Source organism: Streptomyces sp. CNQ329 (genome assembly GCF_000482585.1).
Window position 1 is genome coordinate 1 of the sequence record NZ_AXVU01000046.1, and the last position, 47,232, is coordinate 47,232.

A 47,232-nucleotide genomic window follows, 5' to 3' on the forward strand; every position below is an offset into this window, starting at 1 on the left:
GTCCAGGCCGAGGAAGACGCCCACGTCGCCGATGGCGTACATCGTGCTCCCAACTGCTTCGGTGCGGTGCTGGCCAGGGAGTTGGCGCCGTACGCGCGCATCCACGTTATGCAGACCTGCCGCCCGCGAACGGCCGGGCATTGCGCTCGGCGAGGCGGTGGTCGGACCTCTCATCAGCGTCTCCAACGGCACCCCTCGGGCCCGGTGACACCACCCCCCAGGTCATCCGTTCGACAGGGGGGAACAGTCATGCCGGGCCCGGAGGCCAGCGGCCCTCTTGCAGGACCGCGAAAAACATAACGGGGGGACGGAGGGCCTGTGGCGCATGCCGGGGGCGGCTGTGCGCCGGACGTCCGGCCGCCCGCACGCCGCCGGCACCGGTTCCGCCACGGAGCGACGCCGAAACCGCGACCACGCGCCGGTTCGCGGGAGCGGCACGGGCGCGGGAACGGCACGGCCGTACCCGGCCCTGCGGGCCCGGCCGACGCGGATCCGCACCCGCGCAGCCGGCCGGCTGCCGGTGCCGGGTCCTCCGCGTCGCCCCCCAGTGCGCCGCCGTCCACCCCGCCGCGGCCCGCGTAGCGGAAAGGCGTGCGGCGGGAGGGATTCGAACCCTCAAGCCCTGTCAGGGGCCACAGATCCTAAGTCTGCTGCGTCAGCCATTGCGCCACCGCCGCTCGCCCGGAATGTTACCCAACCCCGGATCGCGGCCCCGAGACGGCGGGTTGGGCCCACCGGGCCCGGCCCGCGGGGCCGCGGCGTCGTAGGGTGCCGCCATGCGTACCGCACCGCTGGCCGACGACGCGTGGGCGCTCCTCGGCGGGCGCCGCCGGGCCGTGCTGGGGCTCGCGGGGGCGCCCGGGGCCGGGAAGTCGACCCTGGCCCGCGCCCTCGTCGCGGCGCTGCGGGCGCGGCACGGGGCCCGCGCCGCCGCGTACGTGCCGCTCGACGGCTTCCACCTGTCCAACGCCCAGCTCGACCGGCTCGGCCTGCGCGACCGCAAGGGCTCGGAGCCGAGCTTCGACGCCGCCGGCTACGCGGCGCTCCTGCGCCGGCTGACGGAGGAGCCCGACGCGGAGGTGTACGTACCGGACTTCGACCGCACGCTGGACGAGCCCGTCGCCGCCCGGCACCACGTCGCGCCCGGCACCCGGCTGATCGTCACCGAGGGCAACTACCTCGCCTGCGACCTTCCCGGCTGGCGCGCGGCACGGGAGCTGATGGCGGAGGTCTGGTACGTCGACGCCCCCGACGCGGTGCGCGACGCGCGGTTGAGGGAACGGCACGTGGGCTTCGGCCGTACCGCCGCCGCGTCCCGCGCCTGGATCGACACGAACGACGCGCCCAACGCGGAGGTGGTGAAGGCGTCGCGGGGGCGGTGCGACCGAGTCGTGGTGCCTGAAGGGCCGGCGGAGGCCGCGGAGGCCGCCGCCGACGGCGACGACGGCGGCGGCGGCGAGGGCGGCGGCGGCGGCGAGGGCGGCGGCGGCGAGGGCGGCGGCGGGGACGTCCTCGTCGTCAGCGGGCCGCCCGGGGCCGGCAAGACCACCGTCGCCCGGCTCCTCGCCCGGGAGTCCGACCCCGGCGTCCATCTCCACACCGATGACTTCTGGGCCTTCATCGCCCGCGGCGCCCTCGCCCCGTACCTCCCCGCCGCCCGGCGCCAGAACGAAACCGTCGTCGACGTCGCCGCCGGTGCCGCCGCCCGGTACGCCGCCGGCGGCTACCGCGTCGTCGTCGACGGCGTCGTGGGCCCCTGGTTCGTCGATGCCTACCGGCTCGCCGCCCGCGCCGCCGGCGTCCCCCTGCACTACGTCGTCCTCCGCCCCGACGAGCCGACCACGCTGGCCCGCGCGACCGCCCGCACCGGCCCCGATGCGCTGACCGACCCCGAGCCCGTCCGGGCGATGCACCGCGAGTTCGCCGACCTGGGCCGGTACGAAGCGCACGCGCTGGACACCGGCGGCCAGCCGCCCGAGGCGACCGCCGCGGCCGTACGCGAGGCCGTCGCGGCCGGCACATACCGCCTCGGCTGAGGCCCCCGGGGCACACGCACGCACGCGGACACGCGAAGAGCCCGGGCCGGACGGCCCGGGCTCTTCGGGGTGCGTACGCCGCCAGGGACTCGAACCCCGGACCCGCTGATTAAGAGTCAGCTGCTCTAACCAACTGAGCTAGCGGCGCAGGTCGTCTTTCACGACGCTTCAAGCATACCGGCTCCCCGGGGGTGCTCAGGCACCCTCCGCGAGCCGTACGACCCGGCCCTCCGCCGCCGACCGGCGGGCCGCCTCCAGCACCCGCAGCGTCGCCGCGGCCTCGGCGGCGGTGACCGGCGGGGGCGTGCCGGTGCGCAGGGCCTCGACGATGCCGGCGTAGTACGCGGGATAGTCGCCGGGGAGGGTGGGGACCGGTTCGCCACCGCCGGTCAGCGGGGACTCGCCGGCGCCCAGGCGGCCCCAGGCGGACTCGGGCTCCGCGCCCCAGGGCCCGTCCGTCTCATGCCCGGGACGGCGGCCCTCGCGCAGCGCCGCCTCCTGCGGGTCCAGTCCGTACTTCACGTACCCGGCGCGGCTGCCCAGCACCCGGAAGCGCGGCCCGAGCTGCGGGGCCATCGCGGTCATCCACAGGTGGGTGCGCACGCCCCCGGCGTGCACCAGCGCGACGAAGTCGTCGTCGTCCACCTGCGAGCCGGCCCGCCGCGCGTCGGACTCGGCGTAGACGGAGGTCACCGGGCCGAAGAGGGTCAGCGCCTGGTCGACGAGGTGGCTGCCCAGGTCGTACAGCAGCCCGCCGACGTCCGCCGGGTCGGCCGAGTCACGCCAGCCGCCGCGCAGCGCGGGGCGCCAGCGCTCGAACCGGGACTCGAAGCGGTGGACGTCGCCGAGCGTGCCGTCCGCGAGGAGGGCGGCGAGCGTCCGGAAGTCGTTGTCCCAGCGGCGGTTGTGGAAGGCGGAGAGGAGCAGGCCGCGGTCGTCGGCGAGGGCCGCCAGCCGGTCGGCCTCGGCGGCGGTGGCCGCCAGCGGCTTGTCCACGACGACGGGCAGCCCGGCCTCCAGCGCGGCGGTGGCCAGCGGCACGTGGGTGCGGTTGGGGGAGGCGACGACGACGAGGTCGAGGCGGTCGGCGCGGGCGAGGAGGCCGTCGGCGGTGGCGACGGTCGTGGCGTCCGGGTACGCGGCGCGCACCTGCTCCTGCCGCTCGGGGTCGCCGGTGACGACGGTGTCGAGGACCAGCCCGTCCGTGGCCGCGACGAGCGGCGCGTGGAAGACGGACCCGGCGAGTCCGTAGCCGAGGAGACCGACGCGCAGGGGGGTGCCAGGGGTGCCATCCATGGCCGTCACTCAACCACACGGCCCGCGGCGGGCCGGGGGCGGGCGGGGCGTTGACGTGCGGTGTCCGTACGGGACGGAGGGTTGCCCGGACGGGCGTGATGCGCGCGGGCCTGAGCCGTTCGCAGTCGCCGCGCCGCTCGCCGGTGCGCGGGCCTGGCACGGTCGGGACCGCGCTTCGCACTCTCCCCCCTCCGGCCCCCGCTGTCCCGCCGCTCCTGCGTCTAGGCTGGTGGCCACGTCCCCGGCACCGGTTGGAGAGAGCAGATGGCGGAGCGCATGCCGGTCGAGTCCTGGCTGACGGACATGGACGGGGTGCTCATGCACGAGGGCATTCCGATCCCCGGCGCCGACGCCTTCATCAAGCGGCTGCGCGACTCCGGCAAGCCCTTCCTCGTGCTCACCAACAACTCCATGTACACGCCGGGCGACCTGCACGCCCGGCTCGCCCGCATCGGGCTCGACGTGCCCGTGCCGAGCATCTGGACCTCCGCCCTGGCCACCGCCAAGTTCCTCGACGAGCAGCGCCCCGGCGGCACCGCGTACGTCATCGGCGAGGCCGGGCTCACCACCGCGCTGCACGACCACGGCTACGTCCTCAGCGACCACCGCCCCGACTACGTCGTCCTCGGGGAGACCCGCACGTACAGCTTCGAGGCGCTGACGAAGGCCATCCGGCTGATCGAGGAGGGTGCCCGCTTCATCGCCACCAACCCGGACGAGACCGGCCCGTCCACCGAGGGCCCGCTGCCCGCGACCGGCGCCGTCGCCGCGCTCATCACCAAGGCGACCGGCAAGGACCCCTACTTCGTCGGCAAGCCCAACCCGCTGATGATGCGCTCCGGGCTCAACCAGATCGGTGCCCACTCCGAGTCGACCGCGATGATCGGCGACCGGATGGACACCGACGTGCTGGCCGGCCTGGAAGCGGGCATGGAGACGTATCTGGTGCTGACCGGGCTCACCCGGGCGGACCAGGTGGAGCGCTTCCCGTACCGGCCCTCGCACATCGTCGACTCGATCGCCGACCTCGTCGAACTGGTCTGAGCCGGGCGGCGGCACGCACGCGTGCCCGCGCCCGCCGTTCGGGTGGGCGGCGACCGGATCGGCGTAGTGCCGCCGCCGTACGGATGCGGGGGTGCGGCGGCTCGTGACCCTGGGAGTGAGAGCTTCGCGGAGGTCCCATGCGCCCGGTCCGTGTCTGCCTCGCCGCCGTCCTGATGCTGACGGGCGGCGCCGCCGTCTCCTGCGCCTCCGACGCGTACGCGCAGGGCGAGGTGACGGTGACCCCGTACCGCGTGCAGCGCGGCGACCCGGTCGTGGTGAGCACCGGCGCCTGCCGGGGCGGCCAGGCCTCGGCGGACTCGGTGGTGTTCGAGGCGCCGGTGCACCTGCGGCGGGAGCACTACGGCGGGCTCACCGGGCGGGGGAAGATCAGGTGGACCGCGCGGGCCGGTGCGTACCCGGTGTGGGTCGACTGCGACGGCGGCAAGCGGGTGGCCCGCGGCCGGGTGGTGGTGGAGGAGCAGCACCCGCGTCCCGCGCACTGGCGGAACAACTGGCACCACCAGCCCTGGTCGCCGGTGACGGCGGGCGGCGGCGGCACCGCGAAGGAGACGGCGGAAACGCGGCGGGCGCAGGAGGAGGACAGCCCCTTGCCGGATCCCCTGCCCCTCGCCCTCGCCGGCGGCGGCGCGGCGGTCCTCGCCCTCACCCTCGTACGCCGCCGGAGGCGCGGCATCGCGCCCGGCACGCACGACGGCCCTCCCGATGGCCGCTGAGCGCACCCCCCGCCCCGGCCTCGTCACCGCCGCCGCCTGGGCCGTGCTCCTGCTGGGCCTGGGCCTCTGGGGCCGCGGCCTGGGCGAAGGCGACGACGCGCTCTCCGGCGATGCCTCCGCCGCACAGGTGCTGCACGACGGCCCCCCGGCGGCCCGGCCGCTGCCCGGCTCGACGCCCGCGGGCGTCGAAGTGGCGTCCGTGGGCATCCGGGGGCCGGTGATCAGCCGGGGTCTGGACGCGGACGGCGCGGTCCAGGCGCCGCCGTTCGCCGACGCGGACGAGATCGGCTGGTACCGCGGCGGTGCGCGGCCCGGCGCGGCGGGTGTCGCGGTCTTCGTCGGCCACATGGACACCCGCGCCCGGCCGGCGGTGTTCTACCGGCTGGCCGACGTGCGCCCCGGCGAGGAGGTCGCGGTGACCCGCGCGGACGGGCGGACGGCGGTGTTCACCGTGGAGCGGGTGGAGACCGTCGGCAAGGACGGCTTCGACGCCCAGCGCGTCTACGGGCAGCACAGGCGCGGCCGGGCCGAGATCCGCCTGCTCACCTGCGGGGGCGCGTACGAGTCGAGGACGAGGAGCTATGCGGGCAACCTGGTGGTCTCCGGCTACCTCACGCGGGCGACGTGACGTCGAGGTCCTTGAGGAGCTTCGCGACGTGACCGGTGGCCTTGACGTTGTAGAAGGCCCGCTCGACGGTGCCCTTCTCGTCGACGACGACGGTGGAGCGGATGACGCCGGTCACCGTCTTCCCGTAGAGCTTCTTCTCGCCGAAGGCGCCGTACGCCTCCAGGACCGCCTTGTCGGGGTCGCCCACGAGCGTCACCCGCAGCGACTCCTTCTCCCGGAACTTCGCGAGCTTCGCCGGCTTGTCGGGCGAGACGCCGATGACGTCGTAGCCCGCGGCGGCGAGCACGTCGAGGTTGTCGGTGAAGTCGCACGCCTGCTTGGTGCAGCCCGGGGTGAGCGCGGCCGGGTAGAAGTAGACGATGACCTTGCGGCCGCGGCGGTCGGCGAGGGACACGTCCTTGCCGTCCGCGTCCGGCAGGGTGAAGTCGGGGGCCGGGTCGCCGGGCCGCAGTCGCTCGCTCATCGTGTTTTTTCCTCTTCTTCAGTGCGGGGCGGATGTCGCACCCGAGCGTAACGGCTGACAGACTGTCGACCAGGAGACGGACGGCGAGGACGGAGGCACCGCGGTGTCGGACGGCAGGACTCCCGCGCAGATCGAGGCGGACATCGCCCGCCGGCGGCAGGATCTTGCCGCGACGCTCGACGAGATCTCGCTGCGGGTGAGCCCCAGGAACCTGGTCGACGAGGCCAAAGCGCGGACGAAGGGCGCGGTGGACCGCACCGCCGGGCAGGCGTTCGTGGTCGCGAACCGCGCCGTCGACAGCGCCCGAGGCGTGCTCGTCTCATCCGACGGCGCACCCCGGTTCGAGCGCATCGTGCCGGTCGCGGTGACCCTCGTGGCCGTGGCCGGACTGCTGGCGCTCGGGTCGCGCCGGCCGGGAAAGACCCGGGGCAGGCGACGGCGCCGCTAGCGGCGCGGGTACCGTCGAGTCCGTGAATACGCCCCACGACAAGCTGCCTATCCGGATGCTCCACGACCGGGTACTCGTCCGCACCGATACCGCGGAGGGCGAGCGCCGGTCCAGTGGTGGCATCGTCATCCCCGCGACCGCGGCCGTGGGCCGCCGGCTGACCTGGGCGGAGGTGGTGGCCACGGGGCAGAACGTGCGGACGGTCGAGCCGGGTGACCGGGTGCTCTTCGACCCGGAGGACCGCGGCGAGGTCGAGGTGCGGGGCGTGGGCTACGTGCTGCTGCGCGAGCGCGATCTGCACGCGGTCGCCTCGGAGCGGCTGGAGGGCTCGGAGGACTCCACCGGCCTGTACCTGTAACGGCCGCCTCGTCCACGGGCGCATCCGGGAACGGCCGCCCGCCCCTGCGGGCACGGAGCCGCCCGGCCGTCCGCCGCGGCTTGCTACGGTGGAGAACACCCGACGAGACGCGCCGTACCGGGTCAGGCAAAGACGACGCACCCCCGTCAGCACGACACGGAGGTCCGTCTCATGGCCTGGATTCTGCTGCTCGTCGCCGGTGTGCTCGAAGTGGGCTGGGCGATGGGCATGAAGTACACCGAAGGCTTCACCCGCCTGTGGCCCAGCGTGTTCACCGTCGCCGGCATCGTCGCCAGCATGATGCTGCTGGCGCAGGCCGCGAAGACCCTGCCCATCGGCACGGCGTACGGCGTGTGGGTGGGCATCGGCGCCGGCGGGGCCGCGCTGCTCGGCATGGTGGTGCTGGGTGAGCCCGCGACGGTGGCGCGGGTGTTCTTCGTCGCCCTGCTGCTGGTCGCGGTGGTCGGACTGAAGGCGACGTCCGGTCACTGATGCCCCGTGGGGCCCTCGGCCGCCCTTACCTCCCCTCCTGCGGCACCGGCGGCGCGGCGCCCGCGGGAGCCGCGGGTGCCGGTGCCGCCGGCACGGAGGGCGCGGGAGGAGCAGGGGGCACGGTCGGTGCGGGCGGCGCGGGGACGGCCGCCGGGGCGGGAGCCGGCACCGGCGCCGGTCCCGGAACCGGGGGCGGCGTGTACGGCATCCGCTGCCGGCGGCCGGTCTCCAGGTCGAAGTCGCTCGCCGGCACGCCCCACAGCGCGTCCCTCGTGTACGCGCCCCAGATCTGCGCCGGCACCCCGCCGCCGCTGATCCGCTCCTCCCCCAGCGCCCCGTGCAGCGACTTCTGCGCGCCCGTCTCGGGGTCCTGCCCCATCACGCCGACCACCGTCGCCAGCTCGGGGGTGTAGCCCGCGAACCACGCCGAGCGGTCGTGCTCGCCGGTGCCGGTCTTGCCCGCCGCGGGGCGTCCGGCGATCCGCGCCTGGCTGCCGGAGCCGTTCTCGACGACGTTCCGCAGCATCGCGGTCGTCGCGTCCGCCGCCGTCCGGGAGATCACCGGGTGCGGGCGCTGCGGCGGGAGCTGGAAGATCTCGCCGTTGCGGCTGAGCTTGTCCACGAGCCGGTAGCCGCCGTGCTCGCCGTGGCCGGCGAGCGTGGCGTAGGCCCGCGCGAGGTCGAGCGCGCTGGGGGTGGCGGTGCCCAGGCCGATGGAGGGGTGGGCCTTCAGCTCCGGGGTGGCGGGCGGCAGCCCCAGGCGGACCGCGGTGCCGCGCACCTTCGTGGGGCCGACGTCCTGGGCCATCTGCGCGTAGACGGAGTTGACCGACTGGTTGGTGGCGTCGGCGACGCTGATGCGGCCGTACGAGACGTCGTCCTGGTTGTCCGGCGCGTAGCGCAGTGCCTTGCCCTTCTTGCCGATCACCCGGCGGTCGGTGTCACCGTCGTACATCGTCCGCGGCGTGATCCGCTTGCCCTCCCAGTTCTTCGCCTTCTCCTGCACGGCGGCGGCGAAGACGAACGGCTTGAAGGTGGACCCGGCCTGGTAGTCGCGGCGGGTGGCGTTGCTGACGTACTGCTTGGTGTAGTCCGTGCCGCCGTACAGCGCGACGACCTTGCCGCTGTCGACGTCGATGGAGGCGCCGCCGACGCGCACGTAGGCGTCGGCGGGGCGGGACTCCGGGTCAAGGCGGTACGTCAGTTGCTCCTCCACGGCGCCGACGAACGCTTTCTGCTTGTCGGGCTGGAGGGTGGTGACGATGCGGAACCCGCCGGCGGCGAGGGTCTTCTCGTCGATGATGCGGTGCTCGGTGAGGTAGCTGTTGATGGCCTCGACGAGATAGCCCCGCTGCCCGGACAGACCGGGGTCGAGCCGGGAGGGCCGGGGCACGGGGAACTTCAGGCTGTCGCGGCTGCCGGGCCTGAGCCAGCCCTCCTTGACCATGCCGTCCAGCACGTAGTTCCAGCGGGCCTCGGCGGCGGGCCGGTTGTCGGGGTGCACGGCCACGTCGTACGTGCTCGGTGCCTGCAGCAGCGTCGCGAGGAACGCGCCCTCGGCGACGGTCAGTTCCTCGACGTCCTTGTCGTAGTACGCCTGGGCCGCGGCCTGCACGCCGTAGGCGTTGCGGCCGAAGTAGCTGGTGTTGAGGTAGCCCTCCAGGACGTCGTCCTTGGTGACCTCGCGGTCCAGCTTGATCGCGATGAACGCCTCGCGGAGCTTGCGGCTGATCGTCTGCTCCTGGTCGAGGTAGTAGTTCTTCACGTACTGCTGGGTGATGGTCGAGCCCGACTGGGTGCCCTTGCCGGTCAGGGTGTTGAAGCCGGCCCGGACCATCGCCATCGGATTGACCGCCGAGTCGGAGTAGAACTCGCGGTCCTCGGCGGCAAGGACGGCCATGCGCACGTGCTCGGGAACGCGCCGCAGTTCCACGCTCTCACGGTCGACCTCGCCCTTGTCGGCGAGCTTGGAGCCGTCTGCGTAGAAGTAGTGGTTGCTCTGGGCGGTCGCCATGTCGTTGGGCCGCGGGATGTCGACGGTCAGGTAGCCGACGGCGAACGCCCCCGAGGCCAGCGCCACGGTCAGCATCGCGGCGCCCAGGAGCACCTTCCACCAGGTCCTGCGGTACGGGCGCCGCCGGCGGGCGGGCCGGCCGGCCGGCGGGGCGGGTGGAGGTCCATGCTCGCCGTCCGCGCCTTCGTCGTCCTCCGGCTCCGTCTCGGGGCCGAAGCTCCGGATGCCCTGTCGCGTCTCCGTGTGGCTCATCTGCCGTCCGTGGGCTCGATCCGTCGTCCGGTAAGACTCTTTCAAGCAGTTTGTCATTAAGAATGCAGATTGCCGGGAGGTGTGGATAACCAGTCGCAGGGCTCAACCCGACTGGACTAGAGTCGGGGCCTTTGTGCGCGGGGCCCGGCGGCCGGGCCCACGGGGTGAGCGGGGGGAGGGGGGCGGAGCATGCGCGGTTCGGAGGCAGTGCGGGACGCGCCCGCCGTGCAGGCCCTGCGGCTGTACGGGCTGGTGGCCGCCGGCGGCTTCCGCCGGTTCGCGACGTACCGCGCCGCCACCGCCGCCGGTGTCTTCACCAACACCGTCTTCGGCTTCATCCTCGCGTACACCTTCATCGCACTGTGGCACGAGCGCCCGCAGCTCGGCGGCTACGACCAGGCGCAGGCGCTGACCTTCGTCTGGGTCGGCCAGGCGCTGCTGGCGCCCGCCGCCCTCCTCGGCTTCGGCTTCCAGGAGGAGCTGCAGGAGCGCATCCGCTCCGGCGACGTGGCCGTCGACCTCTACCGGCCCGCCGACCTCCAGTCGTGGTGGTGCGCCCACGACCTGGGCCGGGCCGCGTTCCAGCTCCTCGGCCGCGGCATCTTCCCGATGGCGGCGGGGGCGCTGGCGTTCGACCTGGCACTGCCCGCCGCGGCGCACACCTGGCTGCTCTTCCTGGTCTCCGTGACGCTGGGCTGCCTGGTGAGCTTCGCCATCCGCTACCTGGTCGGTCTCGCCGCGTTCTGGCTCCTCGACGGCCAGGGCATCAACCTGCTCAACTCGCTGGTGGCGATGCTCCTTTCCGGCACCCTGCTGCCGCTGACCGTCTTCCCCGGCGCCTTCGGCGACATCGCCCAGGCGCTGCCCTGGGCCGCGATGCTCCAGGTCCCCGCCGACGTACTGCTCGGCCGGCACACCGGCGCGGGCGTCGCCGGGGCGCTGGCGTTCCAGGCGGCGTGGGCGGCGGCGCTGCTGGCCGCAGGGCGGGCGATGCAGGCGGTCGCGACCCGCAAGGTGGTGGTGCAGGGTGGCTGACCTGGCCGCGGGGGCGCGGGGCTACGGGATGATCGTCGCCATGTGGGTGCGTACGACGATGACGTACCGCACGTCCTTCGCCATGACCGCGCTCGGCAATCTGCTCATGACCGCCGCCGACTTCGCCACGATCGCGATCATGTTCTCCCACACCGACGTGCTCGGCGGCTTCGCGTTCGCCGAGGTCGCGCTGCTCTACGGCACCACCTCCACCTCCCTGGGCCTGGCCGACCTGCTGCTGGGCAACCTCGACCGGATCGGCCGCCGGATCCGCGACGGGACGATGGACACGCTGCTGGTCCGGCCGGTGCCGGTGTTCGCGCAGATAGCCGCGGACCGCTTCGCGCTGCGCCGGGTCGGGCGGGTGCTGCAGGGGCTGATCGTGCTGGTCTGGTCGCTGACGGCGCTGGACGGCGTGGCATGGACGCCGGCCGCGGTGCTGCTGGTCCCGCTGATGGTGGTGTCGGGAGCGGCCATCTACGGGGCGGTGTTCGCCTGCGGCGCGGCGTTCCAGTTCTGGGCCACGGACGCGGCCGAGGTGCAGAACTCGTTCACGTACGGCGGCAACACGCTGACCCAGTACCCGCCGACGATCTTCAGCAAGGAGCTGGTGCGCGGCGTCACGTTCGTCGTGCCGCTGGCGTTCGTGAACTGGCTGCCGGCCCTGCACGTGCTCGGCCGGGACGACCCGCTGGGCCTGCCCGGCTGGGTGGACTTCGCCTCCCCGCTCGTCGCCGTCGCGTGCTGCGCGCTGGCCGGGCTGGCGTGGCGCACGGGGCTGCGCGGGTACCGCAGCACCGGAAGCTGACAGACGAGGCCGCGGCACACCGATGCGAAGGAGGGGCACGTGATCGAGGTCGAGGACCTGGAGAAGGTCTTCGTCGTACGCCGCCGGGCGGGCCGGCTGCGCCGCACGCGGCACGAGGTGCGCGCCGTCGGCGGCATCAGCTTCTCCGTGCCGCGCGGCGAGATGGTCGGCTACATCGGCCCCAACGGCGCGGGCAAGTCCACCACCATCAAGATGCTGACGGGCATCCTCACCCCCAGCGGCGGCCGGCTGCGCGTCGCCGGTATCGACCCGGCGCGGGAGCGGACGCGGCTGGCCCGGCGGATCGGCGTGGTCTTCGGCCAGCGCACCACCCTGTGGTGGGACCTGCCGCTGCTCGACTCCTACCGGCTGATGCGCCGCATGTACCGCATTCCCGACGACCGCTACCGCGCGAATCTGGAGCGCTGCACCGAACTCCTCGACCTCGGCGACCTGCTGGAGGTGCCGGTGCGGCAGCTCTCGCTCGGCCAGCGGATGCGCGGCGACATCGCCGCGGCCCTGCTGCACGACCCCGAGGTGCTGTATCTCGACGAGCCGACGATCGGGCTGGACGTGCTGAGCAAGGCGAAGGTGCGCGGGTTCCTGCGCGAGCTGAACGCCGACCGCGGCACGACGGTGCTGCTCACCACCCACGACCTGTCCGACATCGAGCAGCTCTGCAAGCGGGTCATGGTCATCGACCACGGCCGGCTGATGTACGACGGCGACCTCGACGGGCTGCACGCGGTCGGCGAGAGCGAGCGGATGCTCGTCGTCGACCTGGAGCGCGAGCTGCCGCCGATCGATGTCGCCGGCTGCCGCACGGTGAAGGTGGAGGGCCCGCGGCAGTGGCTGGCGTTCCCGGCCGGGGCGAGCGCGGCACCGCTCGTCGCGGAGGTGGCCGAGCGGTGGCCGCTGGTGGATCTCTCGGTGCGGGAGCCCGACATCGAGGACGTCATCGCCCGCATGTACGCATAAGCTCGATGCCATGACGAGCGATGAGCACCTGCCGGAGCTGCGCGCCTCCGACGCCGACCGGGAGCGGGTCGCCGGCATTCTGCGTGACGCGCTGGCGGAGGGCCGGCTCGCCATGGACGAGTTCGAGGAGCGGCTGGAGGAGACGTACCGGTCGAAGACCTACGCCCAGCTCGAACCGCTCACCCGCGACCTGCCCGCGGCGGCTGCCGGCCCGCCCGCCCGCGCCCCGCGCGAGACGGCCCCCGGGGCCCGGCCGGCGTCCGGCTGGACCGGCCGCGTCGGCGGCGAGGCGACGACGCGCAGGGGCATCGCGATCATGAGCGGCTTCCAGCGCAGGGGAGTGTGGACGGTGCCGCGCCGCTTCACGATGTTCTCGCTCTGGGGCGGCGGCGAACTGGACCTGCGCGAGGCGGACTTCGAGACCGCGGAGGTGGAGATCCGCTGCATCTCCCTCATGGGCGGCGCGCACGTCATCCTGCCGCCGGGCATGGCGCTGGAGGTGCGCGGCATCGGCATCATGGGCGGCTTCGACCACTCCCAGACCGGCGTTCCCCCCACCCCCGGGGTCCCGCGCGTCACGCTCACCGGCTTCGCCTTCTGGGGCGGCGTGGGAACGAGCCGGAAGAAGACGAAGGCAGCCCGGCGCGCGGAGGCGGAGGCGGCCAGGGAGCAGCGGCGGCTGGCCCGGGAAGAGCGGCGGCTCGCGCGCGAGGAGCGCCGCAAGCGCCCGGAGTAGCCCGGGAGGTGCCCGGCCGGCGGGCAGCGCTCAGAGCACGGCCTGTGCGCGGGGCTTGAGATCGGCCGGGTCCAGTGTCAGGGCCATCTCCTGGTAGCCCAGGTCCGTCAGGTGCAGGTGGTCGCCCGAGTCGTACGCCGGGTGCAGCCGCGCGGGGCGGTCCGGGTCGCGCAGGGCCGCGTCGAAGTCGAGGACCGCGTCGAAGACGTCGCCCGCACGTATCCGCTCGTTGACCTCCTGCCGTACGCGCTCCGCCCGCGGCGTGTACGCCGGGTGCCCCCGGAACGGCATCAGCGTCGCGCCGAGCACCCGGAGCCCCCGGTCGCGGGACTGCCGCGCGGCCTCGCGCAGGCCGGCGACGATGGCGTCCGCATCCGCGGTCCGGGGGGACTTGAGGATGTCGTTGATGCCCAGCTCGATGACGACGGCCTTGACGCCGCTGCGCGACAGCACGTCGCGGTCCAGGCGGTTGAGCCCGGAGGGGCCGTTGAACGGGAACTCGGTGCCGCCGTCGGTGAGCAGGCGGTTGCCGCTCAGGCCGAGGTTGAGCACCCCGTAGCGCGGGGCGCCGGGCTCCTCGCGCAGGCGTACGGCGAGGTAGTCGGTCCAGCGGCGGTTGGCGCCGGGGGTGGAGGTGGTGCCGTCGGTGAGCGAGTCGCCGAGGACGGCGACGGCGCCGGTGGCCTGCTCGCTCCAGACGTCGACGGCGGTGACGTAGCGCCAGGCTTGGAACTCCCGGTCGTACACCGCCCCTTCGACGTCCCGGGTGTGGTCGCCGGAGGCCAGGTAGGAGGTCTGCAGCGCGTGCGGGTGGTAGGTGACCGGGCCCGCCGGCGCCGGCGCGTACGTCGTCACCAGCAGGTCCGCGTCGGCCGGCACCCGCAGCCGCACGGGGTCGCTGGTCACCGTCCGGCCGGCGGGGATCGTCACCACGTCGGCGCCGGCGAAGGTCAGCGGGCGCATCGTCCCGGGCTCCGCCGCCGGGGCGCCGGCCCCGGCGGCGACGGCGACGCTGGCGCCGGTGAGGGTCAGCGGGGTCTCGCCGTACTCGTTGGACAGGTGTATGCGGGCCCGTGCGCCGCCGACGGAGGTGTGCACCACGTTGCGTATGGACGTCTCCGGGAAGCCGGCCCGCGTACCGGGCTCGGCCGCGGCCTGCGCGGCGGCCCAGGTGCCGGCCCAGCCGCCGACGGACGCGGGTGCGGCGGCGTCCGCGCCGCCGCCCGCGCTCGGGGGCGCGGGCGGGCCGGGGCGGTCGGTGAGGGCGTGGACGCCCGCGACGAGCAGCGCCACGACGGCCGCCAGGGCGGCGATCACGGCATAGCCCGTCCTGTTCGTCACGTCGGCCTGCTCCCCCGTCAGTTCGTGGTCCGCGCCCTCTGAGGCGGTCCGTCATCTTAGCGAGGGGAGGGGGGCGTTCCGGTCACAGCCCCGGCGGAGCCCGGGGTCTTCTCCCCGGCGCGGCGGCGGTGGTGGAGCGGCGGCCGGGGAGCCGCGCGGTGGCGCGGAGCGGCCACGGGCCGCCCGCCCGGCCGGGACCGGGAACGGGCCCGGCCGGGGAAGCGGCACCTCAGCGCCGGCCACGGGGCGGCGTGCGGGCGGTGGTCCCCGCCCGTTCGGGGGCCGCCGTCCGCCCCTGCCCGGGGCGCCGGGAACCCGCGAGTCGTTCCGTCGGTGAAAGATGGTGACGGGCCCGGGGACAATGGCCGTGAGGGAACGGCGTGAGCGGACGGAGCGCGATGGATCTGCCGGCAGCGGACGGACCGGGGGGCTTTGCCTACACGGACGCCGACGCGGAGAAGCGGCGCGGCGTGCGCCGGATGAAGGCCATCGCCACCGGCCTGCTGCTGCTGGCCGCCGTGGTCTTCACGCTCTCCCGCTGGGCCCAGCACAGCGGCGCCGGCGCCTGGTCGGGCTACGTCGCCGCGGCGGCGGAGGCGGGCATGGTCGGCGCGCTGGCCGACTGGTTCGCGGTCACGGCCCTGTTCAAGCGGCCCCTCGGGCTGCCCATCCCGCACACCGCGATCATCCCCACCAAGAAGGACCAGCTCGGCCAGAGCCTCGGCGACTTCGTCGGCGAGAACTTCCTCTCCGCCGAAGTCGTACGCAACCGGCTGCACGCGCTCGGCCTCGGCAGCCGGGTCGGCGCCTGGCTCGGCGAGCCCGCCAACGCCGACCGCGTCACCGCCGAGGCGTCGACCGTGCTGCGCGGCGCGCTCACCGTCCTGCGGGACACCGACGTCCAGGCCGTCGTCGGCGAGGCGATCAACCGCAGGGCCGCGGCCCTGGAGGTCGGGCCGGGGCTCGGCAAGCTGCTGGAGAGGGTCGTCGCGGACGGCGGCCACCGCCGCGTCGTCGACCTGGTCTGCGAGCGCGCCGAGTCCTGGCTGATCCTCAACGGTCCCTCGGTCGTCGGTGCCGTCGCCGGCGGGGCGCCCGGCTGGACCCCGAAGTTCGTCGACCGCCGGGTCGGCGAGCGGGTCTACAAGGAGCTGCTGCGCTTCATCGACGAGATGCGGCACTCGCCGGACCATCCGGCGCGCGGTGCGCTCGACCGCTTCCTCTCCGACTTCGCCGCCGACCTCCAGGGCGACACCGCGACCCGGGCGCGCGTGGAGCGGCTCAAGGGCGACATCCTCGCCCGCGACGAGGTGCAGGACTTCATCGCCTCGGCGTGGACGTCGCTGCGCGGCATGATCGTCGGTGCCGCCGAGGACGAGCGCAGCGAGCTGCGGCTGCGGGCGCGGGCGGCGCTGCTGTCGTTCGGGCAGCGGATGGCGGCGGACGCGCGGCTGCAGGCGAAGGTCGACGGCTGGGCGGAGGACGTCGCGACGCACGTGGTGACGACGTACCAGCACCAGATCACCTCGCTGATCTCGGACACGGTGGCGAGCTGGGACGCGGACCAGACGTCGCGCAAGATCGAGGCGAACATCGGCCGGGACCTGCAGTTCATCCGGATCAACGGCACCGTGGTGGGCTCGCTCGCGGGGCTGGTCATCTACACGGTGTACCGGGCGATCGCCGGCTGAGCGCGCGGGTCGCCGCCGGGCCGCGGCGGCGCGTGAGGATGCGCGCAGGCGTACGAACGCCCCGTACCGGACGGCGCAGCGGAGAAGGGACGGCCCGGTGCTCAGGATCCTCGGTACCGCCACGCGATGGCGCATGGTCGTCGTCGCCCTGCTGTTCCTCGCCGCCGACGTCGTCCTCGACGAGACGGGCGTCGCCACCGGCCTCGCCGGCGCCGCGGCCTCCGCCGCGTCCGCCGCCCTGACCCTGCTCGCCGGGCTCGCGCTCGGCGCCGCCGTCGCGGCGCCGGCGTCGGGCGCCGGGGTCCGTACCGCGCTGCGCGAACGCGCGCGGCGCACCGCGTTCCTGCCCCAGCGGGACCCGGACGCCGCGGGCCGCCCGCGGCCCAGGGCTCCCGGCCGTCGTACCGCGACGGCCGTGTAGGCGCCCCGCCGTACACCGCCCGTGGCCCGCAGCGCGGCCCGGCCGGTTGTGCGCCCGCCACCCCCGCGACGCCGCCCGCAGGGCGCCCCGCACGGCTCGTCACGCCGCCAATCATCCGGCACGACGAGACCTGTGGAGTTCTTCCATGTCCGTATTCGGCGCGCTCTCCTCCCTGCTGTCCGCGCTCGCTGACACCCTCGACCCCCTCTTCGGCGCCTCCGCGACCGGCGTCGCGATCATCGTCTTCACCCTGGGCGTACGGCTCGCCCTGCATCCCCTCGCGCGGGCCGCCGCCCGCGGGGAGCGGGTGCGCCGGGACCTCGCGCCGCAGGTGGCGGAGATCCAGCGCAAGCACCGCAACGACCCGGAGAGGCTGCGCCGCGCGCTCAGCGAGGCGTACGCGGACGCCGGCGCCTCACCGCTGGCGGGCTGCGGGCCGATGGTGCTCCAGATCCCGGTGTTCATGATGATGTACCGGCTCTTCACCGGCCACGACCACGACCTGCTCACCCACACCCTGCTCGGCGCCCCGCTGGGCGGGCGGTGGTCCGACGCGCTCGCGGACGGCGGGATGTTCGGGGCGCACGGGCGGGTGTACGCGGGGCTCTTCGCGGTGATCGCGGGGGTGGCGGCGTACACGTTCTGGCGCAGCCGGCGGCTGCTCGCCGAGCGCAAGGCGGAGGCGGAGGCCGCGCGCAGGGCGTCCGCGGCCACGCCGAAAAACGGAAAGAAGGCGAAGAGGGGGAAGGCGCCGGAGGCGGCGCCGCCGCCCGAGCCCTCGGGCCCCGCCGCCGGGCTGACCCGCTGGCTGCCCCTGCTCTCCTTCGGCACCCTGGTCACCGCCGCCCTCGTGCCGCTCGCCGCGGGACTCTACCTGGCGACCACGACCGCCTGGACCGCCGCCGAACGCACCTTCCTCTACCGCCACGCGGGTCCACGGGCTGAACAGGGTCTTGCGGACTAAACGGCCCCAACGGATGATCGATCGACCGCGGAGAGGGGAGTCATCACATGAAGCTGCTGCGTGTCGGACCGCCGGGGAGCGAGCGCCCGGCCCTGCTGGACGACGGGGGGACCCTCCGGGACCTCTCCGGAGTCGTGTCCGACGTGGACGGAGCGCTGCTGTCCGACGACGCGGCGCTCGCCCGCGTACGGGACGCCGCCGCGGCCGGCGACCTGCCGGTGCTGGACGCCGAGGGTCTGCGTACGGGCCCGCCGGTGTCGCGCATCGGCAAGATCGTGTGCATCGGGCTGAACTACCACGACCACGCGGCCGAGACCGGCGCGGCCATCCCGGCGGAGCCGATCCTCTTCATGAAGGCACCCGACACGGTGGTGGGACCCCACGACCCGGTGCTCGTGCCCCGCGGCAGCGAGAAGACGGACTGGGAGGTGGAGCTGGCGGTGGTCATCGGCCGTACGGCCCGCTACCTGGAGTCCGACGCGGACGCGCTGGCCGCCGTCGCCGGCTACGCCGTGGCCCACGACGTCTCCGAGCGCGAGTTCCAGCTCGAACGGGGCGGGCAGTGGGACAAGGGCAAGAACTGCGAGACGTTCAACCCGCTGGGCCCGTGGCTGGTGACGGCCGACGAGGTGCCCGACCCGCAGGCCCTGGGGCTGCGGCTGTGGGTCAACGGCGAGAAGCGGCAGGACGGCACGACGGCTGACCAGATCTTCCCGGTGGCGCATGTGGTGCGGTATCTGAGCCGGTTCATGACGCTCTACCCGGGCGATGTGATCAACACCGGTACGCCGGCGGGCGTCGCGCTGGGGATGGCGGAGCCGAAGCCGTATCTGCGCCCGGGGGACGTGGTGGAGCTGGAGATCGACGGGCTGGGCCGGCAGCGCCAGGAACTCAAGGGAGCGTAGGGCCCGCACACGCCGACGGGCGCCGCCGGAGCAATCCGGCGGCGCCCGTCTGCTCTGCGTACGGAGCGCGCGTGGCGGGCCCGTCCGCGGCGTTCACCCCTGGAGCAGCTCCCGCACCACCGGGGCCAGCGCGCGGAACGCCTTGCCGCGGTGGCTGATGGCGTTCTTCTCCTCGGGGGTCAGCTCCGCGCACGTGCGGTCCTCGCCGAGCGGCTGGAGGATCGGGTCGTATCCGAAGCCGCCGGTGCCCGCCGGCTCGTACCGCAGCGTGCCCTCCAGCCGCCCTTCGGCCACCCGCTCCGTGCCGTCCGGCAGCGCGAGCGCCGCGGCGCAGGCGAAGTGCGCGGCGCGGTGCTCGGGGGCGACGTCGGAGAGCTGGGCCAGCAGCAGGGCGAGGTTGGCTGCGTCCTGGTCGGCACCGCCGTGCCGGCCGGCCCAGCGGGCGGAGAAGATACCCGGCGCCCCGCCGAGGACGTCCACGCAGAGCCCGGAGTCGTCGGCGACCGCGGGCAGCCCGGTGGCCCGGGCCAGCGCGTGCGCCTTGAGCAGCGCGTTCTCGGCGAAGGTGACGCCGGTCTCCGGAACCTCCGGGGCGTCGGGAAAGTCGTCCGCGCCGACGAGTTCGGCTTCGACGCCCGCCTCGGCGAGGATGGCGCGCAGCTCGGTGATCTTGCCCTTGTTGCGGGTGGCGAGGACGAGGCGGTCCGCGGTCACGAGGTGCACACGTCCGTCAGCTCGCCGGCGGCATCGCCGACCGGCTGGAAGTCGGGTACCTCGCCGCGGTCGGCGGCCTGCCGGGCGTTGTCGACGGCCCGCTGGAGGTCGTCGACGGCGGCACCGACGTCCGCGTCGTCGGTCTTGTCGCCGAGTTCGCCGAGGTTCTTGTCTATCTCGTCGAGCGCGTCGGCCGCGGCCTGCGGGCTCTCGCCCGCGCCGGAGACGGCTTCCTGCAACTGGTCGACGTCCGCCGCGATCGCGGTGGCGAGCCGGCCGCAGTCAATGGCCTTGTTCACCGCGTCACACGCGCCGGTGAGCGTCACCGCGGCGGCCCCCGCCACGAGCGCGATGCCCGCGCGGGTCCAGAGCCTCTTCACCCTCACTGGTCTCCCTCCAGTGCCTTGCGCTGCAGCTCGTCGAGCTGGGCGCAGCCGCCGACCGCGAGGTCGAGCAGCGCGTCGAGTTCGGCGCGGGCGAACGGCTCGCCCTCCGCGGTGCCCTGCACCTCGACGAAGCGTCCGTCGCCGGTGCAGACGACGTTCATGTCGGTCTCCGCCCGCACGTCCTCCTCGTAGCAGAGGTCGAGCAGCGGCACGGAGCCGACGATGCCCACGCTGACGGCGGCCACCGTGCCGGTCAGCGGTGTCGCCTTGGACTTGATCAGCTTGTTCCGCCGGCCCCACGCGACGGCGTCGGCGAGGGCCACGTACGCCCCGGTGATGGCGGCGGTACGGGTGCCGCCGTCGGCCTGGAGGACGTCGCAGTCGAGGACGACGGTGTTCTCGCCGAGGGCCTTGAAGTCGATGACGGCGCGCAGGGACCGGCCGATGAGCCGGGAGATCTCGTGGGTCCGCCCGCCGATCTTGCCGCGGACGGACTCCCGGTCGCCCCGGGTGTTCGTGGACCGCGGCAGCATCGCGTACTCCGCGGTGACCCACCCCTCCCCGCTGCCCTTGCGCCAGCGCGGCACCCCCTCGGTGAAGCTGGCGGTGCACAGCACCCGGGTGTCGCCGAAGGACACCAGCACGGACCCCTCGGCGTGCATGCTCCAGCCGCGTTCCAGCGCCACGGGGCGCAGCTCGGCGGGGGTACGTCCGTCGACGCGGCCGAAGCCGGCGGAGGTCTCAGAGGTAGCCATGCCCCGACCCTATCGGCCCCGGATGAAGGCCAACCGCCCGTCCCCGCCCCCGGGGCAGGGGGCCGTTTCGGCGGCCCGTGCCGGCGGGCCACGCCGTGTTCCCGGCCCTCAGACCTCGTACACCGCGCCCGCGCGCGCCAGTTCGACCGGTCCCTCGTACGCCCCCTTCGCGTCCCGCAGGTTCACCTGCGGGTCCGTCCACGGCGGGATGTGCGTCAGCACCAGCCGTCCCACCCCGGCCGCCGCGGCGGCCTCGCCGGCCTCGCGGCCGTTGAGGTGCAGGTCGGGGATCTCCTCCCGGCCGTGCGTGAACGCCGCCTCGCACAGCAGCAGATCGGCGTCGGCGCTCAGCTCCGTCAGCGCCCCGCAGGGGCCGGTGTCGCCGGAGTAGACGAGGCTGCGCCCGCCGTGCTCGATGCGGAAGGCGTACGCCTCGACGGGGTGGTTCACCCGCTCCGCGTGCACCGTGAAGGGGCCGATCTCGAACGCGCTGCGCTCCAGCGCCCGGAAGTCGAAGACCTCGCTCATCGACGTCTCCGAGGGGGTGTCCGCGTACGCCGTGGTGAGGCGCTGCTCGGTGCCCTTGGGGCCGTAGACGGGCAGCACGTCGGCGGGGCCGCCGTCGTGGCGGTAGTAGCGCGCGACGAAGTAGGCGCACATGTCGATGCAGTGGTCCGCGTGCAGGTGGCTCAGCAGGACGGCGTCGAGGTCGTACAGTCCGCAGTGCCGCTGCAGTGCCCCCAGCGCGCCGTTGCCCATGTCGAGCAGGAGCGCGAAGCCCTCCGCCTCGACCAGGTAGCTCGAGCACGCGGATTCCGCGGACGGGAACGAGCCCGAGCAACCGACGACGGTGAGCTTCATCGGGGAGTGACCTCCGGCACGGTCGGGACGGGGCGACGATGCCCCGCCGGCTCTGCCGAGGGTAAGCCGGGACGGGCCGGTCATGTCCCCCGTCCCTCCCGGTTGTGGGCGGAATCACCAGTATGGCGACGGGGTACGGCCCGTGCCCGTCCGGCCGGTCCCGGCCGCGCGGCGGGGATGGCCGGGGGCGGGCGCGGGAGCGGCGGCGGGTCCTAGGATCGGCCCATGAACGCCTCGTGGTGGCCGGCCGTCGTGGCCGTGGTGGTACTCGCCGTGATCGCCGGGCTGGTCGACAGCTTCGGGCGGGTGCGGCGCGCGCACGCCCGGCCCGCTCCGCGGCCGGGCGAAGTGTGGTGGGCCCTCGTCCCGTACGGGAACGGGGAGGCGGAGGACGGCGAGCGGCCGTGTCTGGTGCTGAAGGCCGCGGGCGCAACGGTGACCGTGGCCGGAATCACCCGCCGGCACGACGACGGGCGGCCCGGCGCGATCCCGCTGCCGCCGGGTTCCCTCGGCGACGGCCGGGACGGCGCGGCTCTTCTGGAGACGGACGAGGTGCACGAGGTCGGGGTCCGGGACTTCCGCCGCAAGGCGGGTCCGGTCGACCCCGAGGTGTGGGACCGGGTCCGCCACCTGGCCGACACCTGAAACCCGCGTCTCCGTCCGGCACTCGCACAGAGCCCGGTATGCGAGCAGATTCGTCTCAGTGTTCGGTACGTACGAGGTGCGCGCCCCGCGGCCGTGTCATCCTTGCCGCCATGCTGACCATCACGGAGGAGCTGTACGAGCAGATCGTCGCGCACGCCCGCAAGGACCACCCCGACGAGGCGTGCGGCGTCGTCGCGGGACCGGCCCCGGCGCCCGCCGACGGCCGGCCGCAGCGCTTCATCCCCATGCTCAACGCCGCCCGCTCCCCCACGTTCTACGAGTTCGACTCGCAGGACCTGCTCCGGCTCTACCGGGAGATGGACGACCGCGACGAGGAGCCGGTGGTGATCTACCACTCGCACACCGCCACCGAGGCGTACCCCTCGCGCACCGACGTCTCCTACGCCAACGAGCCGGGCGCCCACTACGTCCTGGTCTCCACCGCCGAGTCCGGCGGCGGTGAAGGGCCCGTCTCCTTCCGCTCGTTCCGCATCGTGGACGGCGTGATCACCGAGGAGGACGTCCACGTCATCTCCTCGTACGACGACGCCCCCGCGCGCTGAGGCCCGCGTCCGCATCATGAAACGGCGATCCGGCACGCGGACAGGGAATCGATACGATGAGTTCATGGTTGACCACGACGTGACCCGGAAGGACCCGAGCCGGCAGGTGCTGCTCGTCGCCCGGCTGCACGTCGACCTGTGCCGTCTCGCCAGTGCCGCCTGTCCGTCCGTGCCGCCCCGCGCGGCCGGCCGCGCCTGACGCCCCGCCCTGCCCGGCGTCCGGCCTCCCGGCCCGCGTACGTCCCCGCCCGCGGCGCGGCCGTCCGCGCCCGCAGCAGCCCGACTCCCCGTATCCCACAGGAGCCCCGAAATGGCCATCGAGGTCCGCATCCCGACCATCCTCCGCAGCTACACCGACGGCGAGAAGGCCGTGCAGGGCGACGGCACCACCCTGGCCGAGCTGATCGACGACCTGGAGTCCCGGCACAACGGGATCCGCGAGCGTCTGGTCGAGGGCGCCGAGCTGCGCCGCTTCGTCAACGTCTACCTCAACGACGAGGACGTCCGCTTCCTCGACGGCATCGCCACCAAGCTCACCGACGGCGACAGCGTGACGATCCTGCCCGCCGTGGCCGGCGGCGCCGTCTGATGCGCTACGACAGCCCCCTCGCGGCCGTCGGCAACACGCCCCTGGTCCACCTGCCCCGCCTCTCCCCCGCGCCCGGAGTGCGGATCTGGGCGAAGCTGGAGGACCGCAACCCCACCGGCTCGGTGAAGGACCGGCCGGCGCTGTTCATGGTCGAGCAGGCGGAGAAGGACGGCCGGCTCACCCCCGGCGCCACGATCCTGGAGCCCACCTCCGGCAACACCGGTATCTCGCTGGCCATGGCGGCGAAGCTCAAGGGCTACCGGATCGTCTGCGTGATGCCGGAGAACACCAGCGACGAGCGCCGCCAGCTCCTGGCCATGTGGGGCGCGGAGATCATCTCCTCGCCGGCCGCCGGTGGCTCCAACACCGCGGTGCGGGTCGCCAAGGAGCTGGCCGCCGAGCACCCGGACTGGGTGATGCTCTACCAGTACGGCAACCCCGACAACGCCGGCGCGCACTACGCCACCACCGGGCCCGAGATCCTCGCGGACCTGCCGTCGATCACCCACTTCGTCGCCGGCCTCGGCACCACCGGCACGCTCATGGGCGCCGGCCGGTTCCTGCGCGAGCAGCGCCCCGGCGTGCAGGTCGTGGCGGCGGAGCCGCGCTACGACGACCTCGTCTACGGGCTGCGCAACCTCGAAGAGGGCTTCGTCCCCGAGCTGTACGACGAGTCGGTGCTCACCACCCGCTACTCCGTGGGCTCCGAGGACGCCGTGATCCGGACCCGCGAACTCCTGCGCGAGGAGGGCATCTTCGCCGGCATCTCCACCGGGGCCTCGCTGCACGCCGCGATCGGCGTGGGCCGCAAGGCGGTACGGGCCGGGGAGGACGCCGACATCGCGTTCCTCGTCGCGGACGGCGGCTGGAAGTACCTGTCGACGGGCATCTACACCGCCGCGACCACCGAGGAGGCCGTCGCCGCGCTGCAGGGCCAGCTCTGGGCGTAGCGAGGGCCGTAGGCGCCGGGGGCGCACGCCGGGCTCCCCCGCAGCGCCGACGCCCCTGCGCGGTGCCCCCGCGCGCGGAGGGACCTACTGCGCCCCCGCGACGTACTCCGGTGCCGTCTCCCGGGCCGCGGCCCGCCGGCGGCTCAGCGCCCAGCCGGCGGACAGCAGCACCGCCCAGCCGGCGCCCACGTACAGCGAGACGCGGGCGTCGGCGTCCAGCGCGGTGAGCACGGTGACGAAGACGAGGAACGCCAGCGCGAGCCAACTGCACACCGTTCCGCCCGGCGCCGGGAAGGACGAGGCGGGCAGCCGGCCGGCGGTCACGGCGCGGCGGTAGCGAAGGTGGCTGACGAGGATCATCGCCCAGGTCCAGATGCCGGCCGCGGTGGCCACGGACATGACGTAGCCGAACGCCTTCTCCGGGACGAGGTAGTTGAGCACCACGCCGACGGACATGACCACGACCGACATCGCGATGCCCGTGGCCGGCACCCGGCGCGGGCTCAGCCTGCCGAAGAACCTGGGCGCCTCGGAGTTGGCCGCCAGGTCACGCAGCATGCGGCCGGTGGAGTACATGCCGGAGTTGCACGACGACAGGGCCGCGGTCAGCACGACGAAGTTGACGATGCCGGCCGCGAGCGGGATGCCGATCTTGCCGAACGCGGCGACGAACGGGCTGACGCCCTCGCTGAACTCCGTCCACCGGACGACGGACAGGATGACGATCAGCGAGCCGACGTAGAAGACGACGATCCGCCAGGGCAGCGTGTTGATCGCCTTGGGCAGGGTCTTCTCGGGGTTCGCGCTCTCGCCCGCGGTGACGCCGACGAGTTCGACGGCGAGGTAGGCGAACATCACGCCCTGGAGGGTCATCAGGCTGTCGCCGATGCCGTGGGGGAAGAATCCGCCGTGGTTCCAGAGGTTCGTGGTGCTGGCGGTGCCGGCGGCGTCGGAGAAGCCGAAGGTGAGGACGCCGGCCCCGATGACGATCATGCCGATGATCGCCGTGACCTTGACCATCGAGAACCAGAACTCCAGCTCGCCGAAGATCTTCACCGAGATCAGGTTGACCCCGAAGAGGAGCACGAGGAAGCCGAGCGCGCTGACCCACTGCGGGACTGCGGGCCACCAGAAGTTGATGTAGATGGCGGCGGCGGTCAGCTCGGTCATGCCGGTGACGGCCCACATCAGCCAGTACGTCCAGCCGGTGACGTACCCGAAGTAGGGGCCGAGGAACTCGCGCGCGTACTCGGCGAAGCTGCCCGAGACCGGGCGGTAGAGCAGCAGTTCGCCCAGCGCGCGCATGATGAAGAAGATGACGACGCCGGCGAGCGCGTACAGGAGGATGAGACTGGGCCCGGCCCGCTCGATGATCTTCCCGGCGCCGAGGAAGAGGCCCACTCCGATGGCGCCGCCGATGGCGATCATCTGGATCTGGCGGCTGCCGAGCCCGCGCTCGTACCCCTCGTCGGAGGCCACGGCCGCGCGGCCGCCCTCCGGGCCCTTCGCAGTGGTCATGGGGAGTCGTGCCCTTTCCTGTGCAGTCCCCCGACTGCAGCTTTACCTCAAGAAAAGGGCGATTATGTTCATACTCACCCGAAAGGGGCCCGGTAAGGCCCGCGGCCTACGCCATCAGCGTCTCGATCAGGGTCTCCTGCAGCCCGCCCAGCCACAGGTACGCCATGACCATGGGCTTGCGCTCGTCCTCGTCCGGAAGCCGGAACAGTGCCTCGCCGTCGTCGTCGTCGCGGATGTCGAGCCGCGCGCCTATGGCCAGCCGCAGGTCGTTCAGCGTCGCGAGCCACTGCCGCGACTCCTCGGGGCCGATCTTGAGCACCGCGCCGCCCTCGCCCTGCACGGCCAGCATGTCGAGCCCGCGGACCACGGCCAGGGCGTTCTCCCGCTTACTCTCCCGCAGCTCCGGCTCGGTGTAGCGGCGGAACTCCGCCGAGCGGGCCCGCTCCTCGTCGTCGGGGCCCTTGCCGGGCTCGCCGTAGGCGTCGGGGAAGAGCCGCGCCAGCGCCGGGTCGGACGGCGGCTTGCTGGGGCCCTCGGCGAAGAGCGCGTCCAGCGGATCGGCGGGGGGAGGGGCGTCCGCGGGGGCGTCGCCGGGGCCGATCAGCTCCAGCAACTGCACCGTCAGCGTGCGCAGGATGGAGATCTCCAGCTCGTCCAGCGCGACGGCCGCACCGCCGCCCGGAACCGCTTCGAAGTGCCCCGCCATCAGCGGTCCTGCTGGAGAGTGGCCCACAGACCGTAGCCGTGCATCGCCTGCACGTCCCGCTCCATCTCCTCGCGGCTGCCGCTGGAGACGATGGCCCTCCCCTTGGTGTGCACGTCCATCATGAGCTTGCGGGCCTTCTCCCTCGGATATCCGAAGTACGCCTGGAAGACGTACGTCACGTAGCTCATGAGGTTCACCGGGTCGTTGTGGACGATCGTCACCCAGGGGACGTCCGGTTCAGGCACCGCCGCGGGTGACTGGGACTCGACGGTCTCCGGGCGCTCGATCTCCGTGGGTGCGACGCTCACGGTTGGCGGCAACTCCTCGTTAGCTCCGGCTGCGACCGCAGCCCTGACGGTCCCCATGCTGCCACCCGAGGCGGTGCCGCAGCCATTCGGACACCGGAAATCGTCAGTGTGACGAGTATGGGCGTAGGATCAGGTGCATGTCGGAACTGAAGCTGCCGGTCACCGTCCCCTCGACGGCTCTCTTCACCGATCACTACGAGTTGACCATGGTCCAGGCCGCGCTGCACGCCGGCACCGCGGACCGCCGCTCGGTCTTCGAGACCTTCACCCGCCGGCTTCCCGAGGGCCGCCGCTACGGCGTCGTGGCGGGCACCGGGCGCGTCCTGGACGCGCTGGAGAGCTTCCGCTTCGAGCCCGAGGTGCTGCGCTTCCTGCGGGAGCACGACGTGGTCGACGCCCCCACCCTGGACTGGCTCGCGGACTTCCGGTTCACCGGAGACATCTGGGGCTATCCCGAGGGCGAGGTGTACTTCCCCGGCTCCCCCGTGCTGCGCGTCGAGGGCGGCTTCGCCGAGTGCGTGCTGCTGGAGACGGTGGTGCTGTCGATCCTCAACCACGACTCCGCGATCGCCGCCGCCGCCTCCCGGATGGCCGTCGCCGCCGGCGGCCGGCCGCTGATCGAGATGGGCGCCCGGCGCACCCACGAGCTGGCCGCGGTCGCCGCCTCCCGGGCGGCGTACGTCGGCGGCTTCGCCTCCACCTCCGACCTGGCCGCCGGCTTCCGCTACGCCATCCCCACCGTCGGCACCGCCGCGCACGCCTTCACGCTGCTGCACCACAGCGAGCGGGAGGCGTTCACCGCGCAGGTGGAGTCCATGGGGGTGGGGACGACGCTGCTGGTCGACACGTACGACGTGGCCGCCGCGGTCCGCACCGCCGTGGAGGTCGCCGGCCCGGAGCTGGGCGCCGTGCGTATCGACTCCGGCGACCTGCTGCTGGTCGCCCACCGCGTGCGCCAGCAGCTCGACGAGCTGGGTGCGGAGCGGACCCGGATCATCGTCACCAGCGACCTCGACGAGTACGCCATCGCCTCGCTCGCCGCCGCCCCCGTGGACGCGTACGGGGTGGGCACCCGGCTGGTCACCGGCAGCGGGCACCCGACGTGTTCGATGGTCTACAAGCTCGTCGCCCGCGCCGCCTCCGACGCCCCGGACGCGCCGCTGGTGCCGGTGGCGAAGCGGTCGACGGGCGGGAAGACGTCGGTCGGCGGGCGGAAGTGGGCGGCCCGGCGGCTGGACGCGGACGGGGTCGCGGAGGCGGAGGTCGTGGGCACCGGGGAGGTGCCGGCGGAGCTGGCGGGACGGGAACTGCTGGTGCCGCTGGTGCGCGGCGGGAAGGTCGTGGGCCGGGAGCCGATGGACGACGCCAGGGCCCGGCACGTCGAGGCCAGGGACGCGCTGCCGCTCTCCGCCACTCAGCTCTCCAGAGGCGAGCCCGTCCTGCCGACGGAGTACGTATGACGCCCGGCCCAGCGGGCTGGGAACCGGGGCGCGGCGCTTGGCCCCCCAGCGCTCCGTCCTTCCGACGCCGACTCACGAAGGGCAGCCCACCATGCATCGTGCACTGATCGTCGTTGACGTGCAGAACGACTTCTGCGAGGGCGGCAGCATGGGCGTGACCGGCGGCGCGGACGTCGCCGCCGCGATCACCGACCTGATCGGCCGGTCCACCGCCGGCTACCAGTACGTCGTCGCCACCCGCGATCACCACATCGAGCCGGGCGGTCACTTCTCGGCGCACCCGGATTTCGTGCACTCCTGGCCGCGGCACTGCGTGGCCGGCACGGAGGGCGTCGGCTTCCACCCGAACTTCGCCCCGGCCGTCGCCTCCGGCGCGGTCTCGGCGGTCTTCGACAAGGGCGCGTACGCGGCGGCCTACAGCGGCTTCCAGGGGGCGGACGAGAACGGCGTGCCGCTCGCGGACTGGCTGCGCGAACGGGACGTGACGGAGGTCGACGTGGTGGGCATCGCCACCGACCACTGCGTGAAGGCGACGGCGCTGGACGCGGCGGCGGAGGGCTTCCGCACGCGAGTGCTGCTGGACCTGACGGCCGGGGTGGCAGAGGACACCACCCAGCGGGCGCTGGCGGAGCTGGCGGAGGCGGACGTGGACCTGACCGGCAAGCCGGTCGTCGGCTGACGCCGCGGCGCTCCGCCCGCCCGGTGTCCTCGCGCGCCCCACGGCCGCCGGGGGACCCGCGCCCGCGTGCGGGGAGCCCGCCGCGGCCCGGGGCCCGCGCCTGCGCGCCGGCTACGTCGCCAGCCGGAACAGGGCCGCTATCGGGTGCCAGGACTCCGTGTCGTCGTCGAGCGAGCCGCGCCAGACCAGGCCGTCGGGATGGCACAGCACGGCGGTGACCTCGTCGGGCGTGGGCGGGTGCGCGTTGCCGCGGAGGTAGACCGAGCGCAGGCCGAGGTTGCGCAGCCTCGTCAGGGCCCTGGCGCGGTTCGCGGCGTGCACCAGGACACGTATCCGCCGGCTCTCCACGGGAGCCGGCAGGGAGACGGCGACGACCATGCTGCCGTCCGGCAGCTTGGTGAATCCTCCTCCGCCCATGGCGCTCCTCGTGCGGTCGTCCCTCGGTCGTCTGCTCACGCCATCTTTACGCGATCGGCCGCCGCCCCGCCAGGGGCAGCGGCCGATACGCCTGTGACCTGCGTTTTTTCTCCCGGATCACCCGGCCGAAGGCGCCACCTGGATGGTCATGGTCCGGCCATTACCGGGCTCCTTGACGATGGAGATCTTCGTGTTGGTGTCCGGCACCTTCACGCTGCCGCCCGGGTTCCCCTCGTCCCAGTACGTCCCCTTGTGGTCGTCGAAGACCGAGACGCCCTTCTTCGAGGTGATCTTCGCCGGCTCCCCGTCCTTGTGCAGGGTGAAGCCGTCGGCCCGCTGCGTGCTGAAGGTGGCGTCGTACGCCTGGATGCGGTTGCGCATCACCGAGCCGTCCGCCCATGTGAGGGGCTTCGGGTGCGAGTCGACCGGCAGCACCAGACCCTCGCCGGGGTGGACGCTGGTGTTGTTGTCGAGCTGCGAGGTGTCCCACAGCCACACGGCCAGGCCGTTCTGGTACGGGAAGTGCTCGACCCAGTCCGGCTTGTCCGTCGTCCAGCCGAAGTTGTACGGACCGCTCTGGAGCGTCTTGTCGTACGACACGTACTGCCGGTTCTCGGCGATGTAGTACTGCGGGTAGTCCTTGGTGAAGGACTCCTCGACGCGCGAGAAGCCGTCCGCCGTCCAGCCCGCGTCGTCGCCCTCGGCGCCGTCCGCGAAGACCTCCTCGCCGTCCGCCGTGATCGTCAGCGCGTCGGCGGCGAAGCCCTTCTGCGCCACCCCGCCGTCGGTCTGGTAGCGGAAGCGGAGCTGGATCTCCTGGCCCGCGTAGGCGTCGAGGGAGTACTCCAGGTCCCGGTACTCGCCGGAGACGCCGGTCAGCGCCGGCCGGTCGCCGCCGTCGCGCGGGATCTGCGCGCCGTCGGCGGTGCCGTCCAGCGGGGTGAAGCTGGCGCCGCCGTCGGTGGAGACCTCGGCGTAGAGGAAGTCGTAGTTCTCCTCGATGTCCCACCAGCCCGCCAGGCCCAGCGAGGCGCTGGACGTGCCGGTCAGGTCGACCGTACGGGTCAGGGAGTTGGACAGGTCGTCGCCCATGCCGCTCCACCACTGCATGGTGCCCTCGGCGGGTGCGGTGATGGTGGTGGTGACGGCCTTCTCCGGCAGCTCGACGACGAGCGCCTGCGGCTTGCCGTCCTTCTGCTCCTCGGCGCGGCCCAGGGTGTGCTTCGAGCGCGTCGCCGCCTTGGCCGTCTCGTAGTCCAGCCAGCCGAGTTGCAGCTTGTCCCAGGCGGTCATGTCGCCGGGCAGGTCGCCGATGGCGTCCTCGCCGCGGCCCAGCCAGGAGCCGGAGGACATGAGCGTCCAGAAGGCGGTGGAGTTCTCGCCGCCCGCGGTGTCGTACAGGTCGGGCAGGCCGAGGTCGTGGCCGTACTCGTGGGCGAAGACGCCGAGTCCGCCGTTCTCCGGCTGGACGGTGTAGTCGCCGACCCACACGCCGGTGTCGCCGATCTGGGTGCCGCCGGCCTTGTTCTCGCCGGGGCCGGTGCTGCCGGCGTCGGTGCCGTAGGCGTACCAGCGGTGCGCCCAGATGGCGTCCTCGCCCTGGACACCGCCGCCCGCGGACTCGTCCTCGCCCGCGTGCACGAGCTGGAAGTGGTCGATGTAGCCGTCGGCCTCGTCGAAGTTGCCGTCGCCGTCGAAGTCGTAGCGGTCCCAGGCGTCGTACTCGGCGAGCTGGGCCTTGATCTCGGCGTCGGTCCTGCCGGCGGCCTTCTGGTCCTCGGCCCACTTGGCGGTCGCGTCGCGCACCAGGTCCCAGACGGAGGCGCAGGTGGAGTCGCCGCAGTAGTTGGAGCCGTAGCGGGCCTCGTTCCACTTCACCGAAACCCAGTCGCTGACCTCGCCGTCCACCGTGTACTGCCCGGAGGACTGCTTCTCGTAGTACTTCGCCACGGACTCCTTGTCGGCGTCCTTGGAGAAGTAGAGGTCCTGGTAGTGCTGCCGGTCGAAGTCGGCCTTCCAGTCGGTGGAGTTGTCCACCTCCCGGTCCGGCTCGGCTATCTGGTTGTGCGCGGGGCCGGCGTCGCCGCCGTACTTCACGACGGGCGGCTCGGGGCCGTCGGGACCGTCCGGGTCGTACATGGTCTCGTCGTCGACCTCGTCGCCGAACTCGACCAGCACGGTGAAGATCTTGTCGGTCTTCGTCCCCCGGCCCAGCTCCGCGTACTTGCCGTCATCGAGCTTGACGACGGTCGAACCGTCCTTCTTCGCCCGCGGCTGCGCCTCGGTCTCACCGGACAGCAACTGCTCCAGCGCGGCCTTCTCGCGCGCCTCCTGCTGCTTGCTGAACGGGCCGTCGAGATCGTGCTCCTGGTGCTTCGGCGCCCGCGCCGGATCACGGCGCTCAAGCTGAGCCGGTCCGTCGCCCGGGTCGGCGGCCGCCTGCCCCAGAGGCAGTAGAGCCGCGCCGAGTGCGGCTGCAACCGCCGTGGTGACGGCAGTTTTTGACAACTTTCTTTGCCTGCTCTTCACGTTTGCGCTGTCCCTCCCGCGTCGCCGCACGAATAGGTGTGCCTGCATTCGACCGGAGTGAACAAAGAAATGACAGTCTTGACTTGCACACTTCAGAGGGCTACGGAGCCGTAGACCCTGGTGACGCCGTTGCTCACCCCGCCATGACACCGTGCGCCCCCTCGTGCACCCCCCCAAGTGGATAAGGTCACGCTTACTTGCCTCCCGGGGCGGGCAACGGCTTGGGTAGTGGGGGGCGGCTGCACGCACGGGGCCGCCCTTCGGCACGTTCACCCGTCCGTACCGTTGCTGAGCCCACCAGGGGGGCTGCCATGCCGCGTCCGACTCTCTCCCAACTCCTTTACGGGTCGGCCACAGTCATCGCCTCAGCCGCAGCCATGCTGCTGCTCTCGCAGGCCGGCGCAGCCATCGCCCTCGTGGCGATCTGCGTCACCGCCCTGGCGCTCGGAGTGCTCGTCGCACTGACCGTTCCCGCACCGCGCTCCCGCCGCGCTCCCGCCTTACGGGCGGAACAGCCGGTCGTGGCGCGGGCGGACGGGATCGCCGCACCCGCGGCGGACCGGCGGCCGGTCGGCGCGCAGTCCGCGCCGCACTGAGACGGCGCGGGGACGCCCGCAAGGGCGCCCACGGGGGACGGCCGAGGCATAACCGAACACGCGGCGGTCGGCGACCAGTTGGTCGTCGGCCGCTTCGGTGTGCGGCCGTCCGGGGCGGGACGCCGGCGGTCAGGGGGTGAAGCGCCGGCCCTCGGTCGAGACCACGACGGTCCTGGCGGCCTTGTCGTGCAGGCACTGCCGGAACGGCCTGTCCCAGGTGCACGAGAGGACGTTGTAGAGCCAGAACAGGGTGCCGATGCACGGCACGATCCCCGGCAGCGAGTAGACGGCGGCGCGGATCCAGCCCGGACCGCCCGCGGGGACGGCTCCGTTCTCCAGCATGCCCACGCGGATGCTCATCAGTATCTTGCCGACGGTCTGGCCGCTGCGGGTGAGCATCAGGCCCTCGTAGACGAGGTAGACCAGGAGGCCGAAGAAGCCCCAGCCGTACTGGGAGCCGGTGTCGTCGGTGTCGGCGAAGTCGTCGATCTGGCCGATGAGGATGAGGAAGAGCGACACCGGGATGTAGACGATCAGCGCGTCGATGATGCGCGCCAGCAGCCGGCGGCCGAGGGCGCCGAGCGGGGGCATCCCGGCGAGCCGCGGGTCGGGCGCGCCGTGGGGGTGGCCGTGGTGACCGTAGCCGGGGGCGCCGGTGCCGTACACCGGCGGGGGCGGGGGCATGGCGCCGGGGGGCTGGTCGTACGGGGAACCGGCGCCCGGCGGCGGAGCGCCGCCGTAGTCGGGTCCGGATCCCGGCGGCGGGGCGGCGGAGCCGGGCGGCGGCGCGGCACCGGGCCCGGGGGGCGGCGGGGCGCCCGGTCCAGGGGGCGGCGCTTCACCCGTACCGGCGGAAGGGGCCGCGTCGGGGCCCGTGGGCGGCGGGGCCCCCGGGGCGGCGGACGACGCCGCATCCCGCCCCGAAGACGGCTCCCCCTCACCCCCGCCCTCGGACGGGGCCCCACCGGGCCCCGTGGGCGGCCGGGCCCCGGGCCCGGTGGACGACGTGGTTTCGGGACCGGGGGGCGGCGGCTCCGCCTCGCGCTCCTCGGACGGGGCGGCCTCGGGCCCCGGGGGCGGCGGGGCCACGGGTCCGGTGGACGAGGTGGCGTCCGGGCCGGTCGGCGGGGTGCCCGGAACGGGGCCGGCGCCGTACGACGGTCCGCCGCCGGTCCCGGGCGCCTCCGACCTCGTCGGGCTGCCCACGGGGCGTGTCGTACCGCTGCCCTCGGCCGGTGTCTCCTGCGACCCGTGCGCCCCCCGTGCTCCCTCCTCGTCACCCGGCGGCGACTCCCCCGCGGGTTGCTGCGTGGCGCCGGCGTGCGCGCCGTCGTTCTGCGGCTGCCGCGCACGCCCGGGCTTCCTGTCGTGCGGGTCGGTGCCCTCGCCGTGGTCGGAGCTCATGCCCCGAGTCGACCCCGGGCGGAACCGCCCCGCATCCCGGGCGCGGCCGAACGGCTCAGCCGCGCGCCACGTACGTGCGCCCGGCCTTGTCGTGCCAGCACTGCCGCCACGGCTTGTCGAAGGCGCACCAGATGACGTTCAGCAGCCCGATCAGCGGCAGCAGCACGAACACCGCGTACGTCAGCCACCGCCGCAGCGCCGAGCCGGTCGCCGGCGGGTCCTGCGACTCGATGTCCAGCACCCGCACGCCGAAGAGCCGCTTGCCGGGCGTACGCCCCCACTTCGCGGTCGGCAGCGCCTCCACGATCAGGCCGAGGAGGAGGAAGAGGCCGAGGACGAGCGCGAGATACGGACCCGTGGTGCCGTCGATGAGCCAGACCGTCACGGTCGTGCCGGACGCCTCGGCGGCGTCGATCTTGTCCTGGACGTGGTCCACGGACTTGCTCACCAGCGGCACGGCGACCGCGGAGACGACTCCGCCGACCAGCAGGGCGTCCACGAACCGGGCGCCGAGCCTGCGGCCGAGCCCGGCGGGCGGCGCGGTGCCGCGAGCGGCGTCGAGGAACGGGTCACTGGCCGGCGGGCGCCACGGCACGACGGGCGGCTCCGCCGCCGCGGCGCCGCCCTGCGGCAGCTCGGGGCGGGCGGCCCGCTCGGGGAGCTGCCCGGCGGGCGGCTGCCGCGGCGTGGCGGGCGGGGCCGTGCGCGCGGCCGGGGTCAGCGGCGGCGGTGAGTGGCCCGCCTGCGGTGCGAGCTGCGGCTGCCCGGGGCGGGGCTGCGGCAGCTCGGGCGTGGCCGGGGGCGCGGACACCGGCAGGTCGGGGGCGGTCGGCGCGGGGAGGACGTTCGGCACGTCGGGTGCGGTCGGCGACGGGCCGTAGCCGCCCGCGGCACGCCGCGGATCCGCGGCCCCGGACGCAGGCCCGGACCCGGACCCGGAGTCGGCGCCGGAGTCGGCCCCGAACCCGGCGGCGCCGGACCCGGCCGCGGCCTCCGGCTCGCCCGTCTCCTCCGGTGCCGGGGGCGCCGGTACGGGCGCGGGACCGGCCAGGCGCCGCGTCTGCTCGCCCCACGAGCCGCCGCCGACGCGCGGATCGCGGCCGAGCAACCCGCCCGGCCGGTCCTGCTCGTACGCACCGGGTGCGGGCCGTCCGCCCTCCGGCCCGGCACCGCCGCCCCCGGGCTCGGCGTCCTCCGCCCGCCGCGCGGCCGGCAGCCGGGGCTCCTCCCCGGCGCCTTCCGGCTCCGGTGCGCCACCGCCCAGCTCCGCCGGCACCGTGAGCGCCGGCGGTTCCTGCGCTTCCGGGGCACCCCAGGCGACGCGGCTGTCGGCCCGTTCGGCGACGTCCACGACGTCGACCCCGTGCCACGCGCCCGGCGCGTCCGCCGGCTCCCCTGCGGACGCCGCCGCCTCGGCCGCGTCCCGTACGCCGTCCGCGTCGTCGCCCCGGCGCGCGTGCCGCCCGCGGGTGGCCGGCGGGGCGTCCTGGGGCTCCGGCTCGTCGAGGAAGACCGGGCCGGTCTCGCTCGGGGACGGACCGGACGCGGCGGGTCCCGCGGCGGGCGCGGGGTCCTCCGTGCTCTCCGGGCTCTCCGTGCCGCCCGCGCTCGCGTCCTCCGCCGGGCCGGACTCCGGTCCGCCGGCGGTCGCGGCCTGCTCCTCCTCGCCCTCGTGCGCGCGGCGGCTGGTGCCGGGAACCCACGCCGCACCGTTCCAGTACCGGACGTAGCCCGGGATGGAGGGATCGGGATAATAACCGGGGCCGGGGATCCCGCCGCCGGAGGGTGGTGTCGGGGCGCTCATGGGGTCCACATCTACCAGAACCGGCGGACGGCCGGGTCCGCCTCACCCCCGTTCCGCCTTATGGGACTTGTCGAACGATCGGGGGAAGTCTGCGGAAGTCGCGTAAGAGCACCGCGGTTCGGCCCTCTCTCCCCTCGCAGGCCCGCCGGACCTGCATCACGTTCGACAAGAGAGGTGCCACATCATGCAGACCGTGGTGGAACGCGAGGTGGAGCTGCGGCTCGTCGTATCGCCGGAAAGAAGTGTTCCGGTTCCGTCCAGACTGACCTACCGCTCGGGCGACCCGTACGCGGTCCACATCAGCTTCCACGTCGGCTCGGCCGCGCCCGTGGGATGGTCGTTCGCCCGCGAGTTGCTGGTGGAGGGGGTGTTCCGGCCGTGCGGCCAGGGGGACGTGCGCGTGTGGCCGGCGAAGTCCGCCTCGGGGAGCGTGGTCTGCCTGGCGCTGATGTCCTCGGACGGGGACGCGGTGATCGAGGCGCCGGCCGGCGCGGTCTCCCTCTGGCTGGAGCGCACCCTGCGGGCCGTGCCCCCGGGTTCGGAGATGACGCGGCTCGGTCTGGACGAAGGGCTGGAGGAGTTGCTGGGTACCACGCAGGACGAGGTGCGGCTGAGCGACCCGTGGCCGTCGGACGACTCCGGCGACACGTGAGCACCGGTACGCCCCCACGGCGCGCGCGTGCGGTCCCCCGCGCGACCGCGCCGCGCTCCCGCCCCGCCGCCCGCTACGCCGCCGCACCCGCCGGGAGCTGCCCCGGCCCGCGGAACGTGGCCCGGTACGCGGTCGGCGAGACCCCGAGCGCCGCGTGCATGTGCTGCCGCAGCGACGCCGCCGTGCCGAACCCCGCCTCCGCCGCGACCCGGTCGATGCTGCGGTCCGTCTCCTCCAGCAGGTGCCGGGCCCGCTCGATGCGCTGCCGGGTGAGCCACTGCACCGGCGTCACGCCGGTCTCCTCGCGGAACCGGCGGCTGAAGGTCCGTACGCTCATCGACTCCCGGGCGGCCAGCTCCCGCAGGGCGAGGGGCCGGTCGAGGTTGGCCAGCGCCCAGGCGCGGGCCTTGCCGGTGGTGGACAGCTCCGGCTCGGCCACCGGCCGCGGCACGTACTGGGCCTGCCCGCCGTCGCGGTGCGGCGGCACGACGGTGCGGCGGGCGACGTCGTTGGCGACGGCGGCGCCGTGGTCGGTGCGGATCATGTGCAGGCACAGGTCGATACCGGCGGCCTCGCCCGCGGAGGTCAGGACGCCCCGGTCCTCGGTGTAGAGCACGTCGGGCTGGAGCCGTACGGCCGGGAAGCGGCGGCGGAACAGCTCGGCGGACTTCCAGTGCGTCGTGGCCCGGCGCCCGTCGAGCAGGCCCACGGCGGCGAGCACGAACGCACCGGTGCAGACGGACGCCACGCGTGCGCCGGGCCGTACGCGCCCGAGGGCCGCCCGCAGCGCGGCCGGCGGCTCACGGTGGCCCGCACCCTCCGCCGCGCCGCCGACGGCGCTTTCGAGCGCGTCCTCGGCGTGCGAGGCGGGCACCACGACGGTCGCGGCGTCGGCCAGCGCCTCCGGGCCGCGCTCGACGAGCACCGGGAAGTCGGCGTCGGTACGCACCGGGCCGGGCCGCAGCGCGCAGGTGACGACCTCGTACAGCCGCCGCCCCCCGGCCTCGGCGGAGCCGAACATCTGGTGGACGAGGCCGAGTTCGAGCGGCATCACGCCGTCCCGCACCAGGACGGCGACGCGGTGGGGTCCGGTGGCGGGGGGAATCTCCTCGGAGCCGGTCATGGCACGATTCTTCCATGCATCGTCAATCCGGCCATTCGAGCCCCTTGCACTCCGCGCAACGGTCGCGGAAGGCGAACGGCGCGGAAGATTGTGACCGGATTCTGGACGGGGTCTTCCGCTGAGCGGTGCCGATCGCTAGGTTTCCGCACACCCCGCCGAGCAGGCGGAGGCGGGGCTCCGAGGTCCGCGGCAGAGCGCCGCGGACACAAGCCGGCGCCACCTGCGGCCGGCGGCTCCGGGCGCGGGCGCTGCAAGGGACGGGTGCGCCGGCGCGGGAAGGGCCGCACATCACGTGAGGAGGCGGCGTGCCCGCAGAGACCTCCCAGACCCTCGACCGTGGACTCCGCGTGCTGAAGCTGCTCGCCGACACCGACCACGGCCTCACCGTCACCGAGCTGTCGCACAAGCTCGGCGTCAACCGCACCGTCGTCTACCGCCTGCTCGCGACCCTGGAACAGCACGCCCTCGTCCGCCGCGACCTCGGCGGCCGGGCGCGGGTCGGGCTCGGGGTGCTGCGGCTGGGCCGGCAGGTGCACCCCCTGGTGCGGGAGGCGGCGCTGCCGGCGCTGCGCTCCCTCGCCGAGGATGTCGGCGCGACGGCGCACCTGACGCTGGTCGACGGCAGCGAGGCGCTGGCCGTCGCGGTCGTCGAACCGAGCTGGACCGACTACCACGTCGCCTACCGCGCCGGCTTCCGGCACGCGCTGGACCAGGGCGCGGCGGGCCGGGCGATCCTCAAGGGCCGCGGCCTGGGCCCGAGCGCGTGCGAGACCGACGCGGCGCTGGCGCTGGCCCTGACGCACGGCGAACTGGAAGCGGGCGCGAGCGGGGCGGCGGCGCCGCTGCTGGGGGTGTCGGGGATAGAGGGCAGCGTGGGCGTGGTGATGCTGCACGAGATCGTGCCGGGCGAGGTCGGCCCCCGGGTGGTCTCGGCGGCCCGTGAGGTCGCGCAGGCGCTGCGCTGAGCCCTCCGGGGGCCGCGCGGCGACGCCGGTGCGCGACAGCGGCAGCGGCCCCGCCCGGCGAGGGCACCGCCGCCCGGCGGGGCGGTGCGGCACCGTAGATTGGTGGTGTGCCCCCTCGTCGTGTGACCCTCGCGCTCGCCGCGGCGCCCGTGGCCGGACTCCTCGCCGCCGCGGCGTTCGCCCCGCTGCCGTTCTCGCTCGCCAAGCCCGGAATGACCGCAGACGTGCTCGGCGACCACCGGGGCAGTCCCGTCATCACCGTCTCCGGGGCGGAACAGCACCCCACCGACGGCGAGTTGCGGATGACGACGATCGCCGCGACCGGGCCGGAGGTCGATCTGCGTCTCGTGGACATCGCCTCCGGCTGGCTCGCCACCGACGAGGCCGTGATGCCGAAGGACTCGGTCTATCCCGTGGGCGACTCCCGCAAGGAGATCCGGGAGTACAACGCGAAGCAGATGCGCGAGTCGCAGAACACCGCCGTCACCGCCGCCCTGAACCACCTCGGCCGCGAGCCCGGCAGCGTGGACGTCGAGCTGCGCCTCACCGACGTCGGCGGGCCCAGCGCCGGGCTGTTCTTCGCCCTGGGCATCGTCGACAAGCTCGGCCCCGACGACCTGACCGGCGGACGGATCATCGCCGGTACCGGCACGATCGCGCGGGACGGCACCGTCGGGGCGGTCGGCGGCGTGCCGCTGAAGACGCAGGCCGCGAAGCGTGACGGGGCGACGGTGTTCCTGGTGCCGAAGGCGGAGTGCGCCGACGCGGAGTCGGAGCTGCCGGAAGGGCTGCGGCTGGTGCCCGTGGAGAAGCTGTCGGACGCGGTGGCGTCGCTGAAGGCGCTGAAGTCGGGCGGCGACGTACCGAGCTGCTGACGCGCCTCCCGCCCGGCCGGTACGGAATTCGGGTGCGGTCCGTACGCGATCTCCGTAACGTCGGCCGACGTGGAACCGCTCAGCGAAAAACAGATCCGTACGTCCTTCGTGAACAGCACCAAGGGCGACGCCGCCCGGCTCAGGCTGCCGCTCGACTTCGCCGCGCTGCCCTGGGCGGACCTGGACTTCCTCGGCTGGGTCGACCCCGGCGCGCCGCTGCGCGCCCATCTCGTCGTGCCCCGCCCGGGCGGCCCGCTCGGGATCACCCTGCGCGTCCCGGCCGCGGGCCGCGCCAGCGCCGTGCGTTCCCGGATGTGCCAGCTCTGCCTGACCGCGCACTCGTCCTCCGGCGTCCGCCTGCTGGCCGCCCCGCTGGCGGGCGCGCGGGGGCGGCAGGGGAACACGGTCGGCGTGTACGTGTGCGCGGACCTGGCCTGCCCGCTCTACCTGCGCGGCAAACGGCAGCCGAAGCTGCGTACCGTGCCGCAGGAGGAGTCGCTGACCGAGGCCGAGCGCATCGCGCGCATGTGGGGCAACCTGGATGATTTCGTGACGAAGGTCACCGCACCGGCCGGTCCGTAGGACCGCCGCCCCGGGAACCGCCCGCGGCACCCCCCTCGGCACCGTCCGGGGAGCCGCCCGCCGCCTGCCGGACGAGCGGGACGATCCGCAGCGGCACCGGGTTCTCCATCACGATCGCCGTCGAGGCCCGCACGATGCCGTCGAACCCCACGACGAGGTCGATGACCCGCTGCAGGTCGGCGTTCGACCGCGCCACCAGCCGGCACAGCATGTCGCCGTGGCCCGTGATCGTATGCAGCTCCAGCACCTCCGGCACGCCGGCGAGATGGCTGCGTACGTCGCTGCCCTGACCCTGCTTGATCTCCAGCGTCGCGAAGGCGGTCACGGGATAACCCAGGGCAGCCGGGTCGACGTCCGGGCCGAATCCGCGGATGACGCCGCCCGACCGCAGCCGGTCGAGCCGGGCCTGCGTGGTTCCCCGGGCGACGCCGAGGCGCCGGCTGGCCTCCAGCACGCCGATGCGCGGCTCGTTCGCGAGCAGTTCCAGCAGCCGGCCGTCGAGCTGATCGATCATCTCGCGGGCTCCTCGTTGGTCAGCTTGTACAGATAGCCCGGTCTTCCCGCCCTTTCACCGGTCAATCTGTCCAGTGATTTCTGTAACTATTGCACACCTTGCCAACCCGGGAGACGCTTTTGGGCATGACCGAGACGATTGATCAGCCCGCTCCGCAGATCCGGCAGGACGACCCCTTCCCGGTGAAGGGGATGGACGCCGTGGTGTTCGCGGTCGGCAACGCCAAGCAGGCCGCCCACTACTACTCCACCGCCTTCGGCATGAAGCTGGTCGCGTACTCCGGACCGGAGAACGGCAGCCGCGAGACCGCCGGTTACGTCCTGGAGAACGGCTCCGCCCGTTTCGTCTTCACCTCCGTCATCAAGGCCGCCTCCGACCGCGGCCGGTTCCTCGACGCCCACGTCGCCGAGCACGGCGACGGCGTGATCGACCTCGCCCTCGAAGTCCCCGACGCCCGCGCCGCGTACGCGCACGCCGTCGCCCAGGGCGCCACCGGCCTCGAAGAGCCGTACGAGCTGAAGGACGAGCACGGCACCGTGGTGCTCGCCGCCATCGCGACGTACGGCCAGACCCGCCACACCCTCGTCGAGCGCACCGGCTACGACGGCCCGTACCTGCCGGGCTTCGCCGCCGCCGAGCCCCTGGTCACGCCGCCGGCGCGGCGGACGTTCCAGGCCGTCGACCACTGCGTGGGCAACGTCGAACTCGGCAAGATGGACGAGTGGGTGGCCTTCTACAACAAGGTCATGGGCTTCACGAACATGAAGGAGTTCGTGGGCGACGACATCGCCACCGAGTACTCGGCGCTCATGTCGAAGGTCGTCGCCGACGGCACGCTGAAGGTCAAGTTCCCGATCAACGAGCCGGCGCCGGGCAAGAAGAAGTCGCAGATCGACGAGTACCTGGAGTTCTACCGCTCGCCCGGCGTGCAGCACATCGCGCTGGCCACCAACGACATCGTCGCCACGGTACGGACCATGCGCGCGGCCGGTGTCGCGTTCCTGGGCGTGCCCGACACGTACTACGACACCCTCGGCGAGTGGGTCGGCGACACCCGCGTACCGATCGACGAGCTGCGGGAGTTGAAGATCCTCGCCGACCGCGACGAGGACGGCTACCTGCTGCAGATCTTCACCAAGCCGGTGCAGGACCGCCCCACGGTCTTCTTCGAGATCATCGAGCGGCACGGCTCGATGGGCTTCGGGAAGGGCAACTTCAAGGCCCTGTTCGAGGCCATCGAGCGCGAACAGGACAAGCGCGGCAACCTCTGACCGGCGGTCGGCCCCCTCCTGATCCCGCCGGTTTCCCCACCCCGGCTTGGCCATTCCGCGATATGGATGATACGCAATTGTGATGCGTATCGAAGGGGAGCAGCAGAAGCCTGCACGGCAGGACGAGCGAGACGAGCGGCGCCGCCCGGCGTTCCGCCCCGACGTCGAGGGGCTCCGGGCGGTGGCGCTCGGGCTGGTCCTGCTCTACCACGCGGGCCTTCCCTGGCTGCCGGGCGGATACGTCGGCGTGGACGTCTTCTTCGTCGTCTCCGGATTCCTCATCACCGGCCTGCTGCTGCGCGAGGCGGAGCGGCACGGGAAGGTGTCGCTGCTGCGCTTCTACGGCCGCCGGGCGCGCCGGCTGCTGCCCGCGGCGGCGGTCGTGGTGCTGGCCGTGTGCCTGGCGGCGCGGCAGTGGATGCCGCCGCTGGAGCGGCGCAACGTCGCCGAGGACGCCGCGGGCGCGGCGCTGTACGTGACGAACTGGCAGCAGGCGGGCCGGGCGGTCGACTACTCGGCGGCGGACGCCGCGCCCAGCCCGCTCCAGCACTACTGGTCGCTGGCGGTGGAGGAGCAGTTCTATCTGGCGTGGCCGCTGCTCGTGCTGGCGGTGCTGTGGACCTTCCGGACCCCCCGCGGGGAACGCCCGGCCCGCCTCGGCCTGCGGACGCGCCTGGCGGTGGTGCTGGGGGCGCTGGCCGCGGTGTCCTTCGCCCACGCCGTGCGGCAGAGCGCCGAGGAGGGCGGGGTCGCGTACTTCTCGACGTTCACCCGGGGCTGGGAGCTGGCCGTCGGCGGGCTCCTCGCCCTGGTCCCCGCCGCCGCCTGGCGCCGTGCGCTGCCCGCCGCCCGCTCCGGCGCGCTCACGGCGGCCGGGCTCGCGACCGCGGGGCTCGCGGCCGTCGCGTACGCCGGGCTGCGGTTCGACGAGGCGACCCTCTTCCCGGGCCCGTGGGGGCTGCTGCCGGTGCTGGGTACGGCGGCGGTGATAGCCGCGGGCTGCGGGCTCGCCGTCCACCCCGTGGCCCGGCTGCTGTCCCTCCCGCCGCTGCGCTACGCCGGGCGGATCTCGTACTCCTGGTACCTGTGGCACTGGCCGGCCGTCGTCTTCGTCCCCCTCGCCCTGGACCGCGAGCCGTCCGTCCGCTGGATGCTCGTCGTGGTCGCCGCCGCCGCGCTGCCCGCGGCGCTCACCCACCGGCTCGTGGAGGAGCCCGTACGGCGCGCCCGCGTCCTGGTCCCCACCCCCCGGGCCCTGGCCGTCGGCGCCGCATGCACCGCCTGCACGGTGCTCGTGGCGGCCGGCTCGTGGATCTCCGCCCCGACGATCGCCCTCGCCTCCGCCGAGCAGGCCCGCGGCGCCGCCGCCCTCGCCGACGAGGAGCAGCCGCAGAAGACCGCGAAGGCGCTGCGCCCGCTCCCGGAGAAGGCCACCGAGGACCGCGGCAAGGTCCACGACGACGGGTGCCTGGCCGGGCAGCAGGAGACGGAGTCCGGCGACTGCGCGTACGGCAACCCGCGCGGCGACGACACCGTCGTCCTCTTCGGCGACTCGCACGCCATGCAGTACGCGCCCGCGCTGGAGAAGGTCACCGAGCGGCGCGGCCTGCGGCTGGTCACCCTCACGAAGTCGGCCTGCACCCCCGCGCAGGTCACCGTCTTCAACAACCAGCTCCAGCGCACGTACACCGAGTGCGACAAGTGGCGCGACCACGCCCTGGAGCGGATCGAGGACGAGAGCCCGGCCCTGATCATCACGGGCACCCAGGACGTCAAGACCGTCGTCGAGGACGGCAAGCGGCTCAGCGGCAAGGAGAGCGCGAAGGCGCACCAGAAGGGCTACGAGAAGACCCTGGACGATCTCCTCGGCACCGGCGCCACGGTCCTCACCCTCGCCGACAACCCGTACCCGCCCGAGGACATCCCCTCGTGCGTCTCGGGTGCCGTCGGGGATCTGGAGGACTGCGCGTTCTCGGAGAGCGACGGATACGGCTACGAGCCGGTGAGCACGCGGGCGAACGCGAAGTTCGACGAGGTGGGGCTCATCGACCCCAAGCCGGTGATGTGCAAGGACGGCACGTGCCCGGCGGTGATCGGGAACGTGATCGTGTACCGCAACGGGTCGCACATCACGGCGTCGTACATGGAAACGCTGACGGACTGGCTCGACAGCCAGCTCCCGCGGGTGACGTGAGGGGTTCCGCGAAAGGCACAGTCGTTGCAGGCTGAAGGCATGACCGATCAGCGAGTCAGGGACACAGCCGGGGACGAGGCACTGCTCACCGCGCTCCGCACGGGCCTGCCCGCCGCGGCCGTGCTGACGGACCCGGACGTCACCGCGGCGTACGCGGGCGACATGGCCGGATTCTGCCCCTCGGGCACGCCCGCGGCGGTGGTGCTGCCGCAGACGGTCGGCCAGGTGCAGCACGTGATGCGTACGGCGACGGAGCTGCGCGTCCCCGTCGTCCCGCAGGGCGCCCGCACCGGCCTGTCCGGGGCGGCGAACGCGGACGACGGGGCGATCGTGCTGTCGTTCGTGAAGATGGACCGCATCCTGGAGATCGACCCGGTCAACCGGATCGCCGTCGTCGAACCCGGCGTCGTCAACGCCACCCTCTCCCGCGCGGTCGCCGCCGAGGGCCTGTTCTACCCGCCGGACCCGTCGAGCTGGGAGACGTGCACGATCGGCGGCAACATCGGCACGGGCTCGGGCGGGCTGTGCTGCGTGAAGTACGGCGTCACCGCCGAGTACGTCCTCGGCCTCGACGTCGTCCTCCCCGACGGCCGCCTGCTCACCACCGGCCGCCGCACGGCCAAGGGCGTCGCGGGCTACGACCTGACCCGGCTCTTCGTCGGCTCCGAGGGCAGCCTCGGCGCGGTGGTCGGCGCCACGCTGGCCCTCAAACCGGCGCCGGGGCCGCAGTTGGCGCTGGCGGCGGAGTTCCCGTCGGCGGCGGCGGCGTGCGACGCGATCTGCCGGATCATGGCGGGCGGACACGTGCCGTCGCTGCTGGAGCTGATGGACCGTACGACCGTACGGGCCGTCAACACCCTGACGAAGATGGGCCTCCCGGAGACCACGGAGGCCCTCCTCGTCGCCGCCTTCGACACCCCCGACCCGGCCGCGGACCTCGCGGCCCTGGGCGCCCGGTGCACGGCGGCGGGCGCCACGGAGGTCGTCCCGGCCGCGGACACCGCGGAGTCGGAGCTGCTGCTCGCCGCCCGCCGCGCGGCGCTCCCGGCGCTGGAGGCCGTCAGCGGTACCACGATGATCGACGACGTCTGCGTCCCCCGCAGCGCCCTCGGCGCCTTCCTCGACGGCGTCGCCGGGATCGCCGCGACGTACGACCTGACCATCGGCACCTGCGTCCACGCGGGCGACGGCAACACGCACCCCAACGTCTGCTTCGACCCGCGGGACGCGGACGAGGCGGCGCGGGCACGGAAGTCGTTCGACGACATCATGGCCCTGGGCCTGGAACTGGGCGGCACGATCACGGGCGAGCACGGGGTGGGGCTGCTGAAGAAGGAGTGGCTGGCGAAGGAGCTGGGCCCGGTGGGTCTGGAACTGCAGCGGCAGATCAAGGGGGTCTTCGACCCGCTGGGCATCATGAACCCGGGCAAGCTGTTCTGACGGAGGGTGCCGGGGCCGCCGTCCGGCGCGGGCACCCGCCGCCGGCGGCGGCGACACGGCGAGGCGACCGCCCGGCGGACTACCGGAAGCCCTGGCGGCGGACCTCGGCCCAGACCGTCTTGACGGCGGCGTGGGGCTGGTAGCAGCCCCATCGCTCGGCGAAGGCGGCGACGAGGACGAGCCCGCGGCCATGGTCGCCCTCGGGGTGAACGGACGTGGGGGTGCGGGGCGGAACGGCGGTCGGCACCGGGCGTTCGGGGCGCGCGTCGGAGACCTCGACCCGCACGACGTGCTCCTTCAGATGCAGCCGCAGCCGGAAGTACCGCCCCCGAAGCCGCCCGTGCACGGCCGCGTTGGCGGCCAGCTCGGCGGTCACGACGGCGACGGCCTCGGCGGTGGGAGCGTCCCGGGGAATGCCCCACGCGCCGAGCTGATGCACGGCGAGAAGCCGTGCGCGCCGGGCCCCGCGGGGGGTGGGGCTGAAGAGAGCGGAGAGGGTGGGGGCGGCGGTCGGTGCGTGCATGGACCCACGGTGCCGGGGGTGAAGAAGGGGCGGCAGGGTCGCCGGACTGCTGTGGCGTTCTGTACGAGAAGGGCGGCTGCTTTGTACGAGCCGATCACCGAAACCCCCGAACGGACGGGTCGTTGTACCCGGATAGCACGCGCGTACGACGAGACAGGGGCGTGGGGCACATGGGGAACAACCGCCGCCGGGGAAAGCGCATCAACGACGACGACAGGCCGGGAAGCTGGGTCGCGTACGGCAGGCTGCTGAAGTTCTTCCGCACGAAGGCGGGGCTGACGCAGGACGAGTTGGCCGAACGGATGGGGTATTCGGTCGACCATTGCGCGTCGGTGGAGCAGGGGAGGCGCCCGGCGAAGGCGGAGTTCACGGCGCGCGCGGAGGATGCGGTGGGGGCGGGGGGTGTGTTGCAGGAGTTGCAGGAGGAGGTGGACAGGGCCCAGTTGCCGGCGTTCTTCCGGGATTTCGCGACACTGGAGGCGGATGCGGTGAGTAGGCTCTCGTACGACCCGATGCTGATCCCGGGGCTGCTGCAGACGCAGGAGTATGCGCGGGCGTTGATCAGCGTCAACCGCCCACCTCTCGACAACGAGACCATCGACCAGCACGTGACGGCACGCCTGGCCCGGCAGGCGCTTCTGACGCGTCAGAAGCCACCCGTGGCGTTCATCTTCATCATCGAAGAGGCCACACTGCACCGCAAGATCGGTGGTCGCGATGTGCTCCAGCGACAACTGCGCAAGCTGGCGGAGAACGCAAAACTGCGCAACGTCGCAATCCAGATCCTCCCCACGGCAGCAGCCGCACACTGCGGACTGGACGGGTATATGGTGCTGTTAGAAGGGGCCGATCGGAAACAGATCGTCTGTCTGGAGTCGCAAGGCAGGATGATTGCGACCAGCAGCGGGGACGCGGTCAGCGACTACCGGCACCGGTACGACTCGCTGCTCACCCAGGCCCTTGACACCGAGCGATCCGTCCGTCTCATCGAACAGGTGGCCAGCAACCTATGAGCATCCAGCAGCCCGACGACCTGGGCCCGGAGCTTCCCTGGATCAAGTCGAGTTACAGCGGCGTGCAGGGCGGCGACTGCGTCGAAGTGGCCCGCACCCCGCACACCGTCCACGTACGCGACTCGAAGGACCCCGAGGGCCCCATACTCCGCTTCACCCCCGACGCCTGGGCCACGTTCGTGGCGTACGCCCATTCGCTCTGAGAGGGCGGTTCGTGACTCTTTGATGGGTTATCGCGTCACCTGTTGGTGTGGGTACGGGGCGGAGTCTGCCGGTCCATAGCCGCTCGTCTGCTGGTGTGATGGTGTGAGTGAACGCAAGCTGTACCCCAGCGACTTATCCGACTAGCAGTGGGCTCTGATCGAGCCGGTGATCACCGCGTGGAAGGACCGGCACCGCTCGGTCAGCGGTCACCAGGGCGCCTACGCGATGCGGGAGATCGTGAACTCGATCCTCTACCAGGGCCGGACCGGCTGTCAGTGGGCCTACCTCCCGCATGATCTGCCGCCGAAGAGCGCGACGTACTACTACTTCGCCGCCTGGCGCGACGAC

The 47,232-nt window shown here is 73.5% G+C and carries 51 protein-coding genes, 2 tRNA genes and 1 riboswitch; of the genes, 33 read left to right on the forward strand and 20 right to left on the reverse strand.

Annotated elements, in window-relative coordinates:
• Positions 1 to 592: 592 nt before the first annotated feature.
• Positions 593 to 677, reverse strand: a tRNA-Leu gene (locus tag I003_RS0124740).
• 99 nt (positions 678 to 776) lie between these two features.
• Between I003_RS0124740 and I003_RS0124745 the strand changes: the two genes are divergently transcribed.
• Entirely contained in the window at positions 777 to 2,036 is a 1,260-nt protein-coding gene (locus I003_RS0124745; protein WP_027773967.1) for a nucleoside/nucleotide kinase family protein, read from the forward strand.
• 74 nt (positions 2,037 to 2,110) lie between these two features.
• Here I003_RS0124745 and I003_RS0124750 read toward each other — a convergent pair.
• Positions 2,111 to 2,184: transfer RNA gene (locus I003_RS0124750), tRNA-Lys, on the reverse strand.
• Positions 2,185 to 2,231: 47 nt separating this feature from the next.
• Positions 2,232 to 3,332 carry a Gfo/Idh/MocA family oxidoreductase gene (locus I003_RS0124755; RefSeq protein ID WP_037721649.1) on the reverse strand — a complete coding sequence of 367 codons (1,101 nt, stop codon included), beginning with the start codon at positions 3,330 to 3,332 and terminating at the stop codon, positions 2,232 to 2,234.
• Between the two features lie 264 nt (positions 3,333 to 3,596).
• On the opposite strand from I003_RS0124755, the gene I003_RS0124760 reads away from it, so the two are divergent.
• The 3 genes from I003_RS0124760 to I003_RS0124770 all read left to right on the forward strand — a co-directional run bounded on the left by I003_RS0124760 (position 3,597) and on the right by I003_RS0124770 (position 5,738).
• Positions 3,597 to 4,376 carry an HAD-IIA family hydrolase gene (locus tag I003_RS0124760; RefSeq protein ID WP_027773969.1) on the forward strand — a complete coding sequence of 260 codons (780 nt, stop codon included), beginning with the start codon at positions 3,597 to 3,599 and terminating at the stop codon, positions 4,374 to 4,376.
• 137 nt (positions 4,377 to 4,513) lie between these two features.
• Positions 4,514 to 5,110, forward strand: a complete 597-nt coding sequence (locus I003_RS0124765) for a hypothetical protein (RefSeq protein WP_027773970.1) — start codon at positions 4,514 to 4,516, stop codon at positions 5,108 to 5,110.
• Positions 5,100 to 5,738 carry a class F sortase gene (locus tag I003_RS0124770; RefSeq protein WP_027773971.1) on the forward strand — a complete coding sequence of 213 codons (639 nt, stop codon included), beginning with the start codon at positions 5,100 to 5,102 and terminating at the stop codon, positions 5,736 to 5,738. Before I003_RS0124765 ends, I003_RS0124770 begins: the two co-directional genes overlap by 11 nt.
• Here I003_RS0124770 and bcp read toward each other — a convergent pair.
• Positions 5,722 to 6,201 carry a thioredoxin-dependent thiol peroxidase gene (gene bcp / locus I003_RS0124775; protein ID WP_027773972.1) on the reverse strand — a complete coding sequence of 160 codons (480 nt, stop codon included), beginning with the start codon at positions 6,199 to 6,201 and terminating at the stop codon, positions 5,722 to 5,724. The genes I003_RS0124770 and bcp overlap by 17 nt on opposite strands.
• A 103-nt stretch (positions 6,202 to 6,304) precedes the next feature.
• Between bcp and I003_RS0124780 the strand changes: the two genes are divergently transcribed.
• The 3 genes from I003_RS0124780 to I003_RS0124790 all read left to right on the forward strand — a co-directional run bounded on the left by I003_RS0124780 (position 6,305) and on the right by I003_RS0124790 (position 7,499).
• On the forward strand, positions 6,305 to 6,649 hold the full coding sequence (locus I003_RS0124780) for a DUF3618 domain-containing protein (RefSeq protein WP_027773973.1): 345 nt from the start codon (positions 6,305 to 6,307) through the stop codon (positions 6,647 to 6,649).
• Positions 6,650 to 6,704: 55 nt separating this feature from the next.
• Positions 6,705 to 7,007, forward strand: coding sequence for a GroES family chaperonin (locus I003_RS0124785; RefSeq protein WP_051368456.1), 303 nt, complete (start codon positions 6,705 to 6,707; stop codon positions 7,005 to 7,007).
• Positions 7,008 to 7,084: 77 nt separating this feature from the next.
• Positions 7,085 to 7,149: riboswitch (guanidine-III (ykkC-III) riboswitch) on the forward strand.
• 29 nt (positions 7,150 to 7,178) lie between these two features.
• Positions 7,179 to 7,499: a DMT family transporter gene (locus I003_RS0124790; protein WP_027773975.1), complete on the forward strand. Its 321-nt coding sequence runs from the start codon at positions 7,179 to 7,181 to the stop codon at positions 7,497 to 7,499.
• A gap of 25 nt (positions 7,500 to 7,524) precedes the next feature.
• Here I003_RS0124790 and I003_RS0124795 read toward each other — a convergent pair whose 3' ends face one another.
• The gene (locus tag I003_RS0124795; RefSeq protein WP_027773976.1) at positions 7,525 to 9,765 is read right to left on the reverse strand and encodes a transglycosylase domain-containing protein; all 2,241 of its coding nucleotides are present in this window, start codon (positions 9,763 to 9,765) and stop codon (positions 7,525 to 7,527) included.
• A gap of 189 nt (positions 9,766 to 9,954) precedes the next feature.
• Between I003_RS0124795 and I003_RS0124800 the strand changes: the two genes are divergently transcribed.
• Genes I003_RS0124800 through I003_RS0124815 form a run of 4 tightly spaced genes read left to right on the forward strand, consistent with a single transcriptional unit; the run spans position 9,955 to position 13,322 of the window.
• Positions 9,955 to 10,800 carry an ABC-2 family transporter protein gene (locus I003_RS0124800; protein ID WP_037721652.1) on the forward strand — a complete coding sequence of 282 codons (846 nt, stop codon included), beginning with the start codon at positions 9,955 to 9,957 and terminating at the stop codon, positions 10,798 to 10,800.
• The gene (locus I003_RS0124805; RefSeq protein WP_027773978.1) at positions 10,793 to 11,608 is read left to right on the forward strand and encodes an ABC transporter permease; all 816 of its coding nucleotides are present in this window, start codon (positions 10,793 to 10,795) and stop codon (positions 11,606 to 11,608) included. Before I003_RS0124800 ends, I003_RS0124805 begins: the two co-directional genes overlap by 8 nt.
• Positions 11,609 to 11,647: 39 nt before the next feature.
• On the forward strand, positions 11,648 to 12,586 hold the full coding sequence (locus I003_RS0124810; RefSeq protein ID WP_027773979.1) for an ATP-binding cassette domain-containing protein: 939 nt from the start codon (positions 11,648 to 11,650) through the stop codon (positions 12,584 to 12,586).
• A 10-nt stretch (positions 12,587 to 12,596) separates the two neighbouring features.
• Positions 12,597 to 13,322: a DUF1707 SHOCT-like domain-containing protein gene (locus I003_RS0124815; RefSeq protein ID WP_027773980.1), complete on the forward strand. Its 726-nt coding sequence runs from the start codon at positions 12,597 to 12,599 to the stop codon at positions 13,320 to 13,322.
• Between the two features lie 30 nt (positions 13,323 to 13,352).
• Here the strand turns inward: I003_RS0124815 and I003_RS0124820 are convergent, their stop codons facing one another.
• Complete coding sequence (locus tag I003_RS0124820; RefSeq protein ID WP_027773981.1) at positions 13,353 to 14,663, reverse strand: SGNH/GDSL hydrolase family protein; 1,311 nt, start codon at positions 14,661 to 14,663, stop codon at positions 13,353 to 13,355.
• A 398-nt stretch (positions 14,664 to 15,061) separates the two neighbouring features.
• Here I003_RS0124820 and I003_RS0124825 point away from each other — a divergent pair, with 398 nt between their 5' ends.
• The 4 genes from I003_RS0124825 to I003_RS0124840 all read left to right on the forward strand — a co-directional run bounded on the left by I003_RS0124825 (position 15,062) and on the right by I003_RS0124840 (position 18,644).
• Positions 15,062 to 16,354, forward strand: a complete 1,293-nt coding sequence (locus tag I003_RS0124825; protein ID WP_027773982.1) for a DUF445 family protein — start codon at positions 15,062 to 15,064, stop codon at positions 16,352 to 16,354.
• Positions 16,355 to 16,487: 133 nt separating this feature from the next.
• The gene (locus I003_RS0124830) at positions 16,488 to 16,775 is read left to right on the forward strand and encodes a DUF6412 domain-containing protein (RefSeq protein WP_199784352.1); all 288 of its coding nucleotides are present in this window, start codon (positions 16,488 to 16,490) and stop codon (positions 16,773 to 16,775) included.
• A 145-nt stretch (positions 16,776 to 16,920) separates the two neighbouring features.
• On the forward strand, positions 16,921 to 17,739 hold the full coding sequence (locus tag I003_RS0124835) for a membrane protein insertase YidC (RefSeq protein ID WP_027773984.1): 819 nt from the start codon (positions 16,921 to 16,923) through the stop codon (positions 17,737 to 17,739).
• A 47-nt stretch (positions 17,740 to 17,786) separates the two neighbouring features.
• Positions 17,787 to 18,644, forward strand: a complete 858-nt coding sequence (locus I003_RS0124840) for a fumarylacetoacetate hydrolase family protein (protein ID WP_027773985.1) — start codon at positions 17,787 to 17,789, stop codon at positions 18,642 to 18,644.
• A 93-nt stretch (positions 18,645 to 18,737) separates the two neighbouring features.
• Here I003_RS0124840 and rdgB read toward each other — a convergent pair whose 3' ends face one another.
• The 4 genes from rdgB to I003_RS0124860 all read right to left on the reverse strand — a co-directional run bounded on the left by rdgB (position 18,738) and on the right by I003_RS0124860 (position 21,360).
• The gene (rdgB, locus tag I003_RS0124845) at positions 18,738 to 19,358 is read right to left on the reverse strand and encodes an RdgB/HAM1 family non-canonical purine NTP pyrophosphatase (protein ID WP_027773986.1); all 621 of its coding nucleotides are present in this window, start codon (positions 19,356 to 19,358) and stop codon (positions 18,738 to 18,740) included.
• Positions 19,355 to 19,738, reverse strand: a complete 384-nt coding sequence (locus tag I003_RS0124850; protein WP_078564343.1) for a hypothetical protein — start codon at positions 19,736 to 19,738, stop codon at positions 19,355 to 19,357. The genes rdgB and I003_RS0124850 overlap by 4 nt, the downstream gene beginning before the upstream one ends.
• A gap of 2 nt (positions 19,739 to 19,740) precedes the next feature.
• On the reverse strand, positions 19,741 to 20,499 hold the full coding sequence (gene rph / locus I003_RS0124855) for a ribonuclease PH (RefSeq protein WP_027773988.1): 759 nt from the start codon (positions 20,497 to 20,499) through the stop codon (positions 19,741 to 19,743).
• A 108-nt stretch (positions 20,500 to 20,607) separates the two neighbouring features.
• Positions 20,608 to 21,360 (reverse strand): MBL fold metallo-hydrolase, encoded by a 753-nt coding sequence (locus tag I003_RS0124860; protein ID WP_027773989.1) that lies wholly within the window; start codon positions 21,358 to 21,360, stop codon positions 20,608 to 20,610.
• A 225-nt stretch (positions 21,361 to 21,585) separates the two neighbouring features.
• Between I003_RS0124860 and I003_RS0124865 the strand changes: the two genes are divergently transcribed.
• The 5 genes from I003_RS0124865 to I003_RS0124885 all read left to right on the forward strand — a co-directional run bounded on the left by I003_RS0124865 (position 21,586) and on the right by I003_RS0124885 (position 24,107).
• Positions 21,586 to 22,005 carry a type II toxin-antitoxin system PemK/MazF family toxin gene (locus I003_RS0124865; protein WP_027773990.1) on the forward strand — a complete coding sequence of 140 codons (420 nt, stop codon included), beginning with the start codon at positions 21,586 to 21,588 and terminating at the stop codon, positions 22,003 to 22,005.
• 110 nt (positions 22,006 to 22,115) lie between these two features.
• On the forward strand, positions 22,116 to 22,568 hold the full coding sequence (locus I003_RS0124870) for a M67 family metallopeptidase (RefSeq protein ID WP_027773991.1): 453 nt from the start codon (positions 22,116 to 22,118) through the stop codon (positions 22,566 to 22,568).
• Positions 22,569 to 22,632: 64 nt separating this feature from the next.
• Positions 22,633 to 22,767 carry a putative leader peptide gene (locus I003_RS33140; RefSeq protein ID WP_486584373.1) on the forward strand — a complete coding sequence of 45 codons (135 nt, stop codon included), beginning with the start codon at positions 22,633 to 22,635 and terminating at the stop codon, positions 22,765 to 22,767.
• Between the two features lie 111 nt (positions 22,768 to 22,878).
• A complete protein-coding gene (locus I003_RS0124880) occupies positions 22,879 to 23,157 on the forward strand; it encodes a MoaD/ThiS family protein (RefSeq protein ID WP_027773992.1) in 279 nt (92 codons plus the stop codon).
• A complete protein-coding gene (locus tag I003_RS0124885) occupies positions 23,157 to 24,107 on the forward strand; it encodes a cysteine synthase (RefSeq protein ID WP_027773993.1) in 951 nt (316 codons plus the stop codon). Before I003_RS0124880 ends, I003_RS0124885 begins: the two co-directional genes overlap by 1 nt.
• Positions 24,108 to 24,191: 84 nt before the next feature.
• Here the strand turns inward: I003_RS0124885 and I003_RS0124890 are convergent, their stop codons facing one another.
• The 3 genes from I003_RS0124890 to clpS form a co-directional block, all read right to left on the reverse strand.
• Entirely contained in the window at positions 24,192 to 25,625 is a 1,434-nt protein-coding gene (locus I003_RS0124890; RefSeq protein WP_027773994.1) for an amino acid permease, read from the reverse strand.
• Between the two features lie 106 nt (positions 25,626 to 25,731).
• The gene (locus I003_RS0124895; RefSeq protein WP_027773995.1) at positions 25,732 to 26,331 is read right to left on the reverse strand and encodes a DUF2017 domain-containing protein; all 600 of its coding nucleotides are present in this window, start codon (positions 26,329 to 26,331) and stop codon (positions 25,732 to 25,734) included.
• A complete protein-coding gene (gene clpS / locus I003_RS0124900) occupies positions 26,331 to 26,639 on the reverse strand; it encodes an ATP-dependent Clp protease adapter ClpS (RefSeq protein ID WP_018834043.1) in 309 nt (102 codons plus the stop codon). Before clpS ends, I003_RS0124895 begins: the two co-directional genes overlap by 1 nt.
• A 137-nt stretch (positions 26,640 to 26,776) precedes the next feature.
• On the opposite strand from clpS, the gene I003_RS0124905 reads away from it, so the two are divergent.
• Together I003_RS0124905 and I003_RS0124910 are read left to right on the forward strand one after the other, a co-directional pair.
• A complete protein-coding gene (locus tag I003_RS0124905; RefSeq protein WP_027773996.1) occupies positions 26,777 to 28,099 on the forward strand; it encodes a nicotinate phosphoribosyltransferase in 1,323 nt (440 codons plus the stop codon).
• 91 nt (positions 28,100 to 28,190) lie between these two features.
• The gene (locus I003_RS0124910; protein WP_027773997.1) at positions 28,191 to 28,778 is read left to right on the forward strand and encodes an isochorismatase family protein; all 588 of its coding nucleotides are present in this window, start codon (positions 28,191 to 28,193) and stop codon (positions 28,776 to 28,778) included.
• Positions 28,779 to 28,889: 111 nt separating this feature from the next.
• Here the strand turns inward: I003_RS0124910 and I003_RS0124915 are convergent, their stop codons facing one another.
• Positions 28,890 to 29,195 (reverse strand): hypothetical protein, encoded by a 306-nt coding sequence (locus I003_RS0124915; RefSeq protein WP_027773998.1) that lies wholly within the window; start codon positions 29,193 to 29,195, stop codon positions 28,890 to 28,892.
• A 117-nt stretch (positions 29,196 to 29,312) separates the two neighbouring features.
• A complete protein-coding gene (locus tag I003_RS0124920) occupies positions 29,313 to 31,496 on the reverse strand; it encodes an immune inhibitor A domain-containing protein (RefSeq protein WP_037721660.1) in 2,184 nt (727 codons plus the stop codon).
• Positions 31,497 to 32,035: 539 nt separating this feature from the next.
• Between I003_RS0124920 and I003_RS0124925 the strand changes: the two genes are divergently transcribed.
• On the forward strand, positions 32,036 to 32,320 hold the full coding sequence (locus I003_RS0124925; RefSeq protein ID WP_486584374.1) for a hypothetical protein: 285 nt from the start codon (positions 32,036 to 32,038) through the stop codon (positions 32,318 to 32,320).
• Between the two features lie 129 nt (positions 32,321 to 32,449).
• Here the strand turns inward: I003_RS0124925 and I003_RS37045 are convergent, their stop codons facing one another.
• Complete coding sequence (locus I003_RS37045) at positions 32,450 to 33,004, reverse strand: RDD family protein (RefSeq protein WP_486584375.1); 555 nt, start codon at positions 33,002 to 33,004, stop codon at positions 32,450 to 32,452.
• A gap of 775 nt (positions 33,005 to 33,779) precedes the next feature.
• Positions 33,780 to 35,528, reverse strand: a complete 1,749-nt coding sequence (locus tag I003_RS0124935) for an RDD family protein (protein ID WP_027774002.1) — start codon at positions 35,526 to 35,528, stop codon at positions 33,780 to 33,782.
• 184 nt (positions 35,529 to 35,712) lie between these two features.
• On the opposite strand from I003_RS0124935, the gene I003_RS0124940 reads away from it, so the two are divergent.
• Positions 35,713 to 36,180, forward strand: coding sequence for an SsgA family sporulation/cell division regulator (locus I003_RS0124940; RefSeq protein WP_027774003.1), 468 nt, complete (start codon positions 35,713 to 35,715; stop codon positions 36,178 to 36,180).
• 73 nt (positions 36,181 to 36,253) lie between these two features.
• Here I003_RS0124940 and I003_RS0124945 read toward each other — a convergent pair whose 3' ends face one another.
• Complete coding sequence (locus tag I003_RS0124945) at positions 36,254 to 37,303, reverse strand: helix-turn-helix domain-containing protein (protein WP_027774004.1); 1,050 nt, start codon at positions 37,301 to 37,303, stop codon at positions 36,254 to 36,256.
• 305 nt (positions 37,304 to 37,608) lie between these two features.
• Here I003_RS0124945 and I003_RS0124950 point away from each other — a divergent pair, with 305 nt between their 5' ends.
• The 3 genes from I003_RS0124950 to I003_RS0124960 all read left to right on the forward strand — a co-directional run bounded on the left by I003_RS0124950 (position 37,609) and on the right by I003_RS0124960 (position 39,725).
• Positions 37,609 to 38,268, forward strand: coding sequence for a helix-turn-helix domain-containing protein (locus I003_RS0124950; RefSeq protein WP_027774005.1), 660 nt, complete (start codon positions 37,609 to 37,611; stop codon positions 38,266 to 38,268).
• Between the two features lie 122 nt (positions 38,269 to 38,390).
• On the forward strand, positions 38,391 to 39,143 hold the full coding sequence (locus I003_RS0124955; RefSeq protein ID WP_027774006.1) for a S16 family serine protease: 753 nt from the start codon (positions 38,391 to 38,393) through the stop codon (positions 39,141 to 39,143).
• A 69-nt stretch (positions 39,144 to 39,212) separates the two neighbouring features.
• Positions 39,213 to 39,725, forward strand: a complete 513-nt coding sequence (locus I003_RS0124960) for an FBP domain-containing protein (protein ID WP_027774007.1) — start codon at positions 39,213 to 39,215, stop codon at positions 39,723 to 39,725.
• On the opposite strand, the gene I003_RS0124965 is transcribed toward I003_RS0124960, so the two are convergent.
• Complete coding sequence (locus I003_RS0124965) at positions 39,703 to 40,239, reverse strand: Lrp/AsnC family transcriptional regulator (RefSeq protein ID WP_027774008.1); 537 nt, start codon at positions 40,237 to 40,239, stop codon at positions 39,703 to 39,705. The genes I003_RS0124960 and I003_RS0124965 overlap by 23 nt on opposite strands.
• 125 nt (positions 40,240 to 40,364) lie before the next feature.
• Between I003_RS0124965 and hppD the strand changes: the two genes are divergently transcribed.
• The 3 genes from hppD to I003_RS0124980 all read left to right on the forward strand — a co-directional run bounded on the left by hppD (position 40,365) and on the right by I003_RS0124980 (position 45,144).
• On the forward strand, positions 40,365 to 41,510 hold the full coding sequence (hppD, locus tag I003_RS0124970) for a 4-hydroxyphenylpyruvate dioxygenase (protein ID WP_027774009.1): 1,146 nt from the start codon (positions 40,365 to 40,367) through the stop codon (positions 41,508 to 41,510).
• An 82-nt stretch (positions 41,511 to 41,592) separates the two neighbouring features.
• Entirely contained in the window at positions 41,593 to 43,704 is a 2,112-nt protein-coding gene (locus I003_RS0124975) for an SGNH hydrolase domain-containing protein (RefSeq protein WP_027774010.1), read from the forward strand.
• 39 nt (positions 43,705 to 43,743) lie between these two features.
• Entirely contained in the window at positions 43,744 to 45,144 is a 1,401-nt protein-coding gene (locus I003_RS0124980) for an FAD-linked oxidase C-terminal domain-containing protein (RefSeq protein ID WP_027774011.1), read from the forward strand.
• A gap of 79 nt (positions 45,145 to 45,223) precedes the next feature.
• Here I003_RS0124980 and I003_RS0124985 read toward each other — a convergent pair whose 3' ends face one another.
• A complete protein-coding gene (locus I003_RS0124985) occupies positions 45,224 to 45,667 on the reverse strand; it encodes an ATP-binding protein (protein WP_027774012.1) in 444 nt (147 codons plus the stop codon).
• Positions 45,668 to 45,837: 170 nt separating this feature from the next.
• Here I003_RS0124985 and I003_RS0124990 point away from each other — a divergent pair, with 170 nt between their 5' ends.
• From I003_RS0124990 to I003_RS33145, 3 genes are all read left to right on the forward strand, one after another.
• The gene (locus tag I003_RS0124990; protein ID WP_027774013.1) at positions 45,838 to 46,680 is read left to right on the forward strand and encodes a Scr1 family TA system antitoxin-like transcriptional regulator; all 843 of its coding nucleotides are present in this window, start codon (positions 45,838 to 45,840) and stop codon (positions 46,678 to 46,680) included.
• Positions 46,677 to 46,883, forward strand: a complete 207-nt coding sequence (locus I003_RS0124995; RefSeq protein WP_027774014.1) for a DUF397 domain-containing protein — start codon at positions 46,677 to 46,679, stop codon at positions 46,881 to 46,883. The genes I003_RS0124990 and I003_RS0124995 overlap by 4 nt, the downstream gene beginning before the upstream one ends.
• Before the next feature lie 154 nt (positions 46,884 to 47,037).
• A partial coding sequence (locus tag I003_RS33145) for a transposase (protein ID WP_158689017.1) occupies positions 47,038 to 47,232 on the forward strand: 195 nt, incomplete at its 3' end.

What these genes read in the sequence shown, in the direction of transcription:
- I003_RS0124755 (WP_037721649.1), bottom strand. Translation starts at nt 3,332, where the DNA reads ATGGATGGCACCCCTGGCACCCCCCTGCGCGTCGGTCTCCTCGGCTAC.
- I003_RS0124975 (WP_027774010.1), top strand. Translation starts at nt 41,593, where the DNA reads ATGCGTATCGAAGGGGAGCAGCAGAAGCCTGCACGGCAGGACGAGCGA.
- I003_RS0124790 (WP_027773975.1), top strand. Translation starts at nt 7,179, where the DNA reads ATGGCCTGGATTCTGCTGCTCGTCGCCGGTGTGCTCGAAGTGGGCTGG.
- I003_RS0124830 (WP_199784352.1), top strand. Translation starts at nt 16,488, where the DNA reads ATGGTCGTCGTCGCCCTGCTGTTCCTCGCCGCCGACGTCGTCCTCGAC.
- I003_RS0124745 (WP_027773967.1), top strand. Translation starts at nt 777, where the DNA reads ATGCGTACCGCACCGCTGGCCGACGACGCGTGGGCGCTCCTCGGCGGG.
- I003_RS0124980 (WP_027774011.1), top strand. Translation starts at nt 43,744, where the DNA reads ATGACCGATCAGCGAGTCAGGGACACAGCCGGGGACGAGGCACTGCTC.
- bcp (WP_027773972.1), bottom strand. Translation starts at nt 6,201, where the DNA reads ATGAGCGAGCGACTGCGGCCCGGCGACCCGGCCCCCGACTTCACCCTG.
- I003_RS0124795 (WP_027773976.1), bottom strand. Translation starts at nt 9,765, where the DNA reads ATGAGCCACACGGAGACGCGACAGGGCATCCGGAGCTTCGGCCCCGAG.
- I003_RS0124885 (WP_027773993.1), top strand. Translation starts at nt 23,157, where the DNA reads ATGCGCTACGACAGCCCCCTCGCGGCCGTCGGCAACACGCCCCTGGTC.
- I003_RS0124800 (WP_037721652.1), top strand. Translation starts at nt 9,955, where the DNA reads ATGCGCGGTTCGGAGGCAGTGCGGGACGCGCCCGCCGTGCAGGCCCTG.
- I003_RS0124890 (WP_027773994.1), bottom strand. Translation starts at nt 25,625, where the DNA reads ATGACCACTGCGAAGGGCCCGGAGGGCGGCCGCGCGGCCGTGGCCTCC.
- I003_RS0124965 (WP_027774008.1), bottom strand. Translation starts at nt 40,239, where the DNA reads ATGATCGATCAGCTCGACGGCCGGCTGCTGGAACTGCTCGCGAACGAG.
- I003_RS0124870 (WP_027773991.1), top strand. Translation starts at nt 22,116, where the DNA reads ATGCTGACCATCACGGAGGAGCTGTACGAGCAGATCGTCGCGCACGCC.
- I003_RS0124990 (WP_027774013.1), top strand. Translation starts at nt 45,838, where the DNA reads ATGGGGAACAACCGCCGCCGGGGAAAGCGCATCAACGACGACGACAGG.
- I003_RS0124840 (WP_027773985.1), top strand. Translation starts at nt 17,787, where the DNA reads ATGAAGCTGCTGCGTGTCGGACCGCCGGGGAGCGAGCGCCCGGCCCTG.
- I003_RS0124865 (WP_027773990.1), top strand. Translation starts at nt 21,586, where the DNA reads ATGAACGCCTCGTGGTGGCCGGCCGTCGTGGCCGTGGTGGTACTCGCC.
- I003_RS0124825 (WP_027773982.1), top strand. Translation starts at nt 15,062, where the DNA reads ATGGATCTGCCGGCAGCGGACGGACCGGGGGGCTTTGCCTACACGGAC.
- I003_RS0124770 (WP_027773971.1), top strand. Translation starts at nt 5,100, where the DNA reads ATGGCCGCTGAGCGCACCCCCCGCCCCGGCCTCGTCACCGCCGCCGCC.
- I003_RS0124915 (WP_027773998.1), bottom strand. Translation starts at nt 29,195, where the DNA reads ATGGGCGGAGGAGGATTCACCAAGCTGCCGGACGGCAGCATGGTCGTC.
- I003_RS0124925 (WP_486584374.1), top strand. Translation starts at nt 32,036, where the DNA reads ATGCCGCGTCCGACTCTCTCCCAACTCCTTTACGGGTCGGCCACAGTC.
- I003_RS0124940 (WP_027774003.1), top strand. Translation starts at nt 35,713, where the DNA reads ATGCAGACCGTGGTGGAACGCGAGGTGGAGCTGCGGCTCGTCGTATCG.
- I003_RS0124815 (WP_027773980.1), top strand. Translation starts at nt 12,597, where the DNA reads ATGACGAGCGATGAGCACCTGCCGGAGCTGCGCGCCTCCGACGCCGAC.
- I003_RS0124860 (WP_027773989.1), bottom strand. Translation starts at nt 21,360, where the DNA reads ATGAAGCTCACCGTCGTCGGTTGCTCGGGCTCGTTCCCGTCCGCGGAA.
- I003_RS0124895 (WP_027773995.1), bottom strand. Translation starts at nt 26,331, where the DNA reads ATGGCGGGGCACTTCGAAGCGGTTCCGGGCGGCGGTGCGGCCGTCGCG.
- I003_RS0124765 (WP_027773970.1), top strand. Translation starts at nt 4,514, where the DNA reads ATGCGCCCGGTCCGTGTCTGCCTCGCCGCCGTCCTGATGCTGACGGGC.
- I003_RS37045 (WP_486584375.1), bottom strand. Translation starts at nt 33,004, where the DNA reads ATGCCCCCGCCCCCGCCGGTGTACGGCACCGGCGCCCCCGGCTACGGT.
- I003_RS0124835 (WP_027773984.1), top strand. Translation starts at nt 16,921, where the DNA reads ATGTCCGTATTCGGCGCGCTCTCCTCCCTGCTGTCCGCGCTCGCTGAC.
- I003_RS0124785 (WP_051368456.1), top strand. Translation starts at nt 6,705, where the DNA reads ATGCTCCACGACCGGGTACTCGTCCGCACCGATACCGCGGAGGGCGAG.
- I003_RS0124945 (WP_027774004.1), bottom strand. Translation starts at nt 37,303, where the DNA reads ATGACCGGCTCCGAGGAGATTCCCCCCGCCACCGGACCCCACCGCGTC.
- I003_RS0124985 (WP_027774012.1), bottom strand. Translation starts at nt 45,667, where the DNA reads ATGCACGCACCGACCGCCGCCCCCACCCTCTCCGCTCTCTTCAGCCCC.
- I003_RS33140 (WP_486584373.1), top strand. Translation starts at nt 22,633, where the DNA reads ATGGTTGACCACGACGTGACCCGGAAGGACCCGAGCCGGCAGGTGCTG.
- I003_RS0124995 (WP_027774014.1), top strand. Translation starts at nt 46,677, where the DNA reads ATGAGCATCCAGCAGCCCGACGACCTGGGCCCGGAGCTTCCCTGGATC.
- I003_RS0124905 (WP_027773996.1), top strand. Translation starts at nt 26,777, where the DNA reads ATGTCGGAACTGAAGCTGCCGGTCACCGTCCCCTCGACGGCTCTCTTC.
- I003_RS0124910 (WP_027773997.1), top strand. Translation starts at nt 28,191, where the DNA reads ATGCATCGTGCACTGATCGTCGTTGACGTGCAGAACGACTTCTGCGAG.
- I003_RS0124760 (WP_027773969.1), top strand. Translation starts at nt 3,597, where the DNA reads ATGGCGGAGCGCATGCCGGTCGAGTCCTGGCTGACGGACATGGACGGG.
- I003_RS0124935 (WP_027774002.1), bottom strand. Translation starts at nt 35,528, where the DNA reads ATGAGCGCCCCGACACCACCCTCCGGCGGCGGGATCCCCGGCCCCGGT.
- hppD (WP_027774009.1), top strand. Translation starts at nt 40,365, where the DNA reads ATGACCGAGACGATTGATCAGCCCGCTCCGCAGATCCGGCAGGACGAC.
- I003_RS0124880 (WP_027773992.1), top strand. Translation starts at nt 22,879, where the DNA reads ATGGCCATCGAGGTCCGCATCCCGACCATCCTCCGCAGCTACACCGAC.
- rph (WP_027773988.1), bottom strand. Translation starts at nt 20,499, where the DNA reads ATGGCTACCTCTGAGACCTCCGCCGGCTTCGGCCGCGTCGACGGACGT.